Source organism: Rhodoferax sp. GW821-FHT07F03 (assembly GCF_059418745.1).
On the sequence record NZ_JBWKQM010000002.1, the window covers coordinates 171,336 to 226,248 of the forward strand.

At 62.3% G+C, this 54,913-nt stretch carries 57 protein-coding genes (2 of these 57 only partly in view); 34 read left to right on the top strand and 23 right to left on the bottom strand.

Annotation, left to right across the window (positions count from 1 at the left end; all coding sequences use genetic code 11):
* Positions 1-9 carry the 5' end (the start) of a ribokinase gene (locus tag AC07R0_RS03390; RefSeq protein ID WP_495103802.1) on the bottom strand. The gene continues 918 nt to the left of window position 1, outside the view, so only the first 9 of its 927 coding nucleotides appear in the window; the start codon lies at positions 7-9; its stop codon lies off the left edge, out of view.
* A 243-nt stretch (positions 10-252) separates the two neighbouring features.
* Entirely contained in the window at positions 253-1,155 is a 903-nt protein-coding gene (locus AC07R0_RS03395; protein ID WP_495103803.1) for a 23S rRNA (adenine(2030)-N(6))-methyltransferase RlmJ, read from the bottom strand.
* 71 nt (positions 1,156-1,226) lie between these two features.
* Here AC07R0_RS03395 and AC07R0_RS03400 point away from each other — a divergent pair, with 71 nt between their 5' ends.
* The 5 genes from AC07R0_RS03400 to mdtD all read left to right on the top strand — a co-directional run bounded on the left by AC07R0_RS03400 (position 1,227) and on the right by mdtD (position 5,904).
* On the top strand, positions 1,227-2,867 hold the full coding sequence (locus tag AC07R0_RS03400; protein WP_495103804.1) for a serine/threonine protein kinase: 1,641 nt from the start codon (positions 1,227-1,229) through the stop codon (positions 2,865-2,867).
* Positions 2,868-3,054: 187 nt separating this feature from the next.
* Entirely contained in the window at positions 3,055-3,486 is a 432-nt protein-coding gene (rplM, locus tag AC07R0_RS03405) for a 50S ribosomal protein L13 (RefSeq protein WP_490590971.1), read from the top strand.
* 11 nt (positions 3,487-3,497) lie between these two features.
* Positions 3,498-3,890: a 30S ribosomal protein S9 gene (gene rpsI, locus AC07R0_RS03410; RefSeq protein WP_490590970.1), complete on the top strand. Its 393-nt coding sequence runs from the start codon at positions 3,498-3,500 to the stop codon at positions 3,888-3,890.
* 157 nt (positions 3,891-4,047) lie between these two features.
* Positions 4,048-4,413 (top strand): iron-sulfur cluster insertion protein ErpA, encoded by a 366-nt coding sequence (gene erpA, locus AC07R0_RS03415; RefSeq protein ID WP_092758362.1) that lies wholly within the window; start codon positions 4,048-4,050, stop codon positions 4,411-4,413.
* Positions 4,414-4,494: 81 nt separating this feature from the next.
* Positions 4,495-5,904 carry a multidrug transporter subunit MdtD gene (gene mdtD, locus AC07R0_RS03420; RefSeq protein WP_495103805.1) on the top strand — a complete coding sequence of 470 codons (1,410 nt, stop codon included), beginning with the start codon at positions 4,495-4,497 and terminating at the stop codon, positions 5,902-5,904.
* A 3-nt stretch (positions 5,905-5,907) separates the two neighbouring features.
* Here mdtD and AC07R0_RS03425 read toward each other — a convergent pair whose 3' ends face one another.
* On the bottom strand, positions 5,908-7,014 hold the full coding sequence (locus AC07R0_RS03425) for an anhydro-N-acetylmuramic acid kinase (RefSeq protein ID WP_495103806.1): 1,107 nt from the start codon (positions 7,012-7,014) through the stop codon (positions 5,908-5,910).
* 1 nt (position 7,015) lies between these two features.
* A complete protein-coding gene (locus tag AC07R0_RS03430; protein WP_495103807.1) occupies positions 7,016-8,356 on the bottom strand; it encodes a M23 family metallopeptidase in 1,341 nt (446 codons plus the stop codon).
* A gap of 238 nt (positions 8,357-8,594) precedes the next feature.
* Between AC07R0_RS03430 and tyrS the strand changes: the two genes are divergently transcribed.
* On the top strand, positions 8,595-9,851 hold the full coding sequence (tyrS, locus tag AC07R0_RS03435; protein WP_495103808.1) for a tyrosine--tRNA ligase: 1,257 nt from the start codon (positions 8,595-8,597) through the stop codon (positions 9,849-9,851).
* Positions 9,852-9,864: 13 nt separating this feature from the next.
* Here the strand turns inward: tyrS and AC07R0_RS03440 are convergent, their stop codons facing one another.
* Positions 9,865-10,263 carry a cupin domain-containing protein gene (locus AC07R0_RS03440; RefSeq protein WP_495103809.1) on the bottom strand — a complete coding sequence of 133 codons (399 nt, stop codon included), beginning with the start codon at positions 10,261-10,263 and terminating at the stop codon, positions 9,865-9,867.
* Positions 10,264-10,357: 94 nt separating this feature from the next.
* Here AC07R0_RS03440 and dtd point away from each other — a divergent pair, with 94 nt between their 5' ends.
* On the top strand, positions 10,358-10,795 hold the full coding sequence (gene dtd / locus AC07R0_RS03445) for a D-aminoacyl-tRNA deacylase (protein ID WP_490590964.1): 438 nt from the start codon (positions 10,358-10,360) through the stop codon (positions 10,793-10,795).
* 9 nt (positions 10,796-10,804) lie between these two features.
* Here the strand turns inward: dtd and ybeY are convergent, their stop codons facing one another.
* Positions 10,805-11,269, bottom strand: coding sequence for an rRNA maturation RNase YbeY (gene ybeY / locus AC07R0_RS03450; protein WP_495096991.1), 465 nt, complete (start codon positions 11,267-11,269; stop codon positions 10,805-10,807).
* A 56-nt stretch (positions 11,270-11,325) separates the two neighbouring features.
* Positions 11,326-12,282: a PhoH family protein gene (locus AC07R0_RS03455; RefSeq protein ID WP_495103810.1), complete on the bottom strand. Its 957-nt coding sequence runs from the start codon at positions 12,280-12,282 to the stop codon at positions 11,326-11,328.
* Positions 12,283-12,367: 85 nt separating this feature from the next.
* On the opposite strand from AC07R0_RS03455, the gene AC07R0_RS03460 reads away from it, so the two are divergent.
* From AC07R0_RS03460 to AC07R0_RS03475, 4 genes are all read left to right on the top strand, one after another.
* Entirely contained in the window at positions 12,368-13,498 is a 1,131-nt protein-coding gene (locus AC07R0_RS03460) for an MlaE family ABC transporter permease (RefSeq protein ID WP_495103811.1), read from the top strand.
* 1 nt (position 13,499) lies between these two features.
* The gene (locus tag AC07R0_RS03465) at positions 13,500-14,312 is read left to right on the top strand and encodes an ABC transporter ATP-binding protein (RefSeq protein WP_495103812.1); all 813 of its coding nucleotides are present in this window, start codon (positions 13,500-13,502) and stop codon (positions 14,310-14,312) included.
* The gene (locus tag AC07R0_RS03470; RefSeq protein WP_495073901.1) at positions 14,302-15,279 is read left to right on the top strand and encodes an MlaD family protein; all 978 of its coding nucleotides are present in this window, start codon (positions 14,302-14,304) and stop codon (positions 15,277-15,279) included. Before AC07R0_RS03465 ends, AC07R0_RS03470 begins: the two co-directional genes overlap by 11 nt.
* 83 nt (positions 15,280-15,362) lie before the next feature.
* Positions 15,363-15,980, top strand: a complete 618-nt coding sequence (locus tag AC07R0_RS03475; RefSeq protein ID WP_495073900.1) for an ABC-type transport auxiliary lipoprotein family protein — start codon at positions 15,363-15,365, stop codon at positions 15,978-15,980.
* Between the two features lie 17 nt (positions 15,981-15,997).
* Here the strand turns inward: AC07R0_RS03475 and AC07R0_RS03480 are convergent, their stop codons facing one another.
* On the bottom strand, positions 15,998-16,573 hold the full coding sequence (locus AC07R0_RS03480; RefSeq protein ID WP_495096997.1) for a bactofilin family protein: 576 nt from the start codon (positions 16,571-16,573) through the stop codon (positions 15,998-16,000).
* 143 nt (positions 16,574-16,716) lie between these two features.
* Here AC07R0_RS03480 and ruvA point away from each other — a divergent pair, with 143 nt between their 5' ends.
* Positions 16,717-17,289: a Holliday junction branch migration protein RuvA gene (gene ruvA, locus AC07R0_RS03485; RefSeq protein ID WP_495103813.1), complete on the top strand. Its 573-nt coding sequence runs from the start codon at positions 16,717-16,719 to the stop codon at positions 17,287-17,289.
* A gap of 15 nt (positions 17,290-17,304) precedes the next feature.
* Here the strand turns inward: ruvA and AC07R0_RS03490 are convergent, their stop codons facing one another.
* The gene (locus AC07R0_RS03490) at positions 17,305-18,531 is read right to left on the bottom strand and encodes a carbonic anhydrase (protein ID WP_495096998.1); all 1,227 of its coding nucleotides are present in this window, start codon (positions 18,529-18,531) and stop codon (positions 17,305-17,307) included.
* A gap of 189 nt (positions 18,532-18,720) precedes the next feature.
* Here AC07R0_RS03490 and ruvB point away from each other — a divergent pair, with 189 nt between their 5' ends.
* Positions 18,721-19,782 carry a Holliday junction branch migration DNA helicase RuvB gene (ruvB, locus tag AC07R0_RS03495; protein ID WP_495073897.1) on the top strand — a complete coding sequence of 354 codons (1,062 nt, stop codon included), beginning with the start codon at positions 18,721-18,723 and terminating at the stop codon, positions 19,780-19,782.
* A gap of 97 nt (positions 19,783-19,879) precedes the next feature.
* On the opposite strand, the gene AC07R0_RS03500 is transcribed toward ruvB, so the two are convergent.
* The 9 genes from AC07R0_RS03500 to AC07R0_RS03540 form a co-directional block, all read right to left on the bottom strand.
* Positions 19,880-20,341, bottom strand: coding sequence for a hypothetical protein (locus AC07R0_RS03500; RefSeq protein ID WP_495103814.1), 462 nt, complete (start codon positions 20,339-20,341; stop codon positions 19,880-19,882).
* A 10-nt stretch (positions 20,342-20,351) separates the two neighbouring features.
* Entirely contained in the window at positions 20,352-20,996 is a 645-nt protein-coding gene (locus AC07R0_RS03505; RefSeq protein ID WP_495097001.1) for a histidine phosphatase family protein, read from the bottom strand.
* 8 nt (positions 20,997-21,004) lie between these two features.
* Positions 21,005-21,580, bottom strand: coding sequence for a DUF4136 domain-containing protein (locus tag AC07R0_RS03510; protein ID WP_495103815.1), 576 nt, complete (start codon positions 21,578-21,580; stop codon positions 21,005-21,007).
* Positions 21,581-21,591: 11 nt separating this feature from the next.
* The gene (gene ttcA, locus AC07R0_RS03515) at positions 21,592-22,518 is read right to left on the bottom strand and encodes a tRNA 2-thiocytidine(32) synthetase TtcA (RefSeq protein WP_495073893.1); all 927 of its coding nucleotides are present in this window, start codon (positions 22,516-22,518) and stop codon (positions 21,592-21,594) included.
* Between the two features lie 103 nt (positions 22,519-22,621).
* The gene (locus AC07R0_RS03520; protein WP_495103816.1) at positions 22,622-23,371 is read right to left on the bottom strand and encodes a substrate-binding periplasmic protein; all 750 of its coding nucleotides are present in this window, start codon (positions 23,369-23,371) and stop codon (positions 22,622-22,624) included.
* Between the two features lie 41 nt (positions 23,372-23,412).
* Positions 23,413-24,789, bottom strand: coding sequence for a GGDEF domain-containing protein (locus tag AC07R0_RS03525; protein WP_495073891.1), 1,377 nt, complete (start codon positions 24,787-24,789; stop codon positions 23,413-23,415).
* Complete coding sequence (locus AC07R0_RS03530) at positions 24,780-25,547, bottom strand: substrate-binding periplasmic protein (RefSeq protein ID WP_495073890.1); 768 nt, start codon at positions 25,545-25,547, stop codon at positions 24,780-24,782. Before AC07R0_RS03530 ends, AC07R0_RS03525 begins: the two co-directional genes overlap by 10 nt.
* Positions 25,548-25,628: 81 nt before the next feature.
* Entirely contained in the window at positions 25,629-26,000 is a 372-nt protein-coding gene (locus AC07R0_RS03535; protein WP_495073889.1) for a dihydroneopterin aldolase, read from the bottom strand.
* Positions 26,001-26,014: 14 nt separating this feature from the next.
* Positions 26,015-26,809: an SDR family oxidoreductase gene (locus AC07R0_RS03540; protein WP_495097006.1), complete on the bottom strand. Its 795-nt coding sequence runs from the start codon at positions 26,807-26,809 to the stop codon at positions 26,015-26,017.
* Positions 26,810-26,860: 51 nt separating this feature from the next.
* Here AC07R0_RS03540 and AC07R0_RS03545 point away from each other — a divergent pair, with 51 nt between their 5' ends.
* The 6 genes from AC07R0_RS03545 (at position 26,861) to AC07R0_RS03570 (ending at position 31,820) form a co-directional block, all read left to right on the top strand.
* Positions 26,861-27,943, top strand: coding sequence for a class I SAM-dependent methyltransferase (locus tag AC07R0_RS03545; RefSeq protein ID WP_495103817.1), 1,083 nt, complete (start codon positions 26,861-26,863; stop codon positions 27,941-27,943).
* 3 nt (positions 27,944-27,946) lie between these two features.
* A complete protein-coding gene (locus AC07R0_RS03550) occupies positions 27,947-28,141 on the top strand; it encodes a DUF2905 domain-containing protein (protein ID WP_495073886.1) in 195 nt (64 codons plus the stop codon).
* 13 nt (positions 28,142-28,154) lie between these two features.
* Positions 28,155-29,081: an ROK family protein gene (locus tag AC07R0_RS03555; protein WP_495073885.1), complete on the top strand. Its 927-nt coding sequence runs from the start codon at positions 28,155-28,157 to the stop codon at positions 29,079-29,081.
* A gap of 204 nt (positions 29,082-29,285) precedes the next feature.
* Positions 29,286-29,576 carry an H-NS histone family protein gene (locus AC07R0_RS03560; protein WP_495073884.1) on the top strand — a complete coding sequence of 97 codons (291 nt, stop codon included), beginning with the start codon at positions 29,286-29,288 and terminating at the stop codon, positions 29,574-29,576.
* 243 nt (positions 29,577-29,819) lie between these two features.
* A complete protein-coding gene (locus AC07R0_RS03565) occupies positions 29,820-30,503 on the top strand; it encodes a glutathione S-transferase family protein (protein WP_495103818.1) in 684 nt (227 codons plus the stop codon).
* 51 nt (positions 30,504-30,554) lie between these two features.
* The gene (locus tag AC07R0_RS03570; protein WP_495103819.1) at positions 30,555-31,820 is read left to right on the top strand and encodes a multifunctional CCA addition/repair protein; all 1,266 of its coding nucleotides are present in this window, start codon (positions 30,555-30,557) and stop codon (positions 31,818-31,820) included.
* 9 nt (positions 31,821-31,829) lie between these two features.
* On the opposite strand, the gene AC07R0_RS03575 is transcribed toward AC07R0_RS03570, so the two are convergent.
* On the bottom strand, positions 31,830-32,849 hold the full coding sequence (locus AC07R0_RS03575) for a substrate-binding domain-containing protein (RefSeq protein ID WP_495103820.1): 1,020 nt from the start codon (positions 32,847-32,849) through the stop codon (positions 31,830-31,832).
* Positions 32,850-33,375: 526 nt separating this feature from the next.
* On the opposite strand from AC07R0_RS03575, the gene AC07R0_RS03580 reads away from it, so the two are divergent.
* The 6 genes from AC07R0_RS03580 to AC07R0_RS03605 all read left to right on the top strand — a co-directional run bounded on the left by AC07R0_RS03580 (position 33,376) and on the right by AC07R0_RS03605 (position 40,631).
* Entirely contained in the window at positions 33,376-34,332 is a 957-nt protein-coding gene (locus tag AC07R0_RS03580) for a hypothetical protein (RefSeq protein WP_495103821.1), read from the top strand.
* Between the two features lie 299 nt (positions 34,333-34,631).
* Positions 34,632-35,900, top strand: a complete 1,269-nt coding sequence (locus AC07R0_RS03585; protein ID WP_495073879.1) for an ABC transporter substrate-binding protein — start codon at positions 34,632-34,634, stop codon at positions 35,898-35,900.
* 95 nt (positions 35,901-35,995) lie between these two features.
* Entirely contained in the window at positions 35,996-36,934 is a 939-nt protein-coding gene (locus tag AC07R0_RS03590) for a carbohydrate ABC transporter permease (protein ID WP_495097011.1), read from the top strand.
* 11 nt (positions 36,935-36,945) lie between these two features.
* Positions 36,946-37,791 carry a carbohydrate ABC transporter permease gene (locus AC07R0_RS03595; RefSeq protein WP_495073877.1) on the top strand — a complete coding sequence of 282 codons (846 nt, stop codon included), beginning with the start codon at positions 36,946-36,948 and terminating at the stop codon, positions 37,789-37,791.
* A 2-nt stretch (positions 37,792-37,793) separates the two neighbouring features.
* A complete protein-coding gene (locus AC07R0_RS03600) occupies positions 37,794-39,419 on the top strand; it encodes an alpha-glucosidase (protein ID WP_495103822.1) in 1,626 nt (541 codons plus the stop codon).
* A gap of 24 nt (positions 39,420-39,443) precedes the next feature.
* Entirely contained in the window at positions 39,444-40,631 is a 1,188-nt protein-coding gene (locus AC07R0_RS03605) for an ABC transporter ATP-binding protein (protein WP_495103823.1), read from the top strand.
* Between the two features lie 90 nt (positions 40,632-40,721).
* Here the strand turns inward: AC07R0_RS03605 and panC are convergent, their stop codons facing one another.
* The 3 genes from panC to AC07R0_RS03620 all read right to left on the bottom strand — a co-directional run bounded on the left by panC (position 40,722) and on the right by AC07R0_RS03620 (position 44,523).
* A complete protein-coding gene (panC, locus tag AC07R0_RS03610; protein WP_495103824.1) occupies positions 40,722-41,561 on the bottom strand; it encodes a pantoate--beta-alanine ligase in 840 nt (279 codons plus the stop codon).
* A gap of 86 nt (positions 41,562-41,647) precedes the next feature.
* Positions 41,648-42,529 (bottom strand): 3-methyl-2-oxobutanoate hydroxymethyltransferase, encoded by an 882-nt coding sequence (gene panB / locus AC07R0_RS03615; protein ID WP_495103825.1) that lies wholly within the window; start codon positions 42,527-42,529, stop codon positions 41,648-41,650.
* A complete protein-coding gene (locus AC07R0_RS03620) occupies positions 42,526-44,523 on the bottom strand; it encodes a lytic transglycosylase domain-containing protein (protein WP_495103826.1) in 1,998 nt (665 codons plus the stop codon). The genes panB and AC07R0_RS03620 overlap by 4 nt, the downstream gene beginning before the upstream one ends.
* Positions 44,524-44,559: 36 nt before the next feature.
* Between AC07R0_RS03620 and AC07R0_RS03625 the strand changes: the two genes are divergently transcribed.
* Positions 44,560-45,135, top strand: a complete 576-nt coding sequence (locus tag AC07R0_RS03625) for a 5-formyltetrahydrofolate cyclo-ligase (RefSeq protein ID WP_495103959.1) — start codon at positions 44,560-44,562, stop codon at positions 45,133-45,135.
* A 208-nt stretch (positions 45,136-45,343) separates the two neighbouring features.
* Here AC07R0_RS03625 and AC07R0_RS03630 read toward each other — a convergent pair whose 3' ends face one another.
* Complete coding sequence (locus AC07R0_RS03630; protein WP_495103827.1) at positions 45,344-45,730, bottom strand: RidA family protein; 387 nt, start codon at positions 45,728-45,730, stop codon at positions 45,344-45,346.
* A gap of 176 nt (positions 45,731-45,906) precedes the next feature.
* Between AC07R0_RS03630 and AC07R0_RS03635 the strand changes: the two genes are divergently transcribed.
* The 8 genes from AC07R0_RS03635 to AC07R0_RS03670 form a co-directional block, all read left to right on the top strand.
* Positions 45,907-47,457 carry an ABC transporter substrate-binding protein gene (locus AC07R0_RS03635; protein WP_495103828.1) on the top strand — a complete coding sequence of 517 codons (1,551 nt, stop codon included), beginning with the start codon at positions 45,907-45,909 and terminating at the stop codon, positions 47,455-47,457.
* Between the two features lie 69 nt (positions 47,458-47,526).
* Positions 47,527-48,849 (top strand): lactonase family protein, encoded by a 1,323-nt coding sequence (locus AC07R0_RS03640; protein WP_495103829.1) that lies wholly within the window; start codon positions 47,527-47,529, stop codon positions 48,847-48,849.
* A 64-nt stretch (positions 48,850-48,913) separates the two neighbouring features.
* On the top strand, positions 48,914-49,855 hold the full coding sequence (locus tag AC07R0_RS03645) for an ABC transporter permease (RefSeq protein WP_495073868.1): 942 nt from the start codon (positions 48,914-48,916) through the stop codon (positions 49,853-49,855).
* Positions 49,856-49,867: 12 nt separating this feature from the next.
* Positions 49,868-50,707, top strand: coding sequence for an ABC transporter permease (locus AC07R0_RS03650; RefSeq protein ID WP_495097019.1), 840 nt, complete (start codon positions 49,868-49,870; stop codon positions 50,705-50,707).
* Positions 50,708-50,711: 4 nt separating this feature from the next.
* Positions 50,712-51,779, top strand: a complete 1,068-nt coding sequence (locus AC07R0_RS03655; RefSeq protein ID WP_495103830.1) for an ABC transporter ATP-binding protein — start codon at positions 50,712-50,714, stop codon at positions 51,777-51,779.
* The gene (locus AC07R0_RS03660; protein ID WP_495103831.1) at positions 51,776-52,747 is read left to right on the top strand and encodes an ABC transporter ATP-binding protein; all 972 of its coding nucleotides are present in this window, start codon (positions 51,776-51,778) and stop codon (positions 52,745-52,747) included. Before AC07R0_RS03655 ends, AC07R0_RS03660 begins: the two co-directional genes overlap by 4 nt.
* A gap of 2 nt (positions 52,748-52,749) precedes the next feature.
* Positions 52,750-54,033, top strand: a complete 1,284-nt coding sequence (locus AC07R0_RS03665; protein ID WP_495103832.1) for an amino acid deaminase — start codon at positions 52,750-52,752, stop codon at positions 54,031-54,033.
* 8 nt (positions 54,034-54,041) lie between these two features.
* Positions 54,042-54,913: the 5' portion of a MurR/RpiR family transcriptional regulator gene (locus tag AC07R0_RS03670; RefSeq protein WP_495103833.1), read on the top strand. The gene runs 37 nt beyond the window's last position; 872 of the gene's 909 nt are visible here — the first part of the coding sequence; its start codon is at positions 54,042-54,044; its stop codon lies off the right edge, out of view.

The following is a 54,913-nucleotide window of genomic DNA, read 5'->3' on the forward strand; positions in this document are numbered from 1 at the left end:
AAAAATCATGGATGGTTCTAAACAGAGGTTGCGGCATGTGGGGAGGGTGGGCGCTGCATCAGGCAGGCGCCGCCCCGTGCGAGCAACATGCTACGCGAATTTACGTGCACCCAGGGGTGCCCTCACCCGGGTTTGCTGATAGCGGGTATACCGATTTCCGCACGGTGTGCATCAAATCGGCCGCAGCCGCAAATGAATCCAGCGCCGGCAGCTATGTTTTGTATAGCGAGGCGTTGGGCGGTCGTGGTGGTGTTAGCCGCCGGAGTCCAGCGTGAAGGTGGCGTGTTTGTCCTGGCCCAGGTGTTCCACCATTTGCTCCAGCGCGGGCTTGAGACCGACCTTCAGGGTGTGGGGCGGGTTGATCAGGAACATGCCGCTGGCGGGCAGGCCAGGGCGCTTGACTTCACCGGTGGCATCGGTGGTGAGCTTGCTGAACTTGACGGTCAGCGTGGCGTGCAGCCAGCTCTTGCCGGCCTTGGTGGCCAGGGTTTTGAGTTTGCGGGGCAGGTCGTGTGCCTCGGGCCGCGGGATGATGGGGTACCAGACGGCATAGGTGCCGGTGGCAAACAGCTTCAGGCAGTTGGCCACCATGGTCGACACCAGCGCGTAGTCGCTCTTGATTTCATAGCTGGGATCGCACAGCAGGAAAGCGCGGCGGCTGGGTGGGGGCAGGAATTTGCGGATACCTTCAAAGCCGTCTTCGCGGAACACGGCGACCTGGCGGCCGGCTTCCAGCTGGGCGATGTTGGCCGACAGGGTTTTGCTGTCTGTGGGGTGCAGCTCAAATAGCTTCAGCCGATCGTGGTCACGTAACAGTTGTTGCATGATGAACGGAGAGCCGGGGTAGACCTTTTTGGCGCCGCTTTTGTTGAAGCTGGCCACCATGTCCAGGTAGTCCTGCAGCAGGGGGGCGGGCTGCCATGGTGCTTCGCCGGGGGCGGGGGGCGCCAGCAGCTTGAGAATGCCGTCTGCCGCCTCACCGCTGGTTTCGGCGTAGTCGCCGTCGAGCCGGTATAGGCCGGCACCCGCATGGGTGTCCAGCACGGCCAAGGCCGGGTCTTTTTCGGTCAAATATTTAAGGGCGGCAATCAACACCGTGTGCTTGAGCACGTCGGCGTGGTTGCCCGCATGGAAGGCGTGGCGGTAACTAAACATGCCCCAATGGTAACGAGGCGGGCGCCTGCCGTGTGGTGTCGGCCACTAAACTATGGTCCCCCGACCGCCATATGTCCGATTTAGCCTACCCGCCAGTTCTCCACAAAGTGCACCACACCGATGCGCTGGCTAACGGTACGCGCCTGGGGGAGTTCGAGCTGGTCCGGTTGCTGGGCGTGGGCGGCTTTGGCATGGTCTACCAGGCCTACGACCATTCACTGCAGCGCTCGGTGGCGATCAAGGAATACATCCCCACGGCGCTGGCTGGGCGTACAGGTGGGCCGTCGGTGGTGATTCGGTCTTCGCTGGACGGCAACAGCTACCAGGCGGGTTTGCAGTCTTTTGTGGCCGAAGCCCGGCTGTTGGCGCAGTTTGACCACCCGTCCCTGGTCAAGGTGCTGCGTTTCTGGGAGGCGAACAACACCGCCTATATGGTGATGCCGCTGTACCACGGCCTGACGCTCAAGCAGGCGCGTAGCCAGATGCGCCGCCCGCCGTCCGAGGCCTGGTTGCGCCAGGTGCTGTGGTCGGTGCTGGAAGCGCTGAAGCTGTTGCATGCGCACCAGACCCTGCACCGCGACGTGTCGCCCGACAATATTTTTCTGCAGGATGTGGGTCCACCGGTCTTGCTGGACCTGGGCGCGGCCCGGCGCGCCATTGGCGACCTGAGCCGCAAGCACACGGCGGTGCTGAAGGTGAATTACGCGCCCATTGAGCAATACGCTGATGCACGCGACATGGTGCAGGGCGCCTGGAGCGACCTGTATTCACTGGCTGCAGTAGTGCACGGCTATTTGGCCAACGATTTGCCCCTGCCTGCTACCTTCCGCGTGTTGCGTGACCGCATGCCCAGCATGCGCGAACTGGCGCAATCGGCACACAGCCTGTACGGCTGTAATTACTCGCCGGCGTTCGTTGATACGCTGGACCGCAGTCTGGCCATACGCCCCGAGGACCGACCCCAGTCGGTGGAAGCTTTCTCCGAAGCGCTGGATTTGCAGGTGCCGTCCGATATGGCCCGCTTTGACTGGCGGGCTGCCATGGGTGAGGGCTGGCAGCTGTCTCGTGACGAGCAGGCGGCGCGCGCCAAGCCCCAGCCCGCTGATCTGGCCGAGCAACCCACCCAATTTGTCTACCGTCCTGCGGCGCCTGTGGTGGTGGATCTTGCCGCCGTCGCGCCTGTGCTGTTGGCTGGAAAGGAGCAGCGGACGACGCTGTGGCGTAAGACCGTGGGGTGGGGTGGGGCTGTCGTGTTGGCGGTCGGAGCGGCTGCGGGTGTGTACTGGAGCGGGTTTTTGCCCGCTGCCCAGACTCCTGCCGTGGCGGCCATGCCTGCGGTCGCACTGAGTGCCAAACCGGCTGTTGTGACCGAGCCCGCGGCTGCTGTGGCGGCGCAGGCGGCATCCCAGGATCAAGCAGCCTCCAGTCCGAAGTCTGTGGCGAGCGCGGCCCAAGCCACGAGGCCAGTTGTGCGCAAGCCGCGTGTAGCCGCCCCCCCTGCAAGCGGCGCCTCGGCTGCTGCAACTGCACCGCAGACGCGGCCTCGGGAGGCGCGGATTTCGACCACGATCGTGGAGCTGTGCCCGGAAAGCAACTTCATTGCCCGTCCCATGTGCCTGTACCGCGAGTGCCAGAAGCCGGAATTTGCCGAGTTGCCGGTGTGCGTGGAGAACACGCAACGGCTGAATCGCAACCAGCGAAAACACTCTTAAACAACCAGTTTGACGGCCGGGCCTGCAACTTTGTATAATCCAAGGCTGCCCAGCGGTTTGCTAGCCCCGCGGTGCAGTTTAAAAACCACCTAAGAGATCTCCACCAGAGAGACGCCGACCGTGGAAAAGGGCTGCTAGGACGCCAACCCCTCAGGTTGGCCAAACCATTCTTTTAAAGAGAAAACTCATGACCAAGACCTTCAGCGCGAAACCCGCTGACGTGGTGCACGAGTGGTTTGTGATTGACGCGACCGATAAGGTCCTCGGACGAGTAGCCAGCGAAGTTGCTCTCCGTTTGCGCGGCAAACACAAGGCCATTTACACGCCTCACGTCGATACCGGTGACTTCATCGTCATCATCAACGCAGCCCAGCTGCGCGTGACCGGTGCCAAATCGAACGACAAGATTTACTACAGCCACTCCGGCTACCCAGGTGGCATTTCTGCCATCTCGTTCCGCGACATGCAAGCCAAGCACCCAGGCCGCGCTTTGGAAAAAGCCGTCAAGGGCATGCTGCCTAAGGGCCCGCTCGGCTACGCCATGATCAAGAAGCTCAAGGTGTACGGTGGTGCTGAGCATCCACACACCGCCCAACAGCCTAAAGTGCTGGACATCTAAGGAGTATCCAGATGATTGGTGATTGGAACAATGGCACCGGCCGTCGCAAATCCAGCGTCGCCCGTGTGTTTATCAAGAAGGGCTCCGGCCAAATCAAGGTCAACGGTAAAGACATCACCGAGTTCTTCGGTCGTGCTACCTCGATCATGATCTGCAAGCAGCCTCTGGTGCTGACCAACCACGCCGAAACTTTCGACGTGATGGTCAACGTGCACGGTGGTGGTGAATCCGGCCAAGCCGGCGCAACCCGCCACGGCATTACCCGCGCCCTGATCGACTACGACGCAACGCTCAAGCCTGAGCTGAGTAAAGCCGGCTTCGTGACGCGTGATGCGCGTGAAGTCGAACGTAAGAAGGTCGGTCTGCACTCTGCACGCCGCCGCAAGCAGTTCTCGAAGCGTTAAGCTTTTCGCTCTGTGCGACGCAAAAACCGCCAAGCCTTCGGGCTTTGGCGGTTTTTGTTTTTGAAAAGACCGCACTGCTGATACCGGCAAATTGTTTGCCCCGCAACTTAAGTCGGGAATTGCAGTAGCATTACCTAGATTCTTTACGGAGTACCCCATGAGCGCCCTAGCCGAAAACATCCAGACCGAAATGCCCACCCCCATCGTCTTCACCGACAGCGCTGCCGCCAAAGTGGCCGACCTGATCGCCGAAGAGGGCAATCCGGATCTCAAGCTGCGGGTGTTCGTGCAGGGTGGCGGCTGCTCCGGCTTCCAATACGGCTTCACTTTTGACGAGATCACCAACGAAGACGACACCACCATGACCAAGAACGGTGTGTCTCTGCTGATCGACGCCATGAGCTACCAGTACCTGCTGGGCGCAGAGATCGACTACAAGGAAGACCTGCAAGGCGCCCAGTTCGTCATCAAGAACCCTAACGCTACCAGCACCTGCGGCTGCGGCTCCAGCTTCTCGGCCTGATTGGCCACCCCGTCTTGAAAAGGCCGCCTGTAGGCGGCTTTTTCTTTGCTACAACCGGTTTGGACAAGGAGCGGTTACCGCATGCAAGATGAAGCGACGCGCCAGCGTTTGCTCTGGCTGGTGGCTATTGGGTTTTTCATGCAGACCCTGGACGCCACCATCGTCAATACTGCCTTACCGGCCATGGCCGCCAGTCTGGGCGAAAGCCCTTTGCGCATGCAGTCGGTGGTGGTGGCCTATTCACTGACCATGGCCATGCTGATCCCGGCCTCGGGCTGGATGGCCGACCGCTTCGGCACACGTCGCCTGTTTGTTGCAGCGATTGCTCTTTTCACACTGGGCTCCTTGTTTTGCGCGATGTCGCACAGCGTGACGCAATTGGTGGCCTCCCGTGTGTTGCAAGGGGTTGGCGGGGCTTTATTGCTGCCTGTGGGGCGCTTGGCGGTGCTGCGGGCGTTTCCACGCGAGCAGTTTTTGAAAGCCATGAGCTTTGTTGCGCTGCCGGGCTTGATTGGCCCGCTGATCGGCCCGACTCTGGGCGGCTGGCTGGTGGAGTACACCACCTGGCACTGGATCTTTCTGATCAATCTGCCGGTAGGTGTGCTGGGGGGCATGGCCACCCTGGCCTGGATGCCCGAGGGCCTGCGCGTGGAATACAAGCGATTTGACCTGAGCGGCTATGCACTGCTCTCGTTTGGCATGGTGGCTCTATCCTTGGCGCTGGATGGCCTGTCCGAGCTGGGTCTACGCCAGGCCACCGTGCTGGTGTTGCTGATGTTCGGCCTGGCCAGCCTGGTGGCCTATTGGCTGCACGCGGTGCGGGAACCCGAGCCCTTGTTTTCACCCAGGTTGTTCGCCATTCCTTCGCTGGCCATTGGTCTGCTGGGCAATCTGTTTGCGCGCATAGGCAGCAGCTGCATGCCGTTTTTGATCCCGTTGCTGCTCCAGGTCAGCATGGGCTACAGCCCGGCACAGGCCGGCATGATGATGCTGCCGGTGGCGGCAGCCGGCATGGTGACCAAGACCTTGGCCACGCGTTTGATCACCTGGCTGGGCTACCGCAAGGTACTGGTACTGAATACCGCGCTGGTAGGGCTGACCATGGCCAGCTTTGCTTTTGTAACACCGGAGCAGCCGCTGTGGCTGCGCCTGGTGCAGCTGGCTTTCTTTGGGGCGGTCAACTCCATGCAGTTCACGGCCATGAATACGGTGACTTTGAAGGACCTGGATGGTCCGTTGGCCAGCAGCGGTAACAGCCTGCTGTCCATGGTGCAGATGCTGGCCATGGGCATGGGGGTGGCAGCCGCAGGGGCGGTGCTGGCGGGTTACACCGGCTATTTCCAGGCTGTGGGTGCTACGCAGACCTTGCAGGCTTTCCACGCTACGTTTGCAACCATGGGGCTGATGACCTTGGCCTCGGCTTGGATCTTCTGGCAGCTGGCGCCCGACGAGAAGGTGGCGGCCCCAGCAGGTGCAGCCGACCTGGAGTAGGGCTCAGGCCGGATAGATCGCGCCCAGCACCCGGTTGCCGCGTGCGCCGGTGACGCTGGCAAGGCTGCCCGGTGCGCGCAGCAGCGTTTGGCGTGCCAGCCAGGCGAAGGCTGAGGCTTCCACCTGTAGAGGCGGTAGCCCGTGAGCGGCCGAGGATTGCACCTGCATGGTGGGCAGTGCTGCCTGGATGCGCCGCATCAGCTGGCCGTTCAAGGCGCCGCCGCCGCATACGATCAACTGGTTGCTATTTTTTCCATAGCTACTTGCGCAGGTAGCGTTTGCGCTGGCGGTCAATTCGGTCAATGTAGCTTGTACGTCTACCGGGCTCAGCCCGGCAAATCCCTGGAGCTTGGCGGCCAGCCAACCGGGGTTGAACAGGTCGCGGCCCGTGCTCTTGGGCGGTGCCTTGCTCAGAAAGGGCTCGTCCAGCAAGGCGGCCAGCAAGTCCGGCTGCACGCTGCCGCTGGCGGCCCAGGCGCCGTCGGCATCGAAGGGCTGGCCGGTATGTTGCTGGCACCAGTAGTCCATCAGCGCATTGCCGGGTCCGCAGTCGAAGCCCAGGATCTGCTCGCCGTCCAGCACGCTGAGGTTGGAGATGCCACCGATGTTCAGCACCGCCACCGCTTCCTGTGCACGGCCGAACACCTGGTGGTGGAAGGCCGGCACCAAGGGGGCGCCCTGGCCGCCGGCGGCGATGTCGCGACTGCGGAAGTCCGCCACGACGGTGATGCCTGTGCGCTCGGCCAGCAGGGCTGGGTTGTTCAGTTGCAGGGTGTAGCCGGTGCCGTCAAATTCCTGCGGGCGGTGGCGTACGGTCTGGCCGTGAGCGCCAATGGCCTGGATGGACGCTGCAGCGGCTTGGCCACGGTCCAGCAACAGCTGGACAACCTTGGCATAGAGTTCGGCCAAGGCATTGGCGGCCAGGGCCGCGCGGTGCAGCTCGTTGTCGCCCGGTGAATTCAAGGTTAGTAGCCCGGCCCGGTGCGCATCGACAAAGGGCAGGCTGGCGTGCTGCAGCACCTGCATGCGGCCACCAGCAAAGTCAGCAAGTACACCGTCCACGCCGTCCAGCGAGGTGCCGGACATGAGGCCGATGTAGAGCTCGGACATTTTAGTCAGCGCTGGCCTGTTGCACGGCAGAGGCTGCGGACAGCTGCTGGCGCATGGTGGCAGCGAGTTTGTCAAACAAGGGCTTGGCCGCAGCGGACAGCGGTTGGCTTTCGCTTTGGCGGGCCACCGTCATCGGGTCCTGGTGCACGCCATCGACACGGAACTCGAAGTGCAGATGCGGGCCGGTGGCCCAGCCGGTGGCACCAATCGCGCCGATATGCTCGCCCTGGCTGATCTTTTGGCCCGCGCGCACATTGATCTGGCTCAGGTGGGCGTACAGGGTTTCGTTGTGGTTGTTGTGGCGGACGATGATCACGTTGCCGTAACCATTTTGCACACCCGCGAACTCCACCACCCCGTCACCCACGGTACGCACCGGCGTGCCAGTGGTACCCGCGTAGTCCACACCGAGGTGGGCTTTCCACAGCTTCAGAATGGGGTGGAAGCGCATGGAGAAGCCGCTGGTGATGCGGGAGAACTCTACCGGCGCAGTCAGGAAGGCACGGCGCAGGCTTTGGCCGTCCAGCGAGTAGTAGCTGCCCTTTTGACCGGGTTCGGCAAACCACATGGCCTGGTAGGTCTTGCCATTGCTGAAAAATTCAGCACTCAAAACGCGACCGGTGCGCAGCACCTGGCCGTCGGCTTCAACGGTTTCATAGACCACCGAGAAATGGTCGCCCTTGCGCAGCGCGCGGCGGAAGTCGATGTCGCCCGAGAAGATTTCGGCGACCTGGGTGGCGACGGCGTCGGGAATGCCGGCTTCGTCGGTGGCTGCAAACAGCGAGCTGCGAATCGTGCCGCCGGCCAGCCGGCTGGTGGTGTCCAGCTGGGCATCTTCCATGCGGGAGCGGAAGCCCTGGGCGGTCTTTTCAACCACCATGCGCTGGATGGCGCCGTCGTTGCCCGGGCTCCACAGCGCGCTGAGGGACAGTAAGGCTTGTTTGTCGGTTGCCTCGGCTTTGACGATGCGGCCGGCGCGGCCGAAGATGGCCTTGTTGGCCAGTGCATCGCTGCGCAGGAAGGCCACCGCGTCCGCGTCGGCGATGCCCAGGCGCTGCAGCAGCGACGCCGCAGTGTCGCTGGAGCGGGTGGTTTCCGTGCGGAACAGATTGAAGCTGTGCAGATCGAGTGCCGCAGCCTGCTCTTGCAAGGGCAGGGGTTGCACCGATTCCGTGATTTGCCGTACCGGCAGGTCAGCGGCGTCTGGGCCCAGGGAGGCGACGGCAAATGCGCCGCTGCCACCGCCTAAGAGTACGGCCGCCACCAGCGCGGTGATGCGCTTGGGGTGGCGTTGTACCAAAGACAAAAGCCTATCGCTGACGGTGTTGAGACCGTTGTTCAAAAGATTGAATTCCCAAAAAGAGGTTTGCTGCAGAGACGTGGAAAGCCCTGGAAGTTCAGTCAGGTCATGCGCAATGGCCGGTAGCAGGAAGCGGGCCTGCGAGCCGTGTATTGCGCCAGACCTGGGGTTTTGGGCGGCCTATCAGGCAACGCACCACTAAAATCAGGGGCTGCAGCGAATCCGCGAGTATAGCGGTGCCCACCCTGGGCGACAATGGATAAAGACCTGAAAAACCCTTATGAATCAAGCAGTAAGTCCCGTATCGGGCAGTAATTTCCCTGTAACCGACCGTGTTCGGGAGGCCATGGCCGTGTCATTGCGCGGCTGTGACGAGCTGATTCCGCAGGAAGACTGGCTGAAGAAGCTGGCACGTTCCGAGGCCACCGGCACGCCGCTGCGCATCAAGCTGGGCCTGGACCCGACGGCGCCCGACATCCATATCGGCCACACCGTGGTGCTGAACAAGATGCGCCAGCTGCAGGATCTGGGCCACACGGTGATCTTTCTGATTGGCGACTTCACTTCGCTGATCGGCGACCCCAGCGGGCGCAACAGCACCCGGCCACCGCTGACCCCCGAGCAAATCAAGATCAACGCCGAAACCTATTACAAGCAGGCCAGCCTGGTGCTGGACCCGGCCAAGACCGAGATCCGCTACAACAGCGAATGGAGCGAGCCCTTGGGCGCGCGCGGCATGATCCAACTGGCCTCGCGCTACACCGTGGCCCGCATGATGGAGCGCAACGACTTCCACGACCGCTTCCACGGCGGCCAGTCCATCGCGGTGCACGAGTTCTTGTACCCGCTGATGCAGGGCTACGACTCGGTGGCGCTCAAGTCCGACCTGGAACTCGGCGGTACCGACCAGAAGTTCAATCTGCTGATGGGCCGGCACCTGCAGGCCGAATACGGCCAGGAGCCGCAGTGCATCCTGACCATGCCGTTGCTGGAAGGCCTGGACGGCGTGGAGAAGATGTCCAAGTCCAAGAACAACTACATCGGCATCAGCGAAGAGCCCAATACCATGTTCGCCAAGGTGTTGAGCATCTCCGACGTGCTGATGTGGCGCTGGTACACCTTGCTGTCGTTCAAGAGCGAGGCCGAGATTGCTGCGCTCAAGGCGGAAGTGGAGGCCGGCCGTAACCCCAAGGACGCCAAGGTGGCGCTGGCCAAGGAAATCACCGCGCGCTTCCACAGTGCGGCCGCAGCCGATGCGGCCGAGCAAGACTTCAACAACCGCAGCAAGGGCGGCGTGCCGGACGACATCGCAGAGCTGAGCTTGCCCCTGGGCGAAGGCGGTGCGGCCGTGGGTATTGCCGCGCTGCTGAAGCTGGCTAACCTGGCGGCCAGCAGCGGCGAGGGCAATCGTCTGATCGACGGCGGCGGCGTGCGCGTGGACTCCAGCGTGGTCAGCGACAAGGGCTTGAAGTTGGGTGCCGGCACCTATGTGCTGCAGGTGGGAAAACGCAAGTTTGCCCGCGTGACGCTGGGCTAATACAGGCGTGAGGTCAGGGCGCTGGCGAGGCCAGCGGCTTGCCCTTTTCCACCACGTAGACACCGACCAGCTGCACCGGGTTGGCGGTGTCGTTCTCGGCGGCGTGCACCACGCCTGCGGGAATGACAAAGGATTCACCCGCCTTGATACGGCGCGGCGGCTGGCCGTCCACCAGCAAAACGGTTTCGCCGGACATCACATAGCTGATTTCATCGCCGGGGTGGGTGTGGCGGGCCGCCTTGCCGCCGGGGGCAATCTCCACACGCGCGACCACCGCCTCGCGCCCAGGCACCGACACGTCTTCCTTGCCAACGATGGTGCGTGTCAAACCACTCGTTTGCGCCTGGGCGGCAGCTGCCAGGCCCAGCAGGCCGACGACGAGGATGTAAATACCGTAGTTGCGCAAACGCATGGCGTGTCCTTTGAAAAATCGTGGCCTATCGTAGTGGTGTGGTCCAGGCCCATGCTCGGTGACAACCCTGAGCCTACTGACCGACAATCCCCGCATGAAAGCTGTTTTACAAAGAGTGCGGGAAGCCCGCGTGGTCATTGCGGACGAGGTGGTGGGCCAGATTGGTCCAGGCCTGCTGGTGCTGGTGTGTGCCGAGCGCGGCGATGTGCCAGCCCAGGCCGACAAGCTGCTGGCCAAGATTTTGAAGCTGCGCATCTTCAGCGATGCGGCGGGCAAGATGAACCTGAGCCTGCAGGACGTGGCGGGCGGGCTGCTGGTGGTCAGCCAGTTCACGCTGGCGGCCGATGCTTCGGCGGGCAACCGGCCCAGCTTTATCAGCGCAGCGCTACCCGAGGACGGGCGCCGGCTGTACGACTACTTTGTGGCCCAGGCCCGGCTGCTGCATGCGCCGGTGCAGACCGGGCAGTTCGGTGCCGACATGTTGGTGCATCTGGTGAATGACGGGCCGGTGACGATTCCGCTGCAGTTTTAATCCGCGAGCTTAGTCGGCATAAGGGTCGGCAATGCCCAACTCGGCCAGGATCTCGGTCTCGTAAGCTTCCATCTCGTTGGCATCTTCTTCGCTGGTTTCGTGGTCCCAGCCCTGGGCGTGCAGGGTGCCGTGCACCAGCAGATGGGCGTAATGGTCTTTCAGCGACTTGCCGTTTTCTGCGGCTTCGCGGGCCACCACCGGGGCGCACAGTACCAGGTCGGCGGTAACCACCGGTTCCTGCGTGTAGTCGAAGGTCAGCACATTGGTGGCGTAGTCCTTCTTGCGGTATTCGCGGTTCAGGGCCTGGCCTTCTTCGGCATCGACGATGCGCACGGTGATTTCGGCGTCCAGCGCCAACGCGTGGCGTATCCAGCGGGCCACGCTGTGGCGGGGCAGGGCGGCACGGTGCAGGGCCAGTTCTTCCTTGTTGGCCAGCTCACCAAATTGCAGCGAGAGTTGTAGGTTGTTCAGCATGTTTTTGGCCGCTGGCGCAGGTGTATTCTGCACAAGCAGCTATCTAATTTATAGCGTTAAACAGTTTTACGGGTACGCACGGCCAGGTCCGATTTGCCGCGCGTGTCGTAGGCGTCGACGATGCGCGCCACCAGCGGGTGGCGCACCACGTCGGCGCTGGTGAAGCGGGTGATGGCAATGCCCTTGGTACGGCGCAGCACCTGCTCGGCGTCGATTAGGCCGCTGAGCTGGGTTTTCGGTAGGTCGATCTGGCTGACGTCGCCGGTCACCACGGCCTTGGCGCCGAAGCCGATGCGGGTCAGAAACATCTTCATCTGCTCGGGCGTGGTGTTCTGCGCCTCGTCCAGGATCACAAAGGCGTTGTTCAGCGTGCGTCCACGCATGAAGGCCAGCGGCGCCACTTCCAGCGCGTTGCGCTCAAAGGCCTTTTGTACTTTCTCGGGCCCCATCAACTCGTACAGCGCGTCGTACAGCGGGCGCAGATAGGGGTCGATCTTCTGGTTCAGGTCGCCGGGCAGAAAGCCCAGGCGCTCGCCGGCTTCCACCGCCGGGCGGGTCAGCACGATGCGCTGTACCGCGCTGCGCTCCAGCGCGTCCACCGCGCAGGCCACGGCCAGGTAGGTCTTGCCGGTGCCGGCCGGGCCGATGCCGAAGGTGATGTCGTGCTGGGCGATGTTGTCCAGGTAGGTGGTCTGGTTCGGGGTGCGGGCGCGCAGGTCGGTGCGGCGGGTCTGCAGGCTGTGGCCGTCGGCGCCCAGGTCGGCATCGCTGGCCAGCATCAGCTGCACGGTGTCGGGCTTGATCGGGCGGCCCGCCTGTTCGTACAGGGCCTGCAGCAGCTCCAGCGCCTGGTTGGCGGTGGCTTTGGGGCCGTCGATCTTGAACTGTTCGTGCCGGTGGGCGATCTTGATCTGCAGCGCGTCTTCGATGGTGCGCAGATGCGCATCCATGGGGCCGCAGAGGTGGTCGAGCCGGGTGTTGTTGGGGGGCGAGAAGGTGTGGCGAACAATCATGGCTGTATTGTCGCCTGTACGCTGTGTTCAGGCGCTTGTCCTACGCGCAGGTGCGGGGGCGGCTTGTTAGGATGCGCTGCACACCATGGCCCAAGATTCACCGCCCCATATCGACAGCATCTCCCCTGCAGACAAGCCCGATGCGCTGACCGCCAGGCTGCTGGGCCGGTGGGCGGCGGCCGATCTGGCCGTGCCGGCGCAGTGGCGGGCCGCGACTTCGGCCTTGCAGGCACAGCCGCCGTCTGCGCACTGGGATCTGCAAAGCGTGGAGCGCTTGGACCATGTGGGTGCGCAATTGCTGTGGAACTACTGGGGCCGTCAGTGGCCAGCGCAGATCGACCTGCTGCCCGAGCAGCGCAGCCTGCTGGAGCGTGTCGCCAAATTCTCGTGTGAAGCGCCCCCCAGCCACGACGCGACCTGGGCGCAGTGTTTCGACGCGCTGGGCGCCTGGGTGCTGGCGGGCCTGGCGCAGGGGCTGGACTTGTTGCGCATGCTGGGGCAATTGGCGTTGGATCTGCTGCGCCTGGCGCGCCGCCCGCAGGCCGGGCCGTGGCGGGATGTTTCGGGCCATCTGTACCAAATGGGCACCATGGCCCTGCCCATCACCGCGCTGGTGGGCTTCTTGATTGGCGTGGTGCTGGCCTACCTGACATCGCAGCAGCTGCGCCAGTTCGGGGCCGAGGCTTTTATCGTCAACATCCTGGGCATGTCGGTGGTGCGCGAGCTGGGGCCGATGTTGGCCGCGATTCTGATCGCAGGGCGCTCCGGTTCGGCCATCACCGCGCAGATCGGCGTGATGCGCGTGACCGAAGAGCTGGATGCCATGCGCGTCATGGGTATCCCCCTGAGCTACCGGTTGGTGATGCCACGCGCCATGGCGCTGGCCATCGCCATGCCGCTTATCACTGTTTGGACTTCGCTGACCGCGTTGGCCGGGGGCATGCTGGCGGCGGACCTTTCGCTGGGCATCACGCCCGCATTTTTTTTGCAGGCCTTGCCCGATGCCGTTGGCGTGGCCAACCTGGGGCTGGCGGTGTTCAAGTCGGCCGTGTTCGGCCTGTTGATTGCGCTGGTGGGCTGCCACTGCGGCCTGCGCGTCAAACCCAATACCCAAAGCCTGGGGCAGGGCACGACGGCTTCGGTGGTGGCCTCAATCACTGTGGTGATTCTGGTCGATGCCTTGTTCGCCATCGTCTTTAAAAACGTGGGAGTCTGATATGGATGCAGACACCATCGTCGATATCCAAGGCCTGCAGACCGCATTTGGCAGCGGCAAGAAGCGGGTCGTCATCCACCAGGACCTGGCGCTGACCGTGCGGCGCGGCGAGATTTTGTCCCTGGTGGGTGGCTCGGGTACGGGCAAGACGGTGCTGCTGCGCCAGATGCTGGGGCTGGAGCAGCCCGCCCAGGGCCAGGTTACGGTGCTGGGCCAGCCCGCAGCCGAGCTGGGCCGGGCGGGTGCGGCCAGCCGGGTGGGCATGCTGTTCCAGCAGGGGGCGCTGTTTTCGGCCTTTACTGTGTTGGAAAACATTGGCTTTCCGCTGCGCGAACTCAAGACCTTGCCCGAAGCCTTGGTGCGCGACGCGGCCCTGGTCAAGCTGCAAATGGTCGGCCTGAGCCCGGCCGATGCCGACAAGATGCCAGCGGATTTGTCCGGCGGCATGGTCAAACGCGTGGCCCTGGCCCGCGCGCTGGTGATGGACCCGCCGTTGTTGCTGCTGGACGAACCCACCGCCGGGCTGGACCCGAATGGTGCGGACGAATTTGTGGCCCTGCTGCGTGCCCTGCACCAGGGCCTGGGCCTGACGGTGGTGATGGTCACCCACGACCTGGACACTCTGTTTGCGCTCAGCACCCGGGTGGCCGTGCTGGCCGAAAAAAAGGTGCTGGTGACGGGCACGCCCGCCGAAGTGGTGGCCTTCCCTCACCCGTTCATCGAACATTTCTTTCTGGGCGAACGCGGGCGGCGCGCTTTGGCGCCGCTACCCCCTTCACCCATTCCTTCAGGAGAGAGTCCCCATGGAAAATAAATCCCATGCGCTGGCGGCGGGCGCGTTTGTGCTGGCTGTCACCGCGCTGTTGGTGGCGCTGGCGGTGTGGCTCACGCGCGATGCGGGCAGCAGCCATCCGTATGAACTTTCGACGCGCGACCCTGTGACGGGCCTGCAGCCCCAGGCCGCCGTGCGCTACAAGGGTGTAGCCGTGGGCAAGGTGACCCATATCGGTTTCGACCCCGACGTGGTGGGCAATGTGCTGATACGTATCGCGGTGGACGACACCACGCCGCTATCACCCACCGCCTTTGCCAGCCTGAGCTACCAGGGCATCACCGGCCTGGCCTTTGTGCAGATCGACGACGCGGGCCAGGCCCAGACCCCGATTCCGCCCGGCCGCAGCGGTGTACCACGCTTGCCGCTGGAGACCTCGCAACTGGGCAAGCTGACCCAGCAGGTGCCACACATCCTGGAGCAGGTGGACCAGGCCACGCTGCGCCTGAACCAGTTGCTGAGCGATGAGAACCAGAAACTATTCACCGGCGTGCTGACCAATGCCGACCATGCCACCACTAGCCTGGCCCAGCTCAGCGCCCGGCTGGAGCAAACCGTCACCCAGCGGCTGGACCCAGCGCTGGCGCGCATCCCGGCGATTGCCGACGACACCCACCAGGCGATGCGCGCGCTGCAGACCGCCGCCAACACGGCTGACAGCAGCTTTGTCGCCATCGGGCAGACGGCTGCGAGGCTGAATGAAAAAGGCGGCGTGATGGACCGGCTGGCCGAAGGTTCGGGCGCGCTGTCGCACGCGGCGGACGCCTTGGGCAATGCCACCTTGCCGCGCATCAACCGGGTGGCCGATGACGCTTCCCGTGCGGCGCGGCAGCTGGGCCGTACTGTCAACGGCATCAGCGAGCAGCCGCAATCGCTGATCTTTGGCGGCGGCGCGGTCGTACCCGGCCCGGGCGAGCCCGGCTTTGTGGCCCCTGCCGCACAACCATGAAAACGGCTTACAAAGGATTTGCTATGAAAATAAGAGCTTCTGGCGCAGGTGGAATGTGCGCAAAGTGCCTATTTGGCTTGGTAATGGGCTCGGTGGTTTGGGCCCTGGCTGCCTGCTCGGCCTTGCCCGATAAACCCGTGCGTGCCACACAGTATGACTTCGGCCCAAGCACCACCACGGCCAACAGCCCGTTGGCCACGACCAGCTTGCCACCCCTGGCGTTTGCCGAGGTAGAGGCACCTGGGTTGATTGACGGTGGCACAGCCATCCTGTACCGGTTGGGCTATGCGGACGCGCAACAACTGCGCCCTTACACCCAGGCCCGCTGGAGCGTGCCGCCCGCGCAGCTGGTGGGCCAGCGGCTGCGTGATGTGCTGGGGCAGCGCCGGGCCGTGCTGGCTGCCAGCGACAGTGCTGCACTGGCACGAACCACTGGGCCGGCGCCGCGCTTGTTGCGCTTGGAGTTGCAGGAATTTACCCAGCTGTTCCAGTCGCCCACAGCCAGTACCGGCCTGGTGCGGCTGCGCGCCACGCTGGTGGAAAGTACGCCGCTGGGTGACAGCTTGCTGGCCCAGCGCACGTTCAGCTTGCAGCGCCCGGCCCCCAGCGCCGACGCACCCGGCGGGGTGCGGGCGCTGGCAGCGGCCACCGACGCCCTGGCGCAGGAGCTGGATGCCTGGCTGGAGACGGTGGGGCGTTGAGCCCCAGCCGAAGTGACTCAGGCCGCGATGGCCTGCAGGTCCGCTTTCACAGGTGCGGCTTTGCTGGTGCCGAAAGCGATTTCGCCAGACAACTGCCCACCTTCTTCCACCACCAGCTTGCCGTAGCGCACGGTGCCGGTGACCTTGCCGGTGGAGTAGATCACCAGCTTGTCGCGTACCGTCAGCACGCCGTCGAAGCTGCCATGGATTTCGGCAATATCGATGTCGGCAGCGCCCTTGAAGGCGCCGTCGGCGGTGATCTGCATCAGTCGGGAGTCCATGGTGGCTTCGACGATGCCTTCGACCACCAGGGTGTCGCAGTCGGTGATCTCCACACCCTTAAGCTTGATGTTCGGGCCCACGGTCAGGGTACTGCCGCCGGTCTTGGTGGCGGAATTGGTGCTGGTGGAGGTTGCGGGTGTAGAGGCTTGCATAGTGCTTACTTCGCTGGGGAGGGGGGTGGAGCTGGCTGACGATGTGCTGGTGGTGTTCAGTGGTTTGCCCAGGGGGGCTTGCTGTGCATGCGAGGGGCTGGGGCGCAGGCCCAAAACGGCCGGTTCACGCTTGCCAAAAAACGGGGCTTGCAGAGCCATGGTGGATTCCTCCCAAAAGAGACCAATGGTAGGAGCCGATCCCGTTACATGCCGGGCGAGGATGCAAGAGCTGTAAGAACGTGTGTGTGGCGCATTGGCGGTGCTCGTCGGGGACAATCGCGCTTTCACCATTCGGAAACCCCATGATCGGACGACTCCAAGGCCTGCTGGCCGCCAAGAACCCACCCCAGGTGCTGATCGACTGCCACGGTGTGGGCTATGACGTGGATGTGCCCATGAGCACCTTCTACAACCTGCCGGGCTTGGGCGATCAGGTCACGCTGCTGACGCATTTCGTGGTGCGTGAAGACGCGCAAATTCTGTACGGCTTTGCCACACCGGGCGAGCGCGACGCGTTTCGCCAGCTGATCAAGATCAGCGGCGTGGGACCGCGCACGGCCTTGAGCATTTTGTCCGGCATGGGGGTGGACGACCTGGCCCAGGCCATCACATTGCAAGAAGTAGGGCGGCTCAAGAAGGTGCCCGGCATCGGCCCCAAAACCGCCGAGCGCCTGCTGCTGGAGCTCAAGGGCAAGCTAGGCCCCGATATCGGCGTGCGCACCGGTGTGACCAGCGATGCGCAGGCCGACATCCTGCAGGCCCTGGTGGCCCTGGGCTATAGCGACAAGGAAGCGGCGCTGGCGCTGAAGGCCTTGCCGGCCGGCGTGGGCGTCAGCGAAGGTATCAAGCTGGCGCTGAAAGCGCTGGCCAAATAGGTCGTAAACAGGCTCTTACATGCCTTCCCGGACCACGCGCCCGTTCAGGGGCTGTACCGGGCGGTTGTTGCGCGGGTAGAGCTGGGCGAACAGGCGCAGCTGCTCGGGGCTGATTTGTATCGGCTGCTTCAACACCATCCACAGCACGTTTTCCGAGCAGGGTGGCGTGGTCAGCGAGCCTATGAACTGGTAGTAGCGCTGGTCTTGCGGCAGAAGCTCGTTTAGGTCCAGCAGGCCGGACGGCATGCGCACGCGGTCGCCCACGTCAAGCGGCATATAGGTCCAGACCTTGTTCACCATGGTGTTGGGCTGGCCTGGGTCCATCAGCACGGCGACGATGGCAATCTGCCCGTCGATGTTGCGGTGGATCAGGTGGGCCGCCATGGTGTAGGCCCGGTCGTTGATGCGCTCTTCGCTGGGGTGGTGGAACTGGATGTTGGTCAGCTTGTAGGTGGAGCCGCGCACGGTGAGGGTGTTGTCACCCACCACGTCCACTTGTATGGTGCGGCCGGTGTTGACCACCATGGCGCTACTGGGCTGGTAGTGGAACTGCAGCGGTTCGGCCGGGCCCTGCAAGGTGTTGCCGTCCTGGATGTGGATGGGCGACTGGCGCGTGCCGGTGGCGCACTGGCCGTATTCGGGCCGCAGCCGCGACCAGGCTTGTGGGCCAAATTCACCGTCGTAGGTCCAGCGGGTTTCGTCGCTGCGCGCCATGCCCAGGTTGTCACGGGACACCGTGGTGCGCGGTGGCAGGCCGGCCACTTGGGCCATGGCGGCTGCGCGGCTGTCCACCGGGTTGGGGATGGCACCATGGGCACGGGCGTAGGCGGCCGCTATGTCGGGCGGTGCCGAGGGCGTGCCGCGTGCGCCGGATTTTTTGGGCTCGGCCTCGATGGTCAGCGTGATCTTTGGCGGAGTCTTGGCGGTCTTGCCTTTTTTGCCTTTGGCTTGCTGGTTGCTGGCGTTGGCTTGCTCGACCAGTTCGCGTACCTGGTCGCCCATGGATTCCTTGCTGACGGTTTCCTTGGTCTTGCTGGTTTCGGCTGCCTTGCCTCCTTCTTGCGATGCCGGCTTGGCGGGCAGGGTGATCTTGCCGATGGAGGGGATTTTTTCCGCCGGCGCATCGGCCGCCCAGCCGCTGGCGCTGGCACACAGCAGCAGTCCCAGGGCACTGTGGCGAACGCCTTGCCAGCCAACAGACCAGTGTGCAGAAGGGGGGGAAGCAGAGGGTGTGGGCGTCATGGGCAATAGGCTTAAAAGAAACAAGCAAGGGTGTAACAGCTACCGCATTGCTATGTAAAGTGTTGCAGGGTCCACTATAGCCACAAGCCAGCCGTCTCCTCATTCAAAGCGGCGGCCCGTTTGCATACAGTCGGGCGCCAGGCGCTATAGTGGCCGCTCTGTTTTCAACCCTCTTCTGACCTGCCTGCCGTGTCCATCCAGACTGATGATTTCGCGCCGACGCCGCCCAAGCGCGTTGTCTCCGCCGTGCCCTCTTCGCCCCAGGAAGAGGCGATAGAACGCGCGCTGCGCCCCAAGCTGTTCGACGAATATGTGGGCCAGACCAAGGCGCGCGAGCAGCTGGAGATCTTCATCGGCGCGGCCAAAAAACGCAGCGAGGCGCTGGACCACGTGCTGCTGTTCGGCCCGCCCGGCCTGGGCAAGACCACGCTGAGCCACATCATTGCCCACGAGCTGGGCGTGAATATGCGCCAGACCAGCGGCCCGGTGCTGGAAAAGCCCAAGGACCTGGCTGCGCTGCTGACCAATCTGGAAAAGAACGACGTCCTGTTTATCGATGAAATCCACCGCCTCAGCCCGGTGGTGGAAGAAATCCTGTACCCCGCGCTGGAGGACTACCAGATCGACATCATGATCGGCGAAGGCCCGGCGGCGCGCAGCATCAAGCTGGACCTGCAACCTTTCACCCTGGTCGGCGCCACCACCCGCGCCGGCATGCTGACCAACCCGCTGCGCGACCGCTTCGGCATCGTGGCGCGGCTGGAGTTCTATACGCCGGACGAATTGGCGCGCATTGTGAAGCGCAGCGCCGGTCTGCTGAATGCGCCGATGGAGGCCGACGGTGGCTTTGAGATCGCACGCCGCTCGCGCGGCACACCGCGTATCGCCAACCGCCTGCTGCGCCGGGTGCGCGACTACGCCGATGTGAAGGGTAACGGCACCATCACGCTGGACATCGCCAACCGCGCGCTGGCCATGCTGGATGTGGACCCGCAGGGCTTCGACCTGATGGACCGCAAGCTGCTGGAGGCGGTGATCCACCGCTTTGATGGCGGCCCGGTGGGGCTGGATAACATCGCCGCCAGCATCGGCGAGGAGCGCGACACCATTGAAGATGTGATCGAGCCCTATCTGATACAGCAGGGCTTTCTGCAGCGCACGCCGCGTGGCCGCATCGCCACGCTGGCCGCCTACCGCCACCTGGGCGTGAACCCGCCGCAGGCCGAGGGCGGGCTGTTTGCCGCGGAGTAAGGAAAAATTCGGGCTTGCTATTTAATTGGTAGCTGCCTGTGCAGGTGCTATCTGCGCAAACAGTTGATTTGGATGTAAACGTGACGGCGCTGCCGGCCTACTTCACGCCACGCAGGTCGCGCCATTGCGCCCGCACAAACCAGGCGCATACCACGGCCAGTGCCAGGAAGAACCCCTGCTGGCCCCAGTTCAGCGCCGGAAATTTCAGCAGGCCTATGAGCACAAACAGGATGCTGATGGCGCACAGCAGGCCCGACAGCAGCAGCCAGACCAGTGCCAGTGCGCGTTCCACGCCGGTTTTTACGGTGCCCAGCGCGGTTTGCGTTTGCTGCCAGGCATCGGCCGCGTCTTCCAACGGGCCTCGTTGCTGTTGGTCCAGCGCTTCGGCAATCGAGTGGTTTTGTACCAGTGCCGCAAAGTCGCCCTGGCGGGGCCGCGCAGCACGCTTGCGCCACCAAAAAAACACAAACAGCAACACAATGGCTGCAACGAAGAGGCCGGCGTACAGTAATTGCTCCTGCCACGAGTATTCGCTTGCGTGCATCAAGTAATGAAGCATGGTCTGTTCCTCAAGCGCTGGTTTCGTCCAGTGCGGTGTCGGCTTCCAGGTGCTGGGTATCGGCCCAGCCCACCAGGTTCAGGCCTTGCGGGGTCCACAGCAGGCGGTTGATGGCGGCATTGCCCAGGTTCCAGGTACGCGGTGCTTGCAGGCCCTGGCCGGTGGCGGCGCGGTACAGCACATCCATCACGCCGCCATGGGCCACCAGGGTGATCAGCTCGCCGGGGTGGCGCGCTGCCAGCAGGTCTACGCAGGCCAGTATCCGGTCGCGGAATCGGATCAATGATTCGCCACCTTCAGGGGGGCTGAAGTCGGGGTCGCGCTTGCGCCAGCGCAGTGCCAGTTCGGGTTGGGTGGCCTCAATCTCCGCGAAGGTGTGACCCTGGAAGGCGCCAAAGTCACGTTCCCGCAAGCCTGGCGCCTTGGCGATGTCCACGCCCAGTGCGTTGGCGACAGCTTGCGCCGTTTCATAAGCCCGCAGCAGGTCGCTGGCATAGATGGCGGTGATGGGTTCTTCGACCAGGGCCTGGGCGGCCCGCTGTGCTTGCCAGCGGCCCGTGGCGTTCAGCGGGATGTCCAGGTGGCCCTGGATGCGGGTGTCTACGTTCCAGGCGGTTTCACCATGGCGGATGGCGATGATGCGGGTGGCGTTCATAGGTGTTCTTAGTGTTGCGGTGGCTGTATGCTGATCGTGCGCAGGCCCGCTGGCGGGTTGGGGAAGCCTTGCAGGGCGGCCTGGAACATGGCCGGCAGCACGTCTTCAATGCGGCCGCCAAAACCTTCGTGCACGGCCCGGCTTTCAAAGACTACCTGGCCGCCGTCCACGGCGCGCAAGACTAGCTTGAGCTGGTGCTGGTAGCGGGTGGGTTCGGGCATCCAGAGCTGTGGGCGCCCCGGCCAGCCCCAGCGGCCCGGGCCATACCAGAGGGGACCTGGGCCCCAGCGCCCGGTATCCGGGTAGATGACCAGGGTCTGGATGCCTAGCTCCACGTTGAAGCGCGGCGTCGGGCCCGGTACCAGGCCCACCTGGGCCAGGGCGGGTGTCGCGATGGCTTCGAGTGCGTTCTGCGTTGCGGCGTCGGCCTGTTGCGAGGGCAGGCGGTCAAAGCGGATGGTGGTGCCGGGGGCGACCGCACCCAGGGTGGAGAAGCTTTGCACATCGCTGTCCACGCGCCACATGGAGGCACAGCCGGACAGCCACACGCAGCTTGCGAGCAGCAGGGTGGACCAGCGTGCCATGGCTATATCTCCTAGAGCTGTACGACCTGCAGGCCGGGTAGGCCGGCGGGCGGGAAGCTGGGTGCGTCAAATGCCTGGTCGCCGTCCTCCGAGGCCACGCCCGTGGGGCGCAGGCCCTTGAAGTCGTAACGGCTGCCGTCCATCAGATGCGAGGGCACGACGTTTTGCAGCGCGCTGAACATGCTTTCGATGCGGCCGGGGAACTTCTTTTCCCATTCCTGCAGCATCTGCGAGATCTGCTTGCGCTGCAGGTTTTCCTGGCTGCCACACAGGGTGCAGGGGATGATGGGGAATTGCTTGTGGGCGGCCCAGCGCACCAGGTCTTTTTCGGTCACGTAGGCCAGCGGGCGGATGACGATGTGCTTGCCGTCGTCGCTGACCAGCTTGGGCGGCATGCCCTTGAGCTTGCCGCCGAAGAACATGTTCAAAAAGAAGGTCTGCAGCATGTCGTCACGGTGGTGGCCCAGCGCGATTTTGGTGGCGCCCAGCTCGTCGGCCACGCGGTACAGAATGCCACGGCGCAACCGGCTGCACAGGCCGCAGGTGGTTTTGCCCTCGGGGATCACGCGCTTGACGATGCTGTAGGTGTCCTGGTTCTCGATGTGGAAGGGCACGCCCAGCGCGGTCAGGTAGCGGGGCAGCACGTCCTCAGGGAAGCCGGGCTGCTTCTGGTCCAGGTTGACGGCAATGATGTCGAACTGGATGGGCGCGCGGGCCTTCAGTTTGAGCAGGATGTCCAGCATGGCGTAGCTGTCCTTGCCGCCGCTCACGCAGACCATGACCTTGTCGCCCTCTTCGACCATGTTGTAGTCGACGATGGCTTTGCCCATTTCGCGGCACAGGCGTTTTTCGAGCTTGTGCGTTTCGCGCTCGATCTTGAAGTCAGTGGCGGTGGGGGTGACGGGGGCGGCCTCGTCGGCGGTCCATACGGCGCTCATAAAGGGGGCAATCTTGGCTGGGAAAACCCCGATTATCCCGTGCCGCGCCTTTATGCGGTCAAAACAGGGCTTTCTTACGCCGTGTTTTGCCGTGATGGGCGAATTATTTGGCGTGGGTGGCCGGGGCCTCCATGATGCGCCGCACCGTGCCGTTGGCGCGCAGTTGCTCGAACGCCGCCTGGGTTTTGCTGACCAGAGCCTCGGGAGTGGAGTTGCTGTAGGCCATGTATAGGCCGGTGGTCATTTCATCCAGGGTCAGCACTTTTTCCAGTTTTGCGCAGTCGAAATGGGCGCTGCGGCACAGGGGGGCGGTTTCCCCCTCGGTCAGTGGCACCATATCGACCTGGCGGCTCAGGAGCTTGGCGAAGTTCTCACCTGCCTGTGCCGAGACCACCAGGCGTGAAAAGCCCTGGCGTTGCAGGTATTGCTGGCGTACATCGTCGCGTATCACGCCAATCACATGGTTGCGCGCGCCGTCCAGTTGGCTGGCAGCCACATCGGCGCGCTCGCGCAGCTTGTACAGGTGGTAGCGCATCTGCATGAATTCGCCCACCCACTGGAATTGCTTTTCCCGGGCGGGCGTGCGCGCAATCAGGAAGATCAGCACATTGGGTTCATTCAGTGCCATGTCATAGGCACGGGCCCATGGATACAGGTTGACCCGGTAGTCGGCTATGCCGGCCTGCTGCAGGGTTTTTTCCAGTACCTCGGTGGCGATGCCCGCGACCTTGCCGCCCGCCATGAAGGTATAGGGCGGCGCATCTTCGGTGACCGCGCGTACCGCTTGGGCTCCAGCGTGTAGTGAAACCAGGGTGGTGGCACAAGCCAGTAGGCGGAGGAGTACTTTTTTCATGGTCTGGTAGGTGTTGCCTGAAAAGAATAGCTGCGGCTGGCCTAGGCCAGCGGCCTTCCATGTGCTACGACACGGTTGCGGCCGTTGCTTTTGGCTTGGTACAGCGCCTGGTCGGCTTGTTCAAACAAGGCGCTGAAGTTGTCGGTATGTTCGGTGTCCAGTTGGGCCAAGCCGATGCTGACTGTGACATGCGCGGCCGCCTCGGAGTCCCGGTGTGGAATCGCCAGTGCGGACACGGCATCCAGCAGGCGGCTTGCCAGTTGGGTGGCGACTTCTGCGGTGGTGCCCGGCAGCAGCACGGCAAATTCCTCGCCACCGATGCGGGCCACCAGGTCGCCGGCCCGGGCGTTGCATTTTTGAATGGCGTGGGCCACGGCGCGCAGGCAGGCGTCGCCGGCAGGGTGGCCGTAGGCGTCGTTGTAGCGTTTGAACGCGTCGATATCACACACCAGGAGCGACAGCGGAAGCCCTGAGCGCAGGGCGCGGCGAAACTCGATCTCCTTGGCCTCGTCAAAGTGGCGGCGGTTGGCCAGGCCGGTCAGTGGGTCGGTGCGGGCCAGGCTGTCCAGCAGGGCATTGGCATTCTCCAGCCGGGCGTTTGTGGATTCCAGCGCGCTGGTGCGCTCGCGCACCATGTCGGCCAGGTGGTCGCGGTGGCTGGCCAGCTCATGTTCATAGCGCTGCTGCTGCTGCAGGTAGCTGGAGAGGTTGCTCTGCAACTGGTTGACCCCTGTCTCCAGTAGCGTGAGCTCGTCTTGGCGGGCGGGATCTCGGTCCAGCCGCAGCTTGTGGTCTAGGTTGTCTGGCGTCAATTGACCCAGGTGCCGTGCGATGCGGCGCACATGCACGGTGACCAGTTTGCTGAACAGCAGCATGATCAAGCTGGCCAGTAATAGTGATTGTGTAACCTGGGTCACCAGAATGGCCAGCACCTCGGTGCGTAAACGTGCCCACAGAATCCTTTCGTCGCCATAGAGCGCGAATTCGCCTACGGTTTCCTTGCTGCCAGCGAATGCCTCGTAGTCAAGTTTGACGCGCAACATAGGCGCGCGGGTAGATGCTTTCCAGCCGCTGTGCGTTCGGCGGAATATTTCCGGGGGGCGGTTGACCGACTGCAGCGCGACTTCGATCTGGCCTACCGATTCCACATTGGCCACGCTGTCGATGTTGGTCTGTAGCGATTCGCGGTCCATTTCCCAAATGGATTTGGACAGTGTGCGTTGGTAGACCTGGGCGATCAGTTCCAGCTCTGCGGACATGGTTGCGACATTGTTTTGCCAGGCCGACCATGTGCGCAGCGCGGCCACCGCCACCGTGAACAGCAAACAAAAGCCCAAGGTCGCCATCACCATGCGGCTGCCCAGCGCACTGGTGCCGCGGCTAATCTCGGTGTTGAGGATGGGCGGGCTTACAGCCATTTTTTCTGTAGCGCGTCGTAAATACCGTTTTTCTTGATAATTTCCAGGCCCTTGCGGAAGCGCTCCACCAGGGCGTCTGAGGTTTTTGGTCCAAAAGCCATGTAGTTGCCGCCGCCGCTAAGCTCAGGAATGCGCAATGATTTCTGCAGCACAGTGGTCGGGTCGTCTCCAGCCTGGCGGGCGATGTAGTACGCGCTCAGTTCGTTCATGACCCACAGGTCGATCCGGCCCAGCTTGAGCTTTTCATAATTCAGCTCGTATTTGCTGCTGGACTGCAGGTTGTGCCCAACGACAAAACCCTGGGATGCCAAAAACTGCTCGCCCACGTCCTGGTTCACAGTGCCGATTTGCAGGTTTTTCGCGCTGCCCAGGTCTGCCAGCTGGATGTTGCGGCTTTTCAGCGAGAACAGATAGAAATCGGTAGGGGTGATCTGACCAACCCACTTGAACAGCTTTTCGCGGTCTTTGGAACGGTTGATCGAATAGATCAGCACGTTCTCGCTATTCTGGGTGGTTTCATAGGCCCGGGCCCAGGGCACAGACTGGAACTGGCCTTCGATATTGATTTCTTTGAGCACCGCTTGCACCACCTCGGTTCCCAGTCCGGTGATCTTGCCTTTGTCGGTGTAGTTGTAAGGCGGGTACTCTTCCGTGAGGATCTTGATGGTTTCGCCGGCATGCGCCGGCAGCAAGCAGGCCAGCAGCGCCATCTGCAGGGCTGTGCGTCGCGCCAATGCGGTGGTGCCGGGCAAATTCATGTGGCCTTCCTTGGAGTAAGTAGGTATGCCAAAGCTTATCAAATAACAGTTGGTTGCTATCGATTTTAAATGCTCAAGGGCTTACCACTGCCCGGTCTCGATCCGGATAGCGACTTCGCAGTCCTCAAAGATTTCCAGCTTGGCTATCCGCACGCGCACACCTAGCACGCCGGGCAGCTGCATCAGCCGTTGTGCCAGCTTGCCGATCAGGCTCTCCAGCAGGTTCACGTGTTCGGCGGTGCAGTCGTCGATGATGATCTGGCGCACCTTGCGGTAGTCGAGCACGTGGTTGATGTCGTCGTCGCTGGGTTCCAGTGGCTGCGGGCCGAGGTTGAGTTCGGCATCCACCTGGATCGGCTGGGGAGTGGTCAACTCGGACTCCAGAATGCCCAGGTTGGCATCGAAGCGCAGCCCGGTGAGTTGCAGGGTTTGGTTTCCAGAGGTGTGGTGCATGGCTTTGAAAAGAGTTACATGAGCGAAAAATCGCGTTCGAACTGCATCAGGTGCTGGCCGCCATCCACCAGCAGAGTGGTGCCAGTGATGGACGCGTTCTCCAGCGCAAACTTGACAGTGGCCGCCACATCGGCGGCTGTGCTGGAGCGGCCCAGCGGGGATATCTTGTGCAGGGCGGCAAATTGCTCATCGCTCAGCATATGGCTTTTCAGCGTCAGGCCGGGTGCCACGCCCACCACCCGCAGTTGGGGTGCCAGCGCCTGGGCCAGCATGGTGTTGGCGACTTCCAGCGCGGCCTTGGACAGGGTGTAGCTCAAGAAGTCCGGGTTCAGGTTCCACAGTTTCTGGTCCAGCAGATTAACCACTGCGCCGGTGCTGCAGCCACGTGCCACGACATGCTTGTGCAGGGCCTGGGCCAGCAGAATCGGCGCGCCGGTATTGCTGCGCAGGTGCAACTCCATGGCGGCAAAGCTGAAGTCGGCGGCACTGTCGTGTTCGAAGGTACTGGCGCTGTTGACCACCGCGTCTACCGTTCCGAATTGCGCCAGCACGGTCGGCAGCAGGGCGCGTACCTGGGCTTCATCGGCCAGGTCTGCCTGGAATGCAGCATGTTTTAGGCCGCTGGCGCTTGTAATACCTGCGCAGTCAGCTACTGTTTTAATAGCGTCCTGTTCCGAGCGGCGGTAGTGCACTGCCACCTGCCAACCCCCTTGGGCCAGGGTCAGGGCGATCTCGCGCCCCAGCCGTTTGCCGGCCCCGGTTACCAAAACGGTACGAGCTTGTCGAGGGTGCGGAGATACAGGCAACATTCAGCGGACAATCCGAGGGTGGAAAAAACAGCCCCCAGTTTAACGAGCGCATTGCAGACGCATATCCAGCAATTGATCCAGTCCTCCGGCGGCTGGATCGGTTTTGACTATTTCATGGCGCTGGCCCTGTACCAACCCGGCCTGGGTTATTACGCCAATGACCGCCTGAAGTTCGGCGCCATGCCCGAGGCCGATCCAGGTGCAGATGGCAGTGACTTCGTCACCGCCCCCGAGATATCGCCCTTGTTCGGCCAGACCCTGGCCGTGCAGGTCGCACAGGCGCTGGACGCGACGCAGACCTGCGAGGTCTGGGAGTTCGGTGCCGGCTCGGGTGCCTTGGCCGAGCAATTGCTGCAGGCCCTGGGTGACAAGCTGCAGCGCTACTGCATCGTGGATCTGTCTGGCAGCCTGCGTGCGCGCCAGCAACTACGCCTGCAGCCTTTTGTCGACAAGGTGCAGTGGGTTACCGAGCTGCCCGCCAGCTTGCAGGCCGTGGTGGTCGGCAACGAGGTGCTGGACGCCATGCCGGTGCAGCTGCTGGTACGCAAAAGCGGCCAGTGGTTTGAGCGCGGTGTGGTGTGGACTGGTGACGCCTTCGCCTGGGACGACCGCCCCACCAGCCTGCGCCCGCCGACCGAGATCGATGGTCCGCACGACTACCTGACCGAAATCCATCCGCAGGGCGAGTCCTTCATCCGTACCCTGGCCGACCGCCTGACCCAGGGTGCCGCCTTCTTTTTGGACTACGGTTTCCCTGAAGCCGAGTATTACCACCCGCAGCGCAGCACAGGCACGGTGATGTGCCATTACGCCCACCGCGCCGACCCCGATCCGCTGACCTATGTGGGGCTGAAGGACATTACCGCCCATGTCAATTTCACTGGCATTGCCCTGGCCGGACAAGAGGCCGAGCCCAGCCTGAATGTGCTGGGCTATACCAGCCAGGCGCGGTTTTTGATGAATTGCGGGTTGCTCCAAAAAATGGAGCACGCTACGCATGCAGAACGTGCGAATGCGTTGAAATTGATCTCCGAGCACGAGATGGGCGAGCTGTTCAAGGTGATTGCCTTTGGTGCTGGCACACCTTGGGAGCCGCTGGGTTTTGCCCAGGGTGACCGCAGCCATACGCTTTGATGTATGGCGCGCTGGCTGCTGGTTATCTTTCTCGCCCTGTTACTAATTGACTGGTTTTCCCCGTTGTTGCGCAAGTTAGGCTTTGGCAGACTGCCCGGTGATTTGCGTTTCAGACTATTTGGCCGCGAGTGGTTTATTCCATTAACCACCACTCTGGTTTTGAGCTTTCTCGCTAGCCTTGTTTCCAAACTCATTTAAGAGAATAAATCCCATGAAAGCATGTATCGATATTGGCGGCACCAAGGTCGCTGTCAGCCTGGCTGTTGGCAACGACGATTTGCCCAATTTGCAGGCGCGGCGTACCGAACCCACCGCCAAGACCGGCAATAACGATGCTCTGGCCGTGCAGATCATCCGCATGGTGGACGAGGCCTGTGCCGAGATCGGTGCCAACCCGGCAGACGTGCAGGTGGCAGGTGTGTCGTCCTGCGGTCCGTTCCTGATCCGCGACGGCCTGATTGAATTGACCGCGCCGAACATCTGCGGCGGCATGGCCGGCCCGGCACGTGGCTTGCCCAATGACTGGGATACGGCGCTGTTGGAAGCGCCCCTGGGTCACCGTTTCGCCCGGGTGCGTATCGAGAACGACTGCATTGCCGCACTGGAGGCCGAGCGTCGCTGGGGTGCCTTGGTGGGCGTGGACCACTGTGCTTATGTGACCTGGAGTACCGGTATTGGTATGGGTCTGTGCGTGGATGGCCATATCCTGCGCGGCAAGAATGGAAATGCCGGCCATGCTGGCCATATGTTCGTTTCGGATAACCTGGACGCTTTATGCGGCTGCGGGAATATCGGCGATGTAGAGGGTTTGGTTGCCGGCAATGCGATTGCCCGCCGATTTGGCCTGGATGCCGCCACATTATTCCAGGCGGCCCGCGCCGGAGATGCAGATGCGTTGACCAAGGTGGATGATCTATGCCGGGTATTGGGGCGCTCTTTGTATAACCTGGTGATCACGCTGGATTTACAGCGCATTAGCTTGGGCGGCAGTGTTTTTTGGCACAACCGCGAATTTCTGCTGCCACGCCTGCAATCCCATATTGATGGAAAATTGCCTTCATTAACCACGGGGGTGACCTTGGTGCCCGCTGGTTTGGCCGACAAAGTGGGTGACTACGCCGCCGTCGCATTGGCCTGATCGGTGTGCATATTGGCCTTGGATACTGGTATTTCTGCCTATATCCATGCCAATGTCCATGTGGAGACCAAGGGGTTCGATGATTCTGTGGCGAAGTTTTTTCTAACGTGCGGGTTATCTTTAAATTGGCTTTACACAAACCCGTATTTGTGGGTTTATAATTAAGCGTCAATAATTCATTTTCGAAGTATTCGGAATACAAAGATGCCTACCTACAAAGAACTTTTGCAACAGCGTGAACTCCTTGAGCAGCAAATCAATGCTGCACGCGCCACGGAAAATGCCGCCGCCATTGAAAAAGTCAAAACGCTGGTCGCTGATTTCGGTTTGACCGCGGAAGACATTTTTGCTGCTGGTAAGCCCCGCGTTAAAAGCGGAGCCAAGGTTGCTCCTAAATACCGCAATACAGCTACCGGTGATACTTGGACTGGCCGTGGCAAACCGCCAAAGTGGATCCAAGGCCAAGACCGCGACCAGTTTCTGATTGCTGGCTAACTTAATGCCGTTTTTTACCGTGGCTTAGTTGCGGTAATCATTTTTATCAAAAAGCCCAGTCTTCGGACTGGGCTTTTTGCATTGGGGGGCTGAAACTATAGTCCGGCATCAATCGCATGGATTCTTTGCATCAATAAACATCTGAACTTCGGGTAGGCTGTCATTCTTTGTGCCCAGGGCTGTATTTGAGAATGGAGTCTACGGGTGGGTGCATTTATTCAGTGTTGTTTTAAGAGGGATTCCATGCGCAAGCTTTATATCGGCAATAAAAACTATTCGTCTTGGTCCATGCGTCCGTGGGTGCTGTTGAGGCAGGCCGGCATCCCGTTTGAGGAAATCAAGGTCCGATTTGATTCATTTGCGGCGGAGTCGCAGTTCAAGGCGACCATGGCCAAGGTGAATCCGGTGGGCAAGGTGCCGGTGTTGGTCGAGGGCGATCTGGCCGTCTGGGATACCTTGGCGATTGCCGAAACCTTGGCCGAACAGTTCCCTGAAAAAGCCTTGTGGCCGCAAAGCCCCCAGGACCGTGCCCGTGCCCGCAGCGTATGTGCCGAGATGCATTCGGGCTTTACCGCTCTGCGCAGCCACTGCCCCATGAACATCGAGGCTTCTTTGCCCGAGGTCGGGCAATTGATCTGGCGTGACCAGGCCGGTGTGCGCGCCGATGTGGAGCGCTTGGTCGGCATGTGGAGCGCTTTGCTGGAGGCGCATGACGGCCCCATGTTGTTTGGCACGTTCAGCATTGCGGACGCGTATTTCGCCCCGGTGTGTATGCGTCTGGTGACCTATGCCCTGCCCGTGCCGCCAGTGATTCAGGCCTATATCGAGCATGTGAGTGCCTTGCCAGGCGTGCAGGCCTGGGTGGCTGATGCACGGGCAGAGCAGGACTTTCTGGACTTCGAAGAGCCCTACCGGGTGGCCCGCTAGCGCGCGGGCGTGACGCCGGCTGCTGCGCTGCACTCTGGATAAACTCCAACAATGGATATTTTTCTTGTCGGCGGTGCGGTACGCGACGCCTTGTTGGGGCGCCAAGGTGGAGACCGGGACTGGGTGGTGGTGGGGGCGAGTCCCGAAGCCCTGTTGGCCCAAGGCTATCTCGCGGTGGGCAAGGACTTCCCGGTGTTCCTGCACCCCCGCACCCATGAGGAATACGCCTTGGCCCGCACCGAGCGCAAGACCGCACCCGGCTACCGGGGTTTTGCCGTGCATGCAGCGCCTGATGTCACCCTGGAGCAGGACTTGGCGCGGCGCGACCTTACTATTAATTCAATAGCTGCCCCCGCAGGAAATATAAGCGCTAGCGGCAGTTTTGATCTAAATCCCCAGGCCTTGGTGGACCCCTATGGTGGCCAGCGCGACCTGCGCGACAAGGTGCTGCGCCACGTCACAGATGCCTTCCGTGAAGATCCCGTGCGCATACTGCGTGTGGCCCGTTTCGCGGCCCGTTTTGCCGACTTCCATGTGGCCCCAGAGACCCAGGCCTTGATGTGCGAAATGGTGGCGGCCGGCGAGGTGGATGCTTTGGTGCCCGAGCGTGTCTGGCAAGAGCTGGCACGCGGCTTGATGGAGGAGCGGCCTTCGCGCATGTTCGAGGTACTGCGCGACTGCGGTGCCCTGGCACGCCTGCTGCCTGAAGTGCACGCCCTGTGGGGTGTCCCTCAGCGTGCGGACTACCACCCGGAAGTGGATACCGGTGTCCACGTGATGATGGTGCTGGATATGGCGGCCCGCCTGCAAGCGCCTTTGCCTGTGCGCTTTGCCTGTCTGGTCCATGATCTGGGCAAGGCGACTACACCGCCCGATGTTTTACCTCGTCATATCGGACATGAGGCCCGCAGCGCCCAATTGCTCAAGGGCCTATGCCAACGTTTGCGCGTGCCGACCGATTGCCGGGATCTGGGTGATTTAGTGGCGCGTGAGCACGGCAATATCCACCGTGGCCAGGAGTTTGGCGCCGCGGCGCTGCTGCGCTTGCTGGAGCGTTGCGATGCCTTGCGCAAGCCACAGCGCTTCATGGACGCTTTATGGGCCTGTGAATGCGATGCCCGCGGGCGCCTGGGGCTGGAAGAGCAGGCCTATGCTCAGCGCGGCTACTGGCTGGAGGTGCTGCAGGTTGCCCAATCGGTTGCCACGGACGCCATTGCCCGCGAGGCTCAGGCGCGCGGCATCGAAGGCAAAGCCATAGGGGAATTGGTGCATGCCGCCCGCGTGCTGGCTTTGCGGGCCGTGGCCAAGGCGGATTGAGAACAGGGTCTACGGCAGTACGGGCGGTCCGTCGCTGTCGCCAATTTCCAACTCCGGCATGCACAATTTTTGCAGCGTATCCAAGGGGGCGTTGCGCATGCGCGCCAGTGTCATTTCCGCCAGCGTGACGCCGGTGGCTTCTGGGGTGGGCTGCATGACTGCTGTCACACGGGCGCGCACTACCGAATCTGGGCCTACGCCGTCATAGACGATGATGGACAAGTCACGTCCCAGCATCAGCCCGGAGTGCATGGCTGCATGGACAGCGCCAATGCCCGCCAGGTTGTTGTCTACCAACACGGCGGTAGGGCGGTTAGGCAGCGCCAGCAGGTTCTGCATCGCGGCATAGCCTGAGCGGCGGTCCAAGGCCACACGCTGCACTGCATCGGTGGCGATTGTGACGTTTTCTGCTTTCAAGGCGCCGCAAAATCCATTAAATCGCTGGTCTGCAAAGTTGTATTCGGGGTACGCACCGATATAACCGATACGCCGGTGGCCCAGGCTCAACAGGCGTTCTGCGGCCATGCGCGCACCGGCCAGATTGTCAAAGTCGAACCAGGCGTAGGGCTCGGTCAAGGTGCTGCTGCGGCCGTAGGCCACGAACGGAACATTGCGGCTTTGCAGCAGCTGCAGGCGGCGATCCGCCACCCGCGTGCGTGGTACTACAAATACCCCGATATGCCGGCCGGTGATGGCGCGCTCATAGGCCGCCAACTCATCGTCTGCCGAGGCTGACACGATCAGCAGGTCCATGCTTGCCTGGGCAAAACGTTTGCCCATAGACGAGGCAACCTGCAAAAACTGTTGGTCACCCAGGTCGCCAGTGGTGATGGGGAACACGATGCCTACTGCATCGGCGCGACCCAGGGCCAAGCCTCTGGCGCGCGCGTCAGGCCGGTAATGCAGGCGCGCAGCGGCTTCCATGACCTCGCGGCGCGTTGTTGCCGCCACCTCGGGGTAGCCGTTCAGCGCGCGGCTGACCGTGGTCAGCGACAAGCCGAGTTCTTCGGCAATCCGTTTCAGTGACATCTCTTTGCAATAGCGTGTAAGTGTGGGGCGTAGGGGTGGCGCGGCAATGGTAGCCCATCGATGGACGGAGGAATGTGCGCACCAATGCTGACGTATGTCTACTCTGGCATCGTTTTTGTCGCAATTTTGCAACAAAAAAACGATTCGGGTGTCGTGCGATTAGTTCCATGAATGAACTAATTTTTTTGCTAATTTTTTGTATTTGTGAACCTTGTGTAAACCACGCGGGATGCTCGTCTTAAAAGTACGGTTTTCATTGGGAAAAACAAGAAAAGCAAAGGGGGATTGTGGACGGAGGTTGCGGGCTTTAAAAGTCCTACAAATAAAGCTTCGAAATCGCTGTTTTGGTAACCAATTTGTAACTTCTTCGAGGGTAATTGCTTATCACTGAGAAAACGGAGCCCACAAAGAATGCAGCCAGGTTTGCGGTCCTCTTCAGAGTCTTGGGGGAAATGAAGGCCCCCGTAGAGAGCGCAAAACCTGCACAAAACTTAAATTACTACAGGAGATTCCTTTGAGCCAGTCCATGAAATTTGCCTTCCGGGCAACCGCTGTCGCCGCCATCGCGATGGTTTCCGCTTCCGCTTTCGCAGCTGCTGACTTCGATGCCAACATCGAGTTGGATAGCAAGGTTGAAAACTTGGCACGTGGTGCATCCCAGTCCGGCCGTGTGGAATTGAACGCCAGCAAGAAGATGGGTTCTAAATACTTCATCGCCGGTCGTGCTACCTATTTGGCCCATCCAGACGGCACTGCTGGTGTGGATGACATGTGGGCGCAAATGGGTAGCGATGTGGCTGACGTCAAGTTGGGCCGCTTCGAAGCCGCTAACCTGTTCCAAACCCCTGGCGACGTGCTGGTCGAATACGCGGGTAATGCTCCTTACCAAGCCAACGTGCTGCGCGGCCGTCAAGGTGGCGTGAACGTGGTGCCTAACGATAGCAATCTTGCTGCCTATGGTGCTGGCGTGTTCCACGCAGCCGGCACCGTGCAACTGGGCGGCGGTCTGTCGCTGGAAGTCAGCGGCGTGTCCAGCAAGGGCACGGGCCAAGCCAACGGTATCCGTCCTGTGTTGAGCTACGCGAATGGTCCTCTGCATGTGGCAGCTGGCCTGGAAGGCATCCAGTACCACACCGGCCTGGCCAAGCGCACCACCGGCTTTGGCTTGACGGGTGACTACAACTTCGGCGATGTCGTGCTGACCGCCAACTTCGCCTCTGCCAAGAACGACCAAGACTTCAAGCAAAACACCTTTGCTGTGATGGTCGGTTTCGGTGGTCTGACCCTGGCGACTGTGCAAGGCAACACCAAGACGGCTGGTGAAGACTACAAGGTCTCGACCTTCTGGGCTGCATACGCCATTCCATTCTTTGATGTGAAGGGCGCGACGATCACTCCCGCAGTGTCCTTCTCCAAAGGCAGCGGCTCCAACACCACCAGGGATTCGTCCGGTTTCGCTCTGCGCGTGCACTACGACTTCTAATCCATGCAGCAGTAGCTGCATCGAGCCAATACTCTCTTTCGCGGGTTAGAGAGTGGCAAACCACTTCATGCCCACAACGGTCTTTCTGCCTGTTGTGGGCTTTTTTGTTTCTTGGATTTGGAGCTTGTCGTATGCCGACCTGAGGGCTTTTCAGGGCCTCCCCGGGTAAACCCAGTATTCTTTTCAAAGCGCTTTGAATTTATACTGCACTGGCTTTCACCGGCGACCCAAAAGCCTGCGAACGGGGCCTAGCAGCTCCAGACTTGTGCAGGTGGACCTCGAATAAACCAGGAGACTACATGACAGCAATTACAAAAACTGCGGCCGCTGTGCTGCTCAGCATCGGTGCTTTGGGCGCGCATGCCGCCGGAGTCACGCTCACCATTTCCTGCGGCTCTGTGGGGCAGGATTACGAGTTCTGCAAGAAGGCCGGCGATGAGTGGGCCAGCAAAACGGGAAATACGGTGAAGCATCTGAGCATTCCGCAGTCCACCAGCGACATCCTGGGTTTGTTCCGCCAAATGTTCGCCGCCAAATCGACCGAGGTGGATGTGATCAACGTGGACGTTGTGTGGCCTGGTCTTCTGAAAGACCATTTGCTGGATCTGACGTCGTACACCAATGGTGCTGAAAAGGCCCATTTCCCGGCCATCGTGGCCAACAACACCGTGGGTGGCAAGTTGCTGGCCATGCCGTGGTTTACCGATGCGGGCGTTCTTTATTACCGCAAAGACTTGCTGTCCAAGTACGGCGAAAAGGCTCCCACCACCTGGGCCGAGTTGACTGCCTCCGCCCAGAAAGTCATGGACGGAGAGCGCAAGGCGGGCAATGCGGACATGCAAGGTTTTGTTTTCCAAGCCAAGGCTTATGAAGGTTTGACCTGTGATGCGGTCGAATGGGTGTCCAGCTTCGGTGGTGGCAATATCGTGGACAGCACCGGCAAGATCACCATCAACAATCCTGCTGCAGCCAAGGCCTTGAACACGGCAGCCGGCTGGATCGGCACCATTGCACCCAAGGGTGTATTGAACTATGCGGAAGAAGACGCGCGCGGCGTGTTCCAAAAAGGCAATGCGGTGTACATGCGCAATTGGCCGTATGCCTGGTCGCTCAGCCAGGGGGCAGACAGCCCGGTCAAGGGCAAGGTCGGAGTTGTTGCTCTACCCAAGGGTGATGGAGGAAAGACGGCTGCAACCCTGGGTGGTTGGCAACTGGCGGTGAGCAAGTACTCCAAGAATCCCAAAGAAGCGGCTGATTTTGTGATGTACCTGACCAGTGAGGCTGTGCAGAAGGATCGTGCCATCCGCGGTTCTTACAACCCCACCATTGCCTCGTTGTACAAGGACAAGGAAGTGTTGGCCGCCAACCCGTTCTTCGGCGACCTGTATGACACATTTGTTGGGGCCGTTCCTCGTCCGGCCACGGTCACGGGTGCCAAGTACAACGAAGTCTCCGCAGCGTTCTGGAATGCCACGCACGAAGTGCTGTCGGGCAAATCCACGGGTGAAGACAGCGTGAAAAAGCTCGAGGGCAAGCTGGATTCGATTCGCCGCGGTCCTAAGTGGTAAGCCTTTACAAGTGGTAAGCCTTTACTGTTGAGCCCAGGGGCTGCCAGGCTAAACAGCGTGGCAGCCCGTTCAGCACATCGATCCCAGGAGTCGCCATGCGCAAAAAAACATCCGAACTTACCCGCGAGCGCACACGCAGTGCCTGGATATTTCTGGCGCCAACCTTGCTGGTGCTATTGCTGGTGGCGGGCTGGCCGCTGGGCCGCACGATCTGGTTCAGCTTCACAGACGCTACGCTTGAGAACATCGGCGAGTCCTCTTACAACATGGTGGGTTTGCAGAACTATTTCGGTAAATACGGTGTGTTCAATCTGGAAGCGGTAGAGGGTTTCTGGAACACCGACTGGGGTATGGCCATTCGCAATACCTTCAAGTTCTCGATAGTTTCGGTGGTTATTGAAACCATACTGGGCATCATCTTTGCGCTGGTGCTGAACGCGAATTTCAAGGGCCGCTCGTTTGTGCGAGCGGCCGTGCTAGTGCCTTGGGCCATACCTACCATTGTGTCGGCCAAGATGTGGGCCTGGATCATGCACGACCAGTTTGGCGTCATGAATGCCATGCTCAAGGGTGCGGGCATCATCGACCACAACATCGCCTGGACCGCTGATCCCGACTACGCGCTGTGGTCGGTCATGCTGGTGGACGTGTGGAAGACCACACCCTTCATGGCCCTGCTGACCTTGGCGGCGCTGCAGATGCTGCCAACCGATTGTTATGAAGCCGCCCATGTGGACGGCATCCACCCGGTGCGGGTGTTCTTCAAGGTCACCCTGCCGCTGATCTGGCCGGCTCTGATGGTCGCTGTAATCTTCCGTTTGCTGGATGCGTTGCGGGTGTTCGACATCATCTATGTGATGACCTCCAACAGTGTGGACACCATCAGCATGTCGGGCTTTGTGCGGCGTGAAATCGTGGATAACAACTATGTGGGTTATGGCTCGGCCGCTTCCACTGTGTTGTTTCTCATCATTGCGGTGTGCACTCTGCTGTACCTCAAGCTGTCCCGGGTAGACCTGGGTGGCAAGAAATAAGGAGCTTCGGCATGAACCACACTTTCCAAAAAATACTGGGCTCCATCGGCCTGTACGCCCTGGTGGCAATCATCTCGCTGTTTTGCCTGTTCCCGTTTTATTACGCCATCGTCACTTCATTGAAGTCGGGTACCGAGCTGTTCAGCAGTTCGCTATGGCCCGCCGCACCTTCGCTGAAGAACTACATCGCCATGTTTACGGTGGCAGAGCACCCCTTTGGGCGCCACATCCTGAACTCGGTGGCGGTATCGACCATGGTGGTCATCGCCTCGTTGTTCCTGGGCGTGACGGCGGCTTACGCGCTGGGCCGCATCCAGTTCCGCGGTCGCGGCCTGCTGCTATTGACCGTGCTGGCCGTGTCCATGTTCCCGCAGGTGGCGGTGCTGTCAGGCATGTTCGAGCTGATGCAGGCTTTCGGTCTGTACAACCACTGGTGGGGCCTGACCCTGCCGTACATGGTGTTCACGCTGCCGTTCACCGTGTGGGTGCTGACCACCTTTGTGCGCGACCTGCCCAAGGAGTTGGAGGAGGCCGCCATCATGGACGGCTGTACCCCCTGGGGCATCATCGTCAAGGTGTTTTTACCGGTGATGTGGCCGGCGCTGGTGACCACCGGCCTGCTGGCTTTCATCGCTGCCTGGAATGAGTTCATGTTCGCCCTGACATTCGTCCTGAACAACAACGACCGTACCGTGCCGGTGTCCATTTCCCTCATCAGCGGTGCCGACAAATATGAAATTCCGTGGGGCAAGATCATGGCGGCCTCGGTGCTGGTGACCTTGCCGTTGATTGCCCTGGTGCTGATATTCCAGCGCAAGATTGTGGGTGGTTTGACCTCTGGCGCAGTGAAAGGCTGAGCATGGCGCAGGCAAATGGGTGGTGGCGTGGCGGGGTGATCTACCAGATCTACCCGCGTAGTTTTCAAGATAGCAATGGCGACGGCATTGGCGACCTGACTGGCGTGGTGCAACGTCTGCCCTACTTGGCCGAGCTGGGTGTGGATGCAATCTGGCTGTCGCCGTTTTTCCAAAGTCCGATGAAGGACTTTGGCTACGACATTTCGGACTACCGCCAGGTGGATGGCATTTTCGGCACGCTGGCCGACTTCGATGCCGTGGTGGCCAAGGCCCATGCTTTGGGCATCAAGGTGCTGATCGACCAGGTGCTCAGCCACTGCTCCGACCAGCACCCCTGGTTTGTGGAGTCTCGCTCCAGCCGCGACAACCCGCGCGCCGACTGGTTCGTCTGGGCCGACCCCAAGGAAGACGGCACACCGCCGAACAACTGGCTGTCCATCTTTGGCGGCAGTGCCTGGCAGTGGGATACCCGCCGCTGCCAGTACTACATGCACAACTTTTTGGCCAGCCAGCCGGACCTGAACTTCCACAACCCGCAAGTGCAGCAAGCGGCGCTGGAGAATATGCAGTTCTGGCTCGACCGCGGTGTGGACGGATTCCGCCTGGACGCCGTCAACTTCTGCATGCACGACGCGCAGCTGCGCAACAACCCGGCGCGCGGCATGCCGACCGACGACCCGTCGGTGAACAAGGTCAACCCCTACGGCTGGCAGCACCACCAGTTTGACAAGAGCCAGCCGGAAATGCTGGACTTCCTGCGCCGCATCCGCAAGCTGCTGGACCAGTACCCGGATCTGATGACCGTGGGTGAAATCGGCGATGACGATACCGCCGCCCGTATTGCGGAATACACCAGTGGTGGCGACAAGCTGCACACCGCCTATGCGTTTGACCTGCTGGGTCCGCGCTGCGATGCCCGCTTTGTGCACTCCGTGTTGCGTAACCTGGAGGCCGTCAACCAGGACGGCTGGGCGTGTTGGGCACTGTCCAACCACGACTGCGTGCGTGTGGCCAGCCGGTGGAAGCAGCCGGGCGACAACCATGCTTGGCAACGCCTGGTGTTTGCCATGCAGCTCAGCCTGCGTGGCTCGCCCTGTATCTACCAGGGCGACGAGCTGGGTCTGACGGAGGCGACCCTGGCCGTGGAAGATTTGCAGGACCCGTATGGCATTGCCATGTGGCCCGAATTCGTGGGGCGCGATGGTTGCCGTACGCCCATGGCCTGGGACGTTAATGCAGCCCATGCCGGCTTCAGCACGGCAGCCAAAACCTGGCTGCCGATGTGGCCCGAGCATTTGCCGTTGACGGCGCGCAGCCAGATGGCGGACCCGGATTCGCTGTTCCATTTCTACAAGGCCATGCTGGCCTGGCGCCGTGGTTTTGAGGTGCTGCGCACCGGCAGCATCGAGCTGCTGGCGGAGCACGATGCCGTGCTGGCTTTTGTGCGTCGCAGTGGCGATGCTGCATTGCTGTGTGCTTTCAATATGGGGACAAATGCCGTGCGCTATGCCTTGCCCGCAGGCCTGCAGGTACACAAGGTGGAGACGCCGTCTGGCTTGCCATCCGGCCGCCAGGACGGCCAGGACCTGGTGTTGCCACCGTATGGCGTGCTGTTCGCGACGCTTTAATTCAGAAATAAGTAGGAGACAACCATGTCAGAAATCCGCTTCCGTGACGTGCACAAGCGCTACAGCAGCAGCGTGCCAGACACCATCCGCAAAGTAGACCTGGATATTGAGCGCGGCGAGTTCGTGGTGTTTGTCGGCCCTTCGGGCTGTGGCAAATCCACATTGCTGCGCATGGTCGCCGGCCTGGAGGACATTACCAGCGGCGAGCTCAGTATCAAGGGCCAGCGCATGAACGAAACCCCGCCTTCGCGCCGGGGCGTGGCCATGGTGTTCCAAAGCTATGCGCTGTATCCGCACATGAGCGTGTACGACAACATGGCTTTCGGCCTGAAGCAGGCCAAGACCGACACCGCCACGGTGGAGCAGCGGGTGCGCAAGGCATCCAAGATTCTGCAGCTGGATCCGCTGCTCAAGCGCCTACCCAAAGAGCTGTCCGGCGGCCAGCGCCAGCGGGTGGCGATTGGCCGGGCCATTGTGCGCGAGCCGGATGTGTTCTTGTTCGATGAGCCGTTGTCGAACCTGGACGCTTCGCTGCGCGTGCAGACCCGGCTGGAGATCGCCAAGCTGCACAAGGACATCGGCACCGCCAGCATGATCTACGTGACCCATGACCAGGTCGAGGCCATGACCTTGGCCGACAAGATCGTGCTGCTGAACGCCGGCGAGGCGGTGCAGCGTGATGGCAGCGTGGCCCAATGCGGCGCGCCGCTGGAGCTGTACCACCGACCAGTCAACAAGTTCGTGGCCGGTTTCATCGGCAGCCCGAAGATGAACTTCGTGGAAGCCCGCTTGAGCCACGCCTCCGGCGCCGAGGCGGTTGCCAAGGTGGCCGAGGTGGATGTGCATGCCGCGGTGGATGCATCGCGCATTGCGGCGAACAGTGCCGTGACCTTGGGCGTGCGCCCCGAGCATGTGCAGATCGTGCCGCAAGGTGGCGCCAACGTGGTGGCCGGCCTGGTGGCATTCCTGGAGCAGCTGGGCGAAGCCAGCTATATCTATGTGCGGCTGGCCGGTGGCGAGCTGGTCACGGTGCGTGAAAACGGCCAGACCCGCTGCAGCGTGGGCAACCACGTGCACCTGTACTTTCCGCCGCACTGCATACATTTGTTCGACGCGGAGGGCGTGGCCGCCAAGCGTACGGCCGACCCGGAAATCCTGGGTCAGCCCATGGTCGCCGGTGTGTCCATTTCGCGTGCGGGTGCCAGCGCCTGAGCACCAACAGGCCCGCAGGTTTCATATAAAAATAGCTGCTAGCCCAGGTAATTCCTGCGCTAGCAGCTATTTTATTTGTAGCGGTTGGTTTTAGACTTCCAGGTTGTCGATCAGCCGGGTGCTGCCCAGCCGCGCGGCGGCCAGTACCACCAGGGGCTCGTCGGCCACGGGGCGTTGCAGGTCGCTGCGTCGGCGCGCCACCACATAGTCGGGCAGCCAGCCGCGCTGGCGTAGCGTGTCCATGGCCTGGGCTTCCAGGCCGGCGATGTCTGTGCCGCCCTGGCGTAGGGCTGTAGCCAGGGTGCGCAGTACGCCAGATAGTTGTACCGCCTCGGCGCGTTCGTCTGGGCTCAGGTAGCTGTTGCGGGAGGACAGGGCCAGACCGTCCGCAGCGCGGCAGGTGGTGCCGCCCAGCACCTCCACCGGCAGTGCAAACTGCTGCACCATGCGGCGTATCACCAGCAGCTGCTGGTAGTCTTTCTGGCCGAATACGGCCGTGCGCCGGCCCTGGGCCTCGGAAAAAACGCACTGGAACAGCTTCATCACCACGGTGCATACGCCAATAAAAAAGCCGGGGCGGAAGTGACCTTCGAGCAGGTCGGCAATTTCAGCCGGCGGGTGGACCTTGAAGCTTTGCGGCTCGGGGTAGAGTTCTTTCTCGTTCGGCGCAAACAGCACATCACAGCCCGCAGCCTGCAGTTGGGCGCAGTCTTTGTCCCAGGTGCGCGGGTAGCTGTCGAAGTCTTCGTGCGGCAGGAACTGCAGCCGGTTCACGAAGATGCTGGCCACGGTCACATCGCCCAGGGGCTTGGCCTGGCGCACCAGGGCCAGGTGGCCTTCGTGCAGATTGCCCATGGTCGGCACAAAGGCCGGGTGCTGGAAGCCGCCCAGGTGGGCGCGCAGTTCTTCAATGGTGTGGGCGATGAACATCGGCAAGAATCAAAAATGGAGCTTATGGCCGGTGGATAGGCGGGCTGGGTGCCCGTCCGGTCCGCCCGACCTGCGCCTTATAGCTACTACCAGGCGTGCTGGCTGTTGTCTGGAAAACTGCCGTCTTTCACGGCGCGTACATAGGCTTCCATCGCGCCGCGCACGCTGGTGTTGTCCAGCATGAAGTTGCGTACAAAGCGCGGCATCTTACCTAAATTGATACCCAGCATGTCGTGCAGTACCAGCACCTGGCCGGCCGTGTCCTTGCCCGCACCGATGCCGATGGTGGCGCAGTGCTTGAGTTCGGTGGTCAGCTCGGCCGCCAGTGGGGCAGGCACCATTTCCAGTACCACCATGGCGGCGCCTGCATCTTGCAGCGCATGGGCGTGCAGGCGCAGCGTGCTGGCCGCCGCGTCGGAGCGGCCCTGTACGCGGTAGCCGCCCAGGGCGTGCACGGTTTGCGGCGTCAGGCCCAGGTGGGCGCAAACCGGTATGCCACGCTCGACCAGAAACTGCACGGTGTCGTTGGTCCAGCCGCCGCCTTCGAGCTTGACCATGTGTGCGCCAGCCTGCATCAGCACCGCCGCACTGCGCAGGGCTTGCTCACGGCCTTCGTGGTAGCTGCCAAACGGCAGGTCGGCAATCACCCAGGCAGTGGCCTGGGTACGTTGCAGGCCGCGCACCACGCTTTCGGTGTGGTAACGCATGGTCTCCAGGCTTACGCCCACGGTGTTGTGCAGGCCCTGGCAGACCATGCCCAGTGAGTCACCGACCAGCAGGCATTCCACGCCGGCGGCATCGGCCACGGCGGCGAAGGTGGCGTCATAGGCCGTCAGCATGGTGATCTTTTCGCCACGGTCGTGCATTTCCGCCAGGCGGGGCAGGCTGATGGGTTTGCGTTGCGCCAGCGGGCTGGCCGGGGGCAGGGTGCCGTAGGGAGAGGCAGCGGCGACGGTGGAGGTGTTCATGGCAAGTCCTTGATGGGCTCGACCGTATTCGGGTCGAGGGGGCCGATGTTACCCAGGCGGGCCTTCAGCGACTGGGGCTGGCCTGTCAGGATGGCGGCGTAGTTGGTGGTGTTGGACAAGACCTTTTTCACATAGTCGCGGGTCTCGGTGAACGGCACATTCTCGGCCCATATGGCGGCCTCCAGCACCGGGCCATTGCGCCAGCTGCGGGGCCGGCCCGGTCCGGCGTTGTAGGCTGCCGCAGCCAGGGCCATGGAGCCGGTGAAATCGTCCAGCACCAGCTTCAGGTAGCCGGTGCCGATGGTGATATTGGTGTCGCGGTCGTTCAGCTGGTCGGCGGTGAAGCCGGCCAGGCCGATCTTCTTGGCGGTCCAGCGGGCGGTGGCTGGCATCACTTGCATCAGGCCGGAGGCGCCTACGCCGGAGCGCGCGTCCATTACGAAGCGCGACTCCTGGCGTATCAGGCCGTAGACAAAAGCCGGGTCCAGGTTGATCTCGCGGCTGCGCCGCACCACGGTATCGCGGAAGGGCATGGGGAAGCGTTGGTCAAAATCCATCACACCCCGGGTGCGGTCGCTGGTGTTGATGCAGCGGTCCCATACTTCGCGCTGGCAGGCCAGCTCGGCGGCGGCCAGCAGCTCGCGGTCGTTCATGCCGCCGGGGCTGTGCAGATTGGTGGTGTAGTTCCATTCGCGGTTGCCTTCGCTGCGCAGGCCCAACTGGATGGCCGCCAGGCTGCGTTGCAGGCCGAGGTTGGCGCGGGCCGTGTCACGTTCCTCTGCCGTGGTGCTGGCCGGGCGCGGCGGTACGCTGATTTTCTGGCCCAACTCTTCCAACGCCAGCTGTTCGTAGAAGCCGCGTACGCCAGCAATGCTTTGCAACAGGCGCTTGGGCTCTTCGCGGTCCAGGTCGGATTTGGCCAGGGCCTGCAGTGCGCGTGCGCGCCAGTACACCCAGGTGGCGTCCTGTTGCCCGTCGTCGCCCATGGCTTCGGTGGCGTTCAGCACGTCTTTCCAGCGGCCCATGCGCAAAGCGCTGCGGGCCTTCCAGGCCAGCATGTCATCGGTCAGGTCACTGTCTTTGCTGACCTTGGCGAAGTAGTCCGGCGCGGCCAGTGATAGGCGCATGGCGGCCTGCTTGCCGATCACGCCCCAGGTCCAGTTGCGTTCCTCGGCATTGAGCTGCGAACCCCATTTGGCGTCCAGTACCGTGGCGGCCGCATCGGCATCGTTGATCGCCATCTTGATCACGGCCAGCATGATGATTTCGCGCCGCGTGCGTGACAGGGCGGTGACCTTGCTGGTCAGAAACTTGGCGGGGCTGTCGTTCAGGCTGTTCAGCAGGGGCAGCGATTCGGGTGCGACGATTTCCACAGCTTTGGCGGCCATGCGCGGGCGGTTGGCCTCTACCGCCAGCCGTGCCTTGCGCCAGATGTCCAGGTCCTTGAATTTCTTGGCGGCGTAGAGCTGGCCTGCGGCCTGGGTGCAGCCGTCGTCCGCGTCGCGCTGGGCGTACCAGTTGCGGCGTATTTCGTCCGCCAGGGCGGGCGGTGAATCGGCGCCTTGCTTGATCTGCTCGATCAGCAGGGCGTAGCAGCGTACCTCTCGGTCGTCCACCATGCGGTAGCGCGCGTGTTCGTCTTCAAACGTGGTCCAGTCTCGGCGCTGGCCCAGCAGCAGCAGCCAGTCGTTGCGCAGGCGGTCTTCCTGGTAGCTGGCCGGGAAGCGGCTGCTGAAGCTCTGCATGTCCAGGGGGGTCATTTCGTCCAGGCGCAGCCGCTGGTCCCAGTAGGCAGCCCAGGGCTCCAGGATATGGCCATGTACCTGGGGCAGCAGGGCAGCTACGCGCTTGCGGTCACCACGTTTGAAGGCTTGGTTGATGTCCACCATGGCGCTGTCGGCGACAGGATCGGACTTGGGTTGGCTACAGGCCGAGCCTGCGAATACGATACCGAGGGCGAGCGTGAACGATGTCAAAATGGCTGGAACTTGCATGTGGGGATTATGGACAACTCAATGAACGACAAGGCACTGGACAAAAAAGCCCTGCGCGAGGCGCTGGTCGCACAACGCCTGGAGATGCCCGACCGCTTGGAGCGTGCCGATTTGCTGCAAAGGGTGATGCGTATCTGGCTGGTGGGCCGGCCCGACACCGTGATTGGCGCCTACTGGCCCATCAAGGGCGAGTTCGATCCCTTGCCCGCCTTGCACCGCTGGAAAGAAGACGGTGAACTGCTGGATGGTCCGCAACTCAAGCGCATTGGTCTGCCCGTGGTCAACAAGCAGCACAAGACCATGACTTTCCACGCCTGGTACCCGGGCTGCCCCATGGAAGAAGATGCCTACGGCATTCTCAAGCCGCAGGCTACCGAGCTGGTGTTTCCCACGCTGCTGTTTGTGCCCTGCGTAGGCTATGCCGCCGGGGGCTACCGCCTTGGCTATGGTGGTGGTTTCTATGACCGCATGCTGGCCAGCCTGGACCCCAAGCCTTTCACGGTAGGTTTGGGCTTTACCCAGGGGTATTTGGATGAATTCGAGCCCGAGCCGCACGACGTGCCGCTTGACGCGATCCTGAACGATAACGGCGTCGTCTGGCCAGCTGGTTGAACACCCCCGGCCTTGCCCGCTTTGCCCCGACATCGGCTTGAAAAACCGAAGGCGCATGTGGCCGCCAACCCCCCTCGCATCGGTTTGTAAAACCGATGCGACATGCAGGGGGCGCAACCAGCGGCCTGGCCAAGCCAGTTCCGCGGTTGTTCTGGAACAGGTTTCGCTGTGCTCGCCCTACTGCGAGAAGGAAACCGGGTTTTTCTAGTTACGCCGGCTTGTAGGCAATAACGTCGATTTCCACCTTGGCGTCCACCATCAAACGGGCTTCGGTGGTGGAGCGAGCGGGTTTCTTTTCTCCAAAGTAGCCCATGTACACGCGGTTGAAGGCGCCGAAATCGCGGGCGTCTTCCAGCCACACCGTGGTCTTGCACACATCGTCCAGCGTGCAGTCTGCCAGGGCAAGCACTTGCGTTAGGTTCTTCATCACCTGGCGGGTCTGCGCTTCAATGCCACCGGCCACGATTTCGCCTTTTTCATCAGCTGGCACCTGGCCGGATACATAGATGAAGTCACCTGCGCGCACAGCGGGCGAGAAGGGGCGGGGTTGCTGGTCGGACGCGACGGGTGGGTTGCCTAAATGGATCAGCGGCATGCGGGGGGCTCCTGTGGGCGGGTTGGTTCAGGCCCCATTCTGGCACGCAGCGCGGTTTTTGCACCTCTTTGGTGAAAGTATTTTTCATAAAACAAGGGTGTTCACCTATTTTTTGGTGATTTTCCTTGGCATATTCTTTGCGTTGTGAAAATTACTTTCAATCCAAAGGATTCGCGATGAAGCCCTCCACCCCCGCCTTGCTCCGCCGTACGGTTCTGCTGCTGTCCATGGGCGCGGCTTTATTGCCTTGGGCCGTGCACGCACAGGCACCCAAGTCTGCCCTCAATCTGGCCATGGTGGCCGAGCCGCAAACCCTGGACCCGATGGCCAGTAGCGCCGATCTGGTGGGCACCATCATGCAGCACGTCTACGAGCCGCTGTTCACCTTTGATGCCAAATGGAATGTGGTGCCTATGCTGGCCGAAGCCATGCCCAAGGTATCGGCCGACGGCAAGCAATACACCATCACGCTGCGCACCGGCGTGCAACTGCACAACGGCCGGGCGTTGACTGCAGACGACGTGGTGGCCAGCCTGAAGCGCTGGATGGAAGTTTCGCCGCGCGGCAAGGCTCTGGCCAAAGAAGTCGATGACCTGTCTGCCAAAGGCCCGCTGACCATTACCATCAGCCTGAAAAATCCGTACGCACCGCTGCTGCCGCAGCTGGCTTTGCCATCGGGCATGGCGGCCATCATGGCCAAGGAGTCGATTGCCCAACCCTTGAAGGAATTTGTCGGTACCGGCCCTTACAAGTTCAAAGAGCGCCACCCGGATCAATACGTGCTGTTGACGCGTTTTGACGGCTATAGCGCACGCAAAGAAGCACCGAACGGCTACGGCGGCAAGAAGACGGCGGTGGTGGAAGAGTTGCGTTTCATCCCGGTGCCGAATGCCAACACCCGGGTCGAAGGCTCGCTTTCCGGCCAGTTCCAGTTTGCAGATCTGTTGCCCATCGAAGCCCTGCCGCGCCTGGAAAAAGCTACCGACAAGGTGATACCCATCATGACCCCGTCTTTTGGCTTCCCTTACCTGGTGTTCAACACCAAAGAAGGTGTGATGGCCCCGCTGGCCGTGCGTCAGGCCGTGCAAGTGGCGCTGGGCGAGGGCGAGATGCTGGCTGCCGGTTTTGGCGACACACGTTTCTTCACCGCCGAAGGCAACCATTTCCCCAAAGGCACGCCGTTCTATTCTGCTGCCGGTGCGGACCACTACAACGAACGCAACCCCGCCAAGGCCAAGGCGGCCGCCGCGGCGGCCGGCTACAAGGGCGACCCCATCCGCATCCTGACCAGCCGCCAGTATGACTTTCACTACAACATGGCCTTGATCATGGCCGAGCAGTTGAAGAAGGCCGGCTTCAAGGTGGATCTGAATGTGGTGGACTGGGCCACCCTGGTGCAGCGCCGCAACGACTCCAAGCTGTGGGACATCTATGTGACCCATTCCGGCCAGTTCCCCGAGCCCATGCTGTCGCCGCCGCAACTCGGCGATGGCGCGCCCGGCTGGTGGTCCACGCCCGCCAAGCAGGCCGCGCTATCCGCGCTGAACCAGGAAACCAACCCCGCCAAGCGCGCCGCGCTGTGGGGCAAGGTGCAGCAGGTGGTGTACGACGAAGTGCCTTACATCAACGTGGGCAAGTTCAACAGCCTGTCGGCCAAGTCGCCGGCGCTGGAGGGCTATACGCCCGCTACTTGGCCGTTCTTCTGGAACACCGGCTTGAAGAAGTAAACCGGGGCGGCCTGGTGCCGTCCTGATTCCGCCCCGTCCCGTCCCTTCCACCCATTCACAGGAAATGCCATGCCATCTCGTGTTACTGACCAGGAATTGCACTATGACCACACCGCTGCCAGCCGCAGACACTTTCTTAAAGCCACGGCCGTCGTTTCTGGTCTGGGAGCTTGGGGTTTGACCGCGCTGAGCACGCAAGCCGCTAGCTCTGGCCCGGTGTACGCGTACGTCGGTACTTACACCGATGGCGGCAAGCCCTGGCGCGGAGGCCGTGGCCTGGGCGTGCACCAGTTCGCGCTGAACAGTGCAACCGGCGCGCTGATGCCCATCGCCGGTGCACCGGCAGCGGTATTGAATACCGGCGACGCGGCCAGCAAGCTGCGCAACCCGGCCTCGTTGGCACGCCACCCATCGCTGCGCATGCTGTATGCCGGCAACGAGTTCTCTGCGGTGGCCGGCCCGGACAGCGGCGGCTCGGTATCGGCTTACCGCATCGAGGCCAATGGCGCGCTGTCATTCGTCGCCGAGATCGCCTGCGGCGGCAAGGACCCGGCGCACATCAGCGTCCACCCGGACGGCCGCTTCTTGTTCACCGCCAACTACTCGAGTGGCGATGTCAGCGTGATCGCGCTGCGCACCGATGGCGGCTTTGATGCCGACAAGCCAGTGGCTGTCTACAAGGATGTGGATGCCTGCGGCGGCACGCAGTGCAAACCCGGCGCCGATGTGGTGCCCAAGGCCGCACTGTCCCATGAGGGCTTTGCCACCAGCGACCACGACGGTCCGCATGCCCACATGGTGCACAGCGACCCGGGCGGCAACTTTGTGCTGGTGGCCGATCTGGGCCTGGACCGTGTGATCTCCTACAAGTTCGACCGCAGCACGGGCGTGCTGAGCCAGCCCAGCAGCGTGGCGGTGTCGGAAAGCTCGGGCGCGCGGCATTTCTGCTTCCACCCGAATGGCAAGTGGCTGTACCTCGTGAACGAAGAGGCATCGACGATTGCCTTCATGCGCTACCACAGTGGCACGGGTGTGCTGACCCTGGTGAGCGAAACCTCGGCCTTGCCGCCGGGCTTCAAAGGCACCAGCTATGCGTCCGGCATCCGCATGCTGCCCGATGGCCAGCACTTTGTGTCCTTGAACCGCTTGCACGACTCGATCTCGCTGTTCAAGATCAATGCTGCTGGCGAGCCTAAGCTGGTGCGTGAAGAGTGGACGCGTGGCAACTACCCGCGCAGCTGTACCCTCGACCCGAGCGGCAAGTTCTTGTACGTCTGCCATAACAAGCAAGGCGACAACGTGACCATCTTCCGGGTAACCAAGGGCGACATTCAATTCACTGGCCAGTACGTGGCGGTGGGCAGTGCATCCTCGATAGAGTTCTCTGCGTAGGTTTTTTGAAAATATCCGCAGCGGGCTTTCGCTGCTGCGGCTGGTTTGCTTGAGGAGAAATTCTGTGTATCGCTATATTGCCTCCCGCATCGCGGGCATGCTGGTGGTGATGGCGCTGGTAGCGGTACTGGTGTTCATCCTCACGCGGGCCGCGTCCGGCGACCCGATCTCGGTGCTGCTGGGCGACCAGGCCACGGCCGAAGACATTGTCCGCGTGCAGCGCGAATACGGGTTGGACCAGCCCCTGGTGGTGCAATTCGGCTACTGGCTGAAAGAGCTGGCGCACGGCAACCTGGGCCAGTCCATCTTCTTGCAGCGCCCTGTGACCCAGGCGCTGTGGGAGCGGGCCGAGCCCACCACCTTGCTGGCCCTGCTGGCGGTGGCCATTGCCGCATTGATCGGCGTACCTAGCGGCATCGTTTCTGCGGTGTACCGCGGCAAGTGGATCGACCAGGTGGTGACCGGGCTGGCCATGCTCGGTGCCAGCATTCCCAGCTTCTGGCTGGGCTTGGTGTTGATGCAGATTTTTGCCGTGGCGCTGGGCTGGTTCCCGGTGTCTGGCTATGGCGATCCGGGCGCGACGCTGGGCGAGCGCCTGCACTATCTGGTGCTGCCGGCCACCGTGCTCGGCGTATTGAATTCGGCGCTGATCATCCGCTTCACCCGCGCGTCCATGCTCGACGTGCTGGAAGAGGACTATGTGCGCACCGCCCGCGCCAAGGGCCTGACCGAGAAGGTCGTCATCCTCAAGCACGCGCTGCGCAATGCGCTGGTGCCCATCGTCACCGTGCTCGGTCTGACCACGGCCCTGATGATCGGCGGCGCGGTGGTGACCGAGACCGTGTTCGGCCTGCCTGGCGTTGGCAACCTGGTGGTGAACGCCGTGTTGCGCCGCGACTATCCCGTCATCCAGGGCGCTCTGCTGGTGATCGCCGTGATCTACGTGGTCATCAATTTCCTGGTCGATCTGCTTTACATGCTGGTCGATCCACGTGTGAAGTATTGAGCTTGTTCCGTTATGAAAATCCCCCACGTTCTCCAAAAACTATTCCGCCGCCGCATCGTGCTGGCGGCCGCCATCTGCTTGCTGCTGGTGGTCATCGTGGCCATTTTTGCCAGCGTGCTGACGCCGTTTGACCCGAACGACACAGCAGTCAGCCAGCGCCTGTCCAAACCGACGATGGAGCACATCCTGGGCACCGATGAACTCGGCCGCGACCTGTTCGCCCGTATCGCATTTGGCGGGCGTTATTCGCTCACCATCGCCGCACTGACTGCGGGAGGCGCTATCGTTTTTGGTACCTTGTTCGGTCTGCTGGCCGGCTTCTTTCGCAAGCTGGATGCGCCGGTGATGCGGGTGGTGGACGCGATGATGTCCTTCCCTGACATCCTGCTGGCGATCGCCTTGGTGGCGATCCTGGGCCCGTCGATGCTGAACGTGGTGCTGGCCCTGGTGCTGGTCTACACGCCACGGGTGGCGCGGGTGGTGCGTGCCTCGACGCTGGTGGTGCGCGAGCTGTTGTTTGTCGAAGCCGCACGTGCGCTCGGTGTCTCCACCGGGCGCATTCTGTGGCGGCATATCCTGCCGAACCTGATGTCGCCGATCCTGGTGCAAACCTCGTTCATCTTTGCCTACGCCATCCTGGCCGAAGCCGCCTTGTCCTTTCTGGGGGTCGGCGTGCCGCCCGAGATTCCCACCTGGGGCACGATGGTCGCCGGCAGCCAGCAGTATGCGCAGCAGGCGCTGTGGATCGTGCTGTTCCCCGGCCTGGCCATCATCCTGACGGCGCTGTCGCTGCAACTGCTGGGCGATGGTGTGCGTGACCTGCTGGACCCCCGGCTGAAGAAGTCCCTGTAAAACTATGTCTATCCCCACGACCCCCCCGACTCCCAGCCACACACGGCTGGATGTACGCCATCTCAGCACCTTTTTTGACACTGACGAAGGCCTGATCCGCTCGGTGGCCGATGTCAGCTTCCAGATCCACCCGGGCCGCACCACCGCGCTGGTAGGCGAGTCTGGTTCGGGCAAGTCCGTCACCAGCCTGACCCTGATGCGCCTGCTGTCGCGCAGCGCCAGCACCCAGGTCAGCGGCGAGGCGCTGTTCACCCAGCGCGACGGCCGCACGGTGGATCTGCTGCAGCTGCCTGAGTCGCAGATGCGCGCCATCCGCGGCAACGAGATTGCAATGATCTTCCAGGAGCCGATGACCAGCCTGAACCCGGTCTTCACCGTCGGTGAGCAGATCGCCGAATCGGCCCGCCTGCACCTGGGCCTGGACGCCGCTGCCGCCATGGCCCACGCCCAGCGCATGCTGGAGCTGGTGGAGATTCCGGCTGCTGCCCAGCGCGTCAAAGAGTATCCGCATCAGCTGTCGGGCGGCATGCGCCAGCGCGTGATGATTGCGCTGGCCATGGCTTGCAACCCGACGCTGCTGATCGCCGACGAGCCGACCACCGCACTGGACGTGACCATCCAGGCGCAGATCCTGGCGCTGATGCGGCGCCTGCAGGCCGAGACCGGCATGGGCATTCTGTTCATCACCCACAACCTCGGCGTGGTGGCCCACCACGCGGACGAGGTGGCGGTGATGTACGCTGGCCGCATCGTCGAGGCGGCTCCCGTGGTCGAACTGTTTGCCCAGCCGCGCCATCCCTACACCCAGGGCCTGCTGGCCTGCCTGCCGGCGCAGCAGCGCAAACGCGCGCTGAACGCAGACGGCAAACGCCGCCTGTACGCGATCCGAGGCCAGGTTTCGAGTCCCTTGTCACCGCCACCCGGCTGCGCGTTCGCACCGCGCTGCGATCTGGCGCTGCCGCTGTGCCAGCAAGCCATGCCGACGCTGAATGCCGAAGGTCCGGGTCGCTGGGCCCGCTGCGTGCTGCCGATAGAGCAGCGCAACGTGATGCAGCACAAGGAGGCCGCATGAGCGAGGCCCTGATTGAGGTGCGCGGCCTGCACAAGTATTTCGGCGCCAGCACGCGTCCGGTGCGCGCGGTGGACGACGTGTCGTTCGCCATTCAGCGCGGCGAAACCCTGGGCCTGGTGGGCGAGTCGGGCTCCGGCAAAAGCACCATAGGCCGAACCCTGCTGCGCCTGGTGGAAAGCACGCAAGGCCAGGTGCTGTACCGCGGCGAAGACCTGGGTAAAGTGTCCGACAGCCGCATGCGCGCGCTGCGCAGCAAGCTGCAGATGATCTTCCAGGACCCGTATGCCAGCCTGAACCCGAAGATGCGCATCCGCGACATTCTGGGTGAAGCGCTGCAGGTGCATGGCCTGCATGCCGGCAAGCAGGCGCGCGCCGCGCGCATTGCCGAATTGCTGGAAACCGTGGGCCTGCGGCCTGAGCACGCGGCACGCTACCCACACGAATTTTCCGGCGGCCAGCGCCAGCGCATAGGCGTGGCCCGTGCCTTGGCGGTGGAGCCTGAATTCATCGTCGCCGACGAGCCGCTGTCGGCACTGGACGTGTCCATCCAGGCCCAGGTGGTGAACCTGCTGTGCGACCTGCGCGACAAGCTGTCGCTGACCATGCTGTTCATCTCGCACGATCTGGACGTGGTCGAATACCTGTGCGACCGCGTGGTCGTGCTGTACCTGGGCCGGGTGATGGAGGTGGCGCCTACAGCCGATCTGTTCAGCCAGCCGCTGCACCCGTACACCCAGGCGCTGCTGGCCGCATCGCCCAAGCCCGACCCGCAGCACAAGAGCGTGCACGTGCCGCTGCAGGGCGACATCCCCAGCCCGATCGACCCGCCGTCTGGCTGCGTCTTCCGTACCCGCTGCCCGCACGCGATGGCGCTGTGTGCCGAGCAGCGGCCTGAACTCAAGGACATGGGGCAGGGCCGTTTCAAGGCTTGCCTGCGCGATGATCTACCCCTGGTGAACATGGAATGAATATGACTCTGCAAGATATCCTGGACCCCCAACTCGACGCCTCGTTCAAAGGCTTTCCGCAGAACACGGCTCCGCTGCGCCGTTCTGCCGTAGCAGCACAAGGCTGGAATGTGCTGGACGGCGATCTGCCGCTGCCGCTGGCCATCGTCAAGCGCGACGCGGTGACGCACAACCTGTCGTGGATGCAGCGCTTCGCCACCGAGCGCGGTGTCGACATGGCGCCGCATGGGAAGACCACCATGTCGCCCCAGCTGTTCCAGCGCCAGCTGGATGCGGGCGCCTGGGGCCTGACCTTTGCCACCGTCAGCCAGGTGCGTGCCGGCGCCACCACCGGCGCACGCCGCTGCCTGATCGCCAACCAGGTGCTGACCGCCTCCGATCTGCAGGGCATACAGAGCCTGCAGCAGGAATTCACCGGTCTGCGGATTGCCTTTTTGGTGGATTCGCTGGCCCAGCTGGATCTGATCGAAGCCTGGTTCAACGCCCACCCGCAAGCCACTCCGTTTGAAGTGATGATCGAGATCGGCGTGCCCGGCGGCCGCACCGGTTGCCGCAACCACGCCGATGCGCTGGCCCTGGCCGAGCGCCTGCACCAGAGCGCGGCAGTGCGCCTGGTCGGCATCGAATGCTACGAAGGCGGCGGCGCCAGCGGCAAGACCGAGCCCGACAGCGCCTACGCCGATGCGCTGATGCAGCGCGTTGCCGCCATCGCCCAGGCCTGCGATGCGGCAGGCTGGTTTGCCGACGACGAAGTGCTGATCACGGCCGGCGGCTCGGCGATTTTTGACCTGGTGGCCGAGCAACTGAAGCCTGCGCTGTCGCGCCCGGTGCGAGGCCTGCTGCGCTCGGGCTGCTATGTGACGCACGACCACGGTTTTTACAAGCGCATGGTGAATGCGGTGAACCAGCGCCTGGGCTGCGAGGACGGCCTGCACCCGGCGATCGAAGTCTGGGCCAGCGTGCAGTCCTGCCCCGAACCGGGCCTGGCGATCCTGGCCGTCGGGCGGCGCGACCTGTCGTACGACCTCGATTTGCCCACGCCGATTGCCTACAGCCCGCGCGGCGGCCGCAGCATCACCACCGCACCTGCCGACTGGACTGTCAGCGCTTTGAACGACCAGCATGCCTATCTGCGCTGGACCGAGGCTGGCAGCGCGCTGCTGCAGGTCGGCGACCGTGTGGCGCTGGGGATTTCGCACCCTTGCACCACCTTCGACAAATGGCGCTGGATGCCGGTGGTCGATGCCGACTATGGCGTCTGTGATGCGCTGGTCACCTGTTTCTGAAAGCCTGCATGTCCTCTGGCGTACTCCAAAAAATCGCGGCCCTGATGGTCAGCGCACCGGCCGGCCGGCGCAAGGTGCTGGCCCTGGTGCTGCAAGACCCCGAGCGCGTGCTCGATGAAAGTTTTGAAGCCCTGGCCCAGCGCGCCGGCAGCTCGGTGCCCACCATCATGCGCACCTGCCGCGACCTCGGTTATCCGGGCCTGCGTGAATTCAAGCTGGCGCTGGCGCAGGAGATGGCGGTTGGCGGCTCGCCCCTGCACCGCAAGGTGCGGTTGGAGGACGATGCGGCCCAGGTGATCACCAAGGTCATCAAGGGCGCGGCCTCGGCCATCAACAGCGTGCCTGCCCAACTGAGCGTGGAGGCGGTGGAAGCCGCGGCCCGCGCCATGGCGGCGGCCACGCGGGTGGATTGCTACAGCGTCGGTGCCACATCCAGCTTCATGGCATCCGACATGCAGGCGCGCTTGTTCCGCCTGGGGCTGGTGGCGAATGCCTATCTGGACATGCATCTGCAGCTGGTGTCGGCCGCCACGCAGATGCCGGGCGGCGTGGTGTTTGCCATCTCGCATGTGGGGCGCATGCCCTCGCTGATCGAGGCGGTGGATGTGGCGCGCAGCCAGGGCGCCACGGTGATTGCGCTGACCCAGCAAGACAGCCTGCTGGCCCAGCATGCCGACATCGTGCTCGGCATCCATGTGCCTGAAGACCCGGTGATGCATGTCGGCACCGAAGCCTATCTGGTGCATTTGACGGTGATCGAAATTTTGACGGTACTGGTGGCCCAGCGTTTGGGCGACCAGGCGGTGAAGCGTCTTAGTGGTGTGCATGAAATCCTCAGCACCCGCGGCGTGGATATGCGGCACCACCCGCAGCTCAGCTG

Excerpts from the sequence above, each read along its gene's own strand:
- mdtD (WP_495103805.1), top strand. The coding sequence starts at position 4,495 with ATGCAAGATGAAGCGACGCGCCAGCGTTTGCTCTGGCTGGTGGCTATT.
- AC07R0_RS03520 (WP_495103816.1), bottom strand. The coding sequence starts at position 23,371 with ATGAAAAAAGTACTCCTCCGCCTACTGGCTTGTGCCACCACCCTGGTT.
- AC07R0_RS03510 (WP_495103815.1), bottom strand. The coding sequence starts at position 21,580 with ATGGCACGCTGGTCCACCCTGCTGCTCGCAAGCTGCGTGTGGCTGTCC.
- AC07R0_RS03550 (WP_495073886.1), top strand. The coding sequence starts at position 27,947 with ATGGCGCGCTGGCTGCTGGTTATCTTTCTCGCCCTGTTACTAATTGAC.
- AC07R0_RS03660 (WP_495103831.1), top strand. The coding sequence starts at position 51,776 with ATGAGCGAGGCCCTGATTGAGGTGCGCGGCCTGCACAAGTATTTCGGC.
- AC07R0_RS03655 (WP_495103830.1), top strand. The coding sequence starts at position 50,712 with ATGTCTATCCCCACGACCCCCCCGACTCCCAGCCACACACGGCTGGAT.
- AC07R0_RS03425 (WP_495103806.1), bottom strand. The coding sequence starts at position 7,014 with ATGTCCGAGCTCTACATCGGCCTCATGTCCGGCACCTCGCTGGACGGC.
- ybeY (WP_495096991.1), bottom strand. The coding sequence starts at position 11,269 with ATGCTGAACAACCTACAACTCTCGCTGCAATTTGGTGAGCTGGCCAAC.
- AC07R0_RS03530 (WP_495073890.1), bottom strand. The coding sequence starts at position 25,547 with ATGAATTTGCCCGGCACCACCGCATTGGCGCGACGCACAGCCCTGCAG.
- AC07R0_RS03500 (WP_495103814.1), bottom strand. The coding sequence starts at position 20,341 with ATGCTTCATTACTTGATGCACGCAAGCGAATACTCGTGGCAGGAGCAA.
- AC07R0_RS03395 (WP_495103803.1), bottom strand. The coding sequence starts at position 1,155 with ATGTTTAGTTACCGCCACGCCTTCCATGCGGGCAACCACGCCGACGTG.
- rplM (WP_490590971.1), top strand. The coding sequence starts at position 3,055 with ATGACCAAGACCTTCAGCGCGAAACCCGCTGACGTGGTGCACGAGTGG.
- AC07R0_RS03555 (WP_495073885.1), top strand. The coding sequence starts at position 28,155 with ATGAAAGCATGTATCGATATTGGCGGCACCAAGGTCGCTGTCAGCCTG.
- erpA (WP_092758362.1), top strand. The coding sequence starts at position 4,048 with ATGAGCGCCCTAGCCGAAAACATCCAGACCGAAATGCCCACCCCCATC.
- AC07R0_RS03620 (WP_495103826.1), bottom strand. The coding sequence starts at position 44,523 with ATGCAAGTTCCAGCCATTTTGACATCGTTCACGCTCGCCCTCGGTATC.
- AC07R0_RS03665 (WP_495103832.1), top strand. The coding sequence starts at position 52,750 with ATGACTCTGCAAGATATCCTGGACCCCCAACTCGACGCCTCGTTCAAA.
- AC07R0_RS03525 (WP_495073891.1), bottom strand. The coding sequence starts at position 24,789 with ATGGCTGTAAGCCCGCCCATCCTCAACACCGAGATTAGCCGCGGCACC.
- rpsI (WP_490590970.1), top strand. The coding sequence starts at position 3,498 with ATGATTGGTGATTGGAACAATGGCACCGGCCGTCGCAAATCCAGCGTC.
- AC07R0_RS03585 (WP_495073879.1), top strand. The coding sequence starts at position 34,632 with ATGACAGCAATTACAAAAACTGCGGCCGCTGTGCTGCTCAGCATCGGT.
- ruvA (WP_495103813.1), top strand. The coding sequence starts at position 16,717 with ATGATCGGACGACTCCAAGGCCTGCTGGCCGCCAAGAACCCACCCCAG.
- AC07R0_RS03595 (WP_495073877.1), top strand. The coding sequence starts at position 36,946 with ATGAACCACACTTTCCAAAAAATACTGGGCTCCATCGGCCTGTACGCC.
- AC07R0_RS03455 (WP_495103810.1), bottom strand. The coding sequence starts at position 12,282 with ATGATTGTTCGCCACACCTTCTCGCCCCCCAACAACACCCGGCTCGAC.
- AC07R0_RS03640 (WP_495103829.1), top strand. The coding sequence starts at position 47,527 with ATGCCATCTCGTGTTACTGACCAGGAATTGCACTATGACCACACCGCT.
- AC07R0_RS03635 (WP_495103828.1), top strand. The coding sequence starts at position 45,907 with ATGAAGCCCTCCACCCCCGCCTTGCTCCGCCGTACGGTTCTGCTGCTG.
- AC07R0_RS03490 (WP_495096998.1), bottom strand. The coding sequence starts at position 18,531 with ATGACGCCCACACCCTCTGCTTCCCCCCCTTCTGCACACTGGTCTGTT.
- AC07R0_RS03560 (WP_495073884.1), top strand. The coding sequence starts at position 29,286 with ATGCCTACCTACAAAGAACTTTTGCAACAGCGTGAACTCCTTGAGCAG.
- AC07R0_RS03470 (WP_495073901.1), top strand. The coding sequence starts at position 14,302 with ATGGAAAATAAATCCCATGCGCTGGCGGCGGGCGCGTTTGTGCTGGCT.
- panC (WP_495103824.1), bottom strand. The coding sequence starts at position 41,561 with ATGTTCATCGCCCACACCATTGAAGAACTGCGCGCCCACCTGGGCGGC.
- AC07R0_RS03505 (WP_495097001.1), bottom strand. The coding sequence starts at position 20,996 with ATGAACGCCACCCGCATCATCGCCATCCGCCATGGTGAAACCGCCTGG.
- AC07R0_RS03630 (WP_495103827.1), bottom strand. The coding sequence starts at position 45,730 with ATGCCGCTGATCCATTTAGGCAACCCACCCGTCGCGTCCGACCAGCAA.
- AC07R0_RS03460 (WP_495103811.1), top strand. The coding sequence starts at position 12,368 with ATGGCCCAAGATTCACCGCCCCATATCGACAGCATCTCCCCTGCAGAC.
- AC07R0_RS03440 (WP_495103809.1), bottom strand. The coding sequence starts at position 10,263 with ATGCGTTTGCGCAACTACGGTATTTACATCCTCGTCGTCGGCCTGCTG.
- tyrS (WP_495103808.1), top strand. The coding sequence starts at position 8,595 with ATGAATCAAGCAGTAAGTCCCGTATCGGGCAGTAATTTCCCTGTAACC.
- AC07R0_RS03565 (WP_495103818.1), top strand. The coding sequence starts at position 29,820 with ATGCGCAAGCTTTATATCGGCAATAAAAACTATTCGTCTTGGTCCATG.
- AC07R0_RS03600 (WP_495103822.1), top strand. The coding sequence starts at position 37,794 with ATGGCGCAGGCAAATGGGTGGTGGCGTGGCGGGGTGATCTACCAGATC.
- dtd (WP_490590964.1), top strand. The coding sequence starts at position 10,358 with ATGAAAGCTGTTTTACAAAGAGTGCGGGAAGCCCGCGTGGTCATTGCG.
- AC07R0_RS03580 (WP_495103821.1), top strand. The coding sequence starts at position 33,376 with ATGAAATTTGCCTTCCGGGCAACCGCTGTCGCCGCCATCGCGATGGTT.
- AC07R0_RS03605 (WP_495103823.1), top strand. The coding sequence starts at position 39,444 with ATGTCAGAAATCCGCTTCCGTGACGTGCACAAGCGCTACAGCAGCAGC.
- AC07R0_RS03650 (WP_495097019.1), top strand. The coding sequence starts at position 49,868 with ATGAAAATCCCCCACGTTCTCCAAAAACTATTCCGCCGCCGCATCGTG.
- AC07R0_RS03540 (WP_495097006.1), bottom strand. The coding sequence starts at position 26,809 with ATGTTGCCTGTATCTCCGCACCCTCGACAAGCTCGTACCGTTTTGGTA.
- AC07R0_RS03535 (WP_495073889.1), bottom strand. The coding sequence starts at position 26,000 with ATGCACCACACCTCTGGAAACCAAACCCTGCAACTCACCGGGCTGCGC.
- AC07R0_RS03465 (WP_495103812.1), top strand. The coding sequence starts at position 13,500 with ATGGATGCAGACACCATCGTCGATATCCAAGGCCTGCAGACCGCATTT.
- AC07R0_RS03480 (WP_495096997.1), bottom strand. The coding sequence starts at position 16,573 with ATGGCTCTGCAAGCCCCGTTTTTTGGCAAGCGTGAACCGGCCGTTTTG.
- ttcA (WP_495073893.1), bottom strand. The coding sequence starts at position 22,518 with ATGAGCGCCGTATGGACCGCCGACGAGGCCGCCCCCGTCACCCCCACC.
- panB (WP_495103825.1), bottom strand. The coding sequence starts at position 42,529 with ATGAACACCTCCACCGTCGCCGCTGCCTCTCCCTACGGCACCCTGCCC.
- AC07R0_RS03400 (WP_495103804.1), top strand. The coding sequence starts at position 1,227 with ATGTCCGATTTAGCCTACCCGCCAGTTCTCCACAAAGTGCACCACACC.
- AC07R0_RS03570 (WP_495103819.1), top strand. The coding sequence starts at position 30,555 with ATGGATATTTTTCTTGTCGGCGGTGCGGTACGCGACGCCTTGTTGGGG.
- AC07R0_RS03475 (WP_495073900.1), top strand. The coding sequence starts at position 15,363 with ATGGGCTCGGTGGTTTGGGCCCTGGCTGCCTGCTCGGCCTTGCCCGAT.
- AC07R0_RS03575 (WP_495103820.1), bottom strand. The coding sequence starts at position 32,849 with ATGTCACTGAAACGGATTGCCGAAGAACTCGGCTTGTCGCTGACCACG.
- AC07R0_RS03590 (WP_495097011.1), top strand. The coding sequence starts at position 35,996 with ATGCGCAAAAAAACATCCGAACTTACCCGCGAGCGCACACGCAGTGCC.